Below are 55,448 nucleotides of genomic sequence, written 5' to 3' on the forward strand. Positions count from 1 at the left end.
ATATCCCAAACAGTGGTATCACAATATGACATTTGTATCGATCCCTGTTGCCATCGTGCTGATCGTCGTATTTGCAATGCACTACGGTAAGCTGGAGAATGAGGAACTAAAACAGTTTGGTGAGACAGTGCCTGCTACCATCGTGGATGGTTATTACAGGAAAAGCTCAAAGAGCAGCACTTACAAACTGACGATTTCCTATTACACCAAGCAGGGAAAACATGTACGCACACAGAAGGAAGTAGACAGCGATCAATATGAGCATGCCAGCAAAGGCCAGCATGTAGAAGTGATCTATTCCATTAAACACCCTTCCCTGGTGAAGATCTTACTGGGAGACGAAATGGTGGAGGAACTGACAGGTATCAAGAGCAGGAAACTGACCCTGAAAGACATGACACAGATGCTGGACATGCCTGGCGACAGTATTCTGCCGGCATTGAACAAGATCAGCTATCGCTGGGTAACGACTGATGATGACAGCTCTACTTATGTGAACGAGAGCAGGAAGGCGTTTTTCACCGCTGACCCACGTGTTCGTGTAACGTATGTTGCGATGGGTGAAGACTTCATGAGCATGGCGTCTGATATCCGTAGTTCCGGTTTCAGGAAAGAAGCCAGTGACACTACCAGTCATGAAAAAGAAGAAGGCGGTATGTCGATATACACTAAAGGCGATCTTAAGCTGGTGGTGCATGCAAAAACGATAGAACGCGAAGTGGATCAGAGTGACAACTCCGCTGTCGTTGCAGCTGCCGTTGGACTTAATAAAGAAGTCGCGCTGGTCATAACGATGTTCAGAAACTAAGATATTTTATAGTATTAAAAAAGGCGTCCGGTTTTATCAGACGCCTTTTTTGTTATTGAACATTTTTGAAGAAGGTCGGAGAATTGCCGTATAAAGGCGTTTTTCCGTCCCATTTTTCGATGAACTGCTGTTGGATGAGTAAAGGAGTCAGTGACTGCTGACGAAGCTGATTTGCCCTCGCTTCGGCCTCTGCCTGTATGATCAGTTTTTTAGCGTTGGCTTCTGTTACCCTCAGTTCGTTTTCCACCTGCATCGCCTGTTGTACCGCCCTGTTTTTGGCATCAATGGCCTGCGTGATGGTTTCAGGATACTGAATACCGCTTGTCAGCTGTTCCAGGTCGAAGCCTTCTTTCAGCATGGACTCCGTCAGTTGTTTCTGTACAGAGTTCTCGAAAGTCTCCCGGCTGCTGATCATACTATCAGTCGTATACTTATTGAACTGGATACGGAAGGCATCCCGTACGTAGTTGTAAAGTGTAGCTTTGGTGATTTCCTCGATCCCTTTACGGTACTTCTTAAAAATGTCGGGGCTTTTACCAGGAATGACACGGAATGTAATGGTCGGATCTACAGTAAATACCGATCCGTCTTTTGCATTCACGGTAAACGGATTGTAATCGGCCGTCTGTACGAAGATCGGGAACTCGTACACGGACTCTGTCAGTGGGTTGAACCACACCCGGCCAGTCACGAGGGAAATATCCTGTACCCCCTTATCACTACCATACTGTTTCACCCTGATGCCTTCATGCCCCGCATCGATGCGGGTACAACAAAACATGCAGAATATGGGGATTATCACAACAACAATGATCATCAGAATAATAGGTCGCTTCATAATTTAAGTTTGGATTTTAATAGCTTGTATAATGCGTAGTGTAATACTATCGTTACGAAAATGCAGATAATGCCGGCGAATACTGCGAGGTCGCTCGGCGCAGATAACAATCTCGATATCCATGTCCAGATATAGATATCCAGTATGATAACTGCTGGCAGGGATAAATAAATGAGGTTCATATTCAGGCTGAATTACATACGAATGTAAGGAATACGGGGAGAAAAATTTGGCTATTTTTTTAAAGGTTGTTAAATTGGTTGAGTCTCTCTGAGAGAGGTTTCGGGATGTAGCGCAGCCCGGTAGCGCGCTTCGTTCGGGACGAAGAGGCCGCAAGTTCGAATCTTGTCATCCCGACGGCATACACTTTAATTCGATTCAAAGCCCGCAAATAGTCAGTATTTGCGGGCTTTTTATTTTTTCAGGCTGGCAAATTATATCAATTTATATCATTCTTTTCGTGAGTAAATCCGTGAGTAAATTTTTTACCGAATATTACTCACGAAAACCGTTGTAACTCTTTGGCATTCAAAAAATAACACCATTCCATCTGGTGCCTTTTGATGCCGTTTGTGTGATGATTTCACCGCTTTGCGGTGAGTGGATAGTGGGAGTGATAACAAACGGTATTAAAAACCTAAAAATTGAATTGTTATGGATGCACAAAACTCATTTGGTATTGACTTCATTGTACGCAATGTGAAAGGCGCAAAGGACCTGGCGGTGGTATATGCACGAATCACCGTGAACGGAGGCGAGCCTGTCGAAATTAGCCTGAAAGACAAAATCCCAAAAGATCAATGGAATTCAGAATCGGAAAAAGTAAACGGGAAGTCTGAGGCAGCAAAGCTTCTGAATAACCATATCGCCAATGTCAGGTTCAACCTGAAACGGATCTATAAAGATCTCGTAGATAAATGTCAACCCTTCGAAGCTGAGGATATCAAAACGATCTATAACGGAAAGCAGGTGGTCAAAAACAAAGATCACACAGTAATGGCGCTGGTGAAGCTGCACAAACTTCATGAGGGGAAAAATCTGGCCCCTGGTACGCTTAAAAACTACGTTGCTACAGCTGCATACCTCCAAAATTTTATTAAGTACAAATTTAACCAGGAGGATGTGCATGTCTCAGTATTGGATTTCCCATTCATAAAAGAGCTTGAAACCTATATACCTCTGCACCCTATAAAGAAACATGATCCCTGCCACATCAACGGAACGGCAAAACACCTGGAAAGGCTAAAGCAAATAGCTAGCTGGGGCAAACTAATGAGATGGCTGAAGGAAGATCCTTTTGTAGACTTTACGTCTTTCAAAATAAAGACTAAGGTGAAGAAACTGAAATGGCATCAAATCGTGGCATTAGAGAAATTGGAGCTGGTCACACCGCAATTAGCCTACGTGCGTGACCTTTTTATTTTTAGTTGCTATACCGGCTTTGCCTATGCCGATGTTATGGCTTTGACGATGGACAATTTTGATGTCACTTCCTTCGGCAAGTTCTGGTGTAACCTTTATCGTCAAAAGTCCGAAGAGTTCACAGCCGTCCCTATTCTGCCAACGGCTGTAACTATTATCAAAAGGTACAAAGACAACCCCAAGGCTGTTGCCAATGGAACTGTATTCCCACCAATTACAAATCAGGAAATCAATCGCTGTCTTAAAATCTTGCAGGAGTTGGCCGCAATACCGTTTACGCTTACGTTTCACATTGCCCGACACACCTTCGCCTCGACTATAGCATTAAAAATGGGTGTTGCTATTAAGGTTGTGCAAATGATGATGGGGCATGCGAAAATAACAACGACTGAAGGATATACTGAAGCAGACGAGGAATGGATTGAAGAGGAAACAAAAGGGCTGGAAGATAGGATACAAGAGAGGAAACAGCTGCCCTCTCCTATGGAAGTGTTGAAGGGGTAAAATTATTTGGTAGTCAGTACAGACTGCGCAATAAGCTCTCCATAAGAATGAGTTTCAACGAAAACTCATTCTTCCTTATTCCTCCTCTCCCAGAAAGTACAATATATCACCTGTTGTGCGCTCAGCTAATTTATAGATGCTAACAAGTCTTAGGTCTTTCTTACCCTGCTCTACTTTAGAAAGCCAGGAATGGTCTAAGCCGGTATCAGCTGCAAGTTGGCGCAATGAGAGGTTATTATCCTTACGGTATTTTATCAACCTGACCGCTATACGGTCTAAAATATACTGATAGTCTTGATCTTCCTTGTTTGTCATCAAATTGAAGTTGAAATGTTTTTTTAAAAAAAGTGTAGTCCGATCTTACACCACATTGTATTTTTTCTTAGCTTGCAGTTATTAAACTGAGCCCGAATGGATTAAAGTCATTAGCAATAAAGAATTTTATATAGCTTTGCGATCTTCATAAAGATTTTCGCATCGAAATTGTCTTGGTTCCCGAAACTGCCCATTTCTAACGACCACAAGGCAACGTCGAGTAGCGCCATGCACTAGCGTGGGCGCTCGCGTTGTTTGGTCAAGGCGCTGGGCAGTGCCAGGGAACATCAACGTAGAGGCCCACGTTTTCTTTTAGACGTTGGTTTCTGCATTCATGTGTCCTGTTTAAATGCAAAATCAATGAAAAAAATTAAAGACTCAGCTCCGAACACATCGTCCTTCGTACAATCGGTACACTGTATTTTCTCTGCCCTTCCCAACAAATTCAGGGACAAAATATTGGAAGAATGTGCCGTCAGTACTCCAACTTATTATCGCCGCATAAGGGATGCTGGTCCCAAATGTAGTAATGCAGACAAAGATAAAATTGCCCAGATAGCCATCCAAAGCCTTAAGGCTGCCATCGCAGAATGCGAGGCAATCATTTCCAGACGCGATCAGCTGAACTGACTTTTTAGCGGCGCACCAGCTTAACCTAAGCAAGTAGGTCGGCGCCGGACCATAATTATTCAATAATACAGATTTGAGGGGTATATAAGAGCCATTAACGCTGGCTCCGTAACAACATGGTTGCAGGGTATCTACCCTGTACCACTTTCTTATTGCATCAACATCCAAAACAAAGTTTTATGACAGCACCACAAGTAGCAGTTGGGGTGGTCTTTCCTGTGCCCATGCCTAATGGCTCCAAAACAGGCGATCACTACCTCCACTTCACTACCACGTTTTTTGACATTAGCTATTATACAAAAACGCCAAAAGAACATGCAACGCTTGTAAACGAGGGTACGTTTAAAGTTTATTTCGCAGCCATTGGCCCCATACCGCTGATAAAGATACAAACACCTATGGGGCCGCTTCTCTTTACGCCCAACCCGATGGCATTAAGCGACTACGAGTTCCATACCTGGACCACAAAACGGAAGTTCGAACCTACTCGTATAACATTTTATCTGCTCAACATGAAAAATATCGTTATAGCCAGCCACAATATTATTATTGTCCGCCAGTGGCACGTATACGATACAACTAAACATCTACTGGAAGTCTTCACTACTCCCAAGCAAGTAGAAGAAGAAGTCGATTATATTTTTAAAACCTATTCACGCAGAGCGCTGGAAGAACGGTTTATAATGATCGGGTAATTTGTAAGTGTTCTCAATATTAAGAAAAAGAACAATTTTGGCTTTTACAACGACGTGACTGCCTCTAACCCAAGAACCGATCAGGGCTATTGTTTCGCTGGAAAACTGGCTCAGGATAAAGTAATATTACTCTCTTGTTTGCGTCACTGTTAGCAGTGCAGTCGTAGCGCGCCATGCTGCAACTGCTAAGGCAAAATCATGATAAAAAAAAGAACGGCCCCAAGCAGGGCCGTCATCCTCTTTTGAAGATTATAAAATTTCGTCTGTTTAACGACTCCTTAGGTCATACTTTACAATGTTCCTAGAAACCGGGGAAGGCGCCGCTGCCGCCCCATTCCCCCTTCCCCTTCCCGGCAGGGTTCCAAACAATGGGGAAGGCATTTACACCAAAAATTAGACACTCCCCCTCTTTTTTCCATTTAAGTAATACATCCGCATTTCAATGTACGAACCAATATCCTATCGAGTAATATTGTAATAAATGCTGTCCAGTTGCCTTTTTCTCGACTTGTTCTGCTTACCATAGTAGATCGTCCACGCTTTACGATATTGATCAACCTCTAATTGCTTAGTAATAATTTCTTTCTTATCGTCTGTCCACTTCGTTAAAAGTGTATAACTATAATTAAGGAATATCATTACTATAATCCCAAGGAACCAACGTCCGAAAACAACTTTATAGAATAATTTATGATCCCGCTCCGGAAATAGCAATACCTGAAATTTGTGTATTACATTGTGCCGCTGCTTAATGATTGACAATTTTAAATCTAACAGCTCCTTTTTTAAAATCCTCTGAATAATACCGCTGTCTAACCTATCATTGGACGATTGTGTATCACGAAGCTTTTCTTGCAGCTGGTCAACCTGCAACTTTAAGTCTTTTACAGCCACCACTATTTCGTTAGCGGCGTTTGCCTGTTTTTTCTGTTCCTGAGTCAATTCTTCTAGCACAATAATTAAGCTCTCTTCCTCCATAATAACTCCTTTTTTCTGCATATATTTATTAATAGCCTAAACCGCGGTTATATCCACGCTTCTTCTTTTTTTTCTTCTTCATTCCAGCCTCTGTCATTTCAAAAGGGATATGATTATCTGCATATTCTGACCTCAAGAGCAACTCTAAAATGTTCTTAAGTTCCCTAGTAATATTCGATTCCTCTACCTTATACTCTGTTTCCCTTCTACTGCTATTACTGTTTGCTAATAAATCAGCGGCAGATGGCCTGTTACTTTCCGTCCGAGGATCGGCAATGAGACCGTCTTTTCTGTTTTCGACATCACTTCTATGGCCCAAAAACCTTTCAATTCTTGACAAGGAAAAGCCAACTTCACTTCCTTTTATCCTCACTTTTTTCTCATCAATAAAAACAATTCCTCTTCCTTTTACCAACACATATCCGAGTTCTTCCATAGCTTTAGCAAATTTTTCCCAGCATTTCACTTTCACAAGCGTTCGCCTTATATCATTTGCTAATTTTATTCTACGAGTATCACTCCTCCCCTTGACCCACTCATGAGGAGGCAAAAATGCCCTCGGACTCAGGACTTCTTTAAGCTCAAATTGCCGCTCCAGCCTCCGACAAAGTGCCGCCATTTTCCTATAACTATTGCTATCACTGGCCACCTTTCCATCGAATCCGACCCTGTTAGCAACTACGTGTATATGCTGCTCCCTGGTATCCTTATGAAGGATACAGATATATTGATTCTCAGCAACCCCGAATTCCTTCGCACACGCCGCCCCGACCTCCATCCACTTATCCTTATCTAACAGCTCGCCCGGGGCCAGTCTAAGCGCAAAATGGAAGACCGGATTCTCCACACGCTTGCTTAACCTGGATACGTCCTTGAACTCTCTCGCTAATTGATATTTATTGCCAAAACATTGATTATAAAACAGCACTTCTGCCCTATTCTTATGCTGTACGCTTTCACGCGCAGAAAGATACTGTTTGTCATCCTCAGACAGTCCTTTTTTGTCCTCCAGGCAATACCTGATGCATTCATAAAAAGACGCTCCAGTTCCCACGTATCCAATCATGAAAAATAAGTTTTTACCTCTCCAGCCAATTCTTTTAATCTCATAGATTGAACCTTCAGATCAGCTCTCTCAATAACAGTCAATTCATCGTTACTATTCCGCTTCCTGGCAATCTGATTAAGATTCGCTGCCATGTGATTCAATATAGCAGTGATAGACAGTATTTCTGAAGGTAAGGTCTTCATCCGCATGTCAATTCTTCCGGTCAACGCCAATTCTCTCAAATATTCAGATATAGAAAGACGGGCACTATTTGCCTTGGTTTTAATCAGATCTCTTTCAGCCAGCGTACACTTAAGCGAAAGCAGCTGGTCTCTCTTTTCTGCCTTTATAGGTCTTCCACCCTTTTTTTGGGACTTAAGATCCTTCTTCTCCATATTCAATACACTTAATATTCCCATTGAATGCGGCCGCATGAAAAAAACGAATGCGAAGCCATGAGTGAATGAAAGTTTTGGTATTACCAAAACATAGCTGGCTACCTGCATTTTTTCAAGACCCATTTGCGACCTTTTGATTACCGGGCCCTTATATAATTTTTAGAATGAGGACACACGGCGAAAGTCTTTGCATCTGCATCTGCCTATATAAAGCAACCTTTTTAGAAATCTACATTTCCAAAGGAATAGTCAATAGATCAATTATTTTTTGTGATGAACATAAAAACTAGCGAGACTAGAAATACTTTCGGGAGCGAATTTAAGGGCAGACAAATTGTCAGCAGCAATCGACAATATTCTTAAACAACCCTAACATTTTTGCAATAAAAACGGCAAGTATAGCCATGGCAAATACTTGCCGTCATAGACATTTCTCGCTACTTCATTTAATAGATCTGACTTTTCAACTACGGATCTTACTCGTAGAAAGTAATCGCTGGATGTCCTCACGATCATAGTAAATAGCACCGCCTATCCGAGTATAAGGAATCGTGCCGTTTGATCGAAGTTTTTGTAAGGTGCCAGGAGATAGATTTAACATATGCCTGACTTCGTAAGACTTTAGCCATTTGCGTGGCATTACCGGGGAAATTTTCTCGTCAATCAGCTGTTTAAATTCTGAGATAAGACGCTCTCTGAATTCATCCAAATCTTCGAGAGTAACTAACTGATTTCTGTTTACACTTGTCATGATCGTACCCACATTTTTCAACTTCACTTTTTCCATTTTACGATATTTTGAATTAACAATCAGTACGTAACTAACACGAGCCGGAGATAGAGCTACCTGGTGCGGGTGATGACTCCATATAACAATAAGTAATATCAATAATAAATAAATTTTACGAAATATCCAACGGAACAAACTCGCCTTGACCCACCTTGTACTACTTTGACATCATTTGATCCTTCTATTCTCTAAAACAACCCGTCACTATAAAACAAATCAACATATAAACAAAACGCCTAACCATTGTTTGGAACCCCGCCGGGAAGGGGGACGGGGAACGGCGCGGCGGCAGCGCCTTCCCCTGCTAGCCGGGTTGGGGGTGGACTATCTCTCGCCAGCATGTAACGAAGCATGAAGCAGCCCGACGCCGTATCCTACCCCTTATGTTGTCGGTCAGAAGACACCACAACGGCGGGGTCGGTTTGGGAGACTTGAAGAAGATAAACGAATTCCGTTTTCAGGGAATTTCCGTATTTTGATCTATATCCCTGTCGGATACCATGAACTCTAAAAACATTATATGCGATTTGATCAAATTTTTGAGTATCCCATCAAAGAATTCGTTAAACATCTCGAACAAGAAAATAACGAACGCATCGTTTTTTCCGGTAAGTATGGGAGTGGAAAAACCACTTTCATAAAAGACTTTTTTGAGGACAAAAATCAGCAACAAATATTGGAAGGGAAAAAATATCGACCATTTCACCTCTTTCCTGTTAGCTATTCAATAGCTAGTAATGAAGATATCATACGTTATATAAAGTTCGATTTGATAATACAGTTTCTGATTCAGGGAATTACTCTGGAAGAAATTAAACTAGGAATAATAGATACGCTTCCACAATATGTAAAAAAGGATCTGCTTAAAATCGCGAAGACTATTATTTCTATGGTCCCTAAAATTGGAAAAGACGTTGTTGAACATGCTGAAGAATTAAATGAGCTGGTAAAGCTGTTTTTTGAATATCATCAAGAGGCCAATAAGACGGATGGCGACAAAATGCTGCAGTACCTGAATAAGATACGCTCCGGGCAGGGATCTATTTATGAGAATGATGTAATCACCCAAATTATTTCAAGGACAATGAAAAAGGCCAAAGGAGAGCCAATACTGATTATTGATGATCTAGACAGGTTGGACCCCGAGCATACCTTCAGAATTTTAAATGTTTTTGCTGCACATTTTGATACCGAACTTTATTCTGGAGAGAAAAATAAATTTGGATTTGAAAAAATCATTCTGGTATGCGACTTTAAAAACATAAGGAGGATCTTTCATAATAAGTATGGTCGTGATGTTGATTTTGTGGGGTATGTTGACAAATTCTACAGTTCTGATGTATATCATTTCGATAATACCCGGGCAGTGTCTGGCATCGTTAGCCAGGTTTTAGCGTCATTAACATTTGAAGACGATGAAATGCCGAATGCTCACTACCAAATGCTCTACTTAGGTAACGATTTTGTGCGCGATATTTTGCAGATGTTGCTTAAGGTGGATTTGCTAAGTTTACGCAGCCTAATTAAGTTATACGGTAAGAGAATAACTTATCATAAAGATAAGATTATACTTCCTAGAGAAGGAGATAGATATGCAGCCACGCTGCCAATGACTTTACAGTTAAAGTTGTTGACCTACGTGTTGGCCGATGTGGAAAGCTATTATTCGGTTATGGACAGATGCTCCTTGGCTTTTAACGGAGAAGATCCAGAGCCCGCGTCATATGATATTTATGCTGCTCATTTATTTCATATTCTAGCTGGAGATGATTATTTCTTTCGCAATATAACTGGATACCCCTACAAATTTGGGGAAGACGAGATATATGTGGAATTCAAAAATGATTTCGGATCAGGTGTAGTCCAGTCGGTTAATTTGTCGAAGGTAAAGTACAATGATGCTGGCAAACCGGAGAAGGGTGATTATTACCGGATAACCCCTGCTTTTTTTTGGAAAGTTATGAAAGCAGTAGTAGAAAAGCTTGAACGACTCGGGTACATTGCCTAATATGTAATATCAATACCACTGAAGCAAGCCATTCTGAAAGGCTATATAAAACCACGTGGTATTGCTATAGATGACGGCAGTTAATCCGCAAGTTTGATGTTCTTATCTGACCTTGTCACATTTTTCGTTCATACGATCTAACACCTGCTACAGCTCATCTGGTGATATTCGCTCCCTTAATTTATCTCTTGCCATAACCATTTGTATTCGTATTTTCAGATCAAATATCTGTGAAAATAAAGAAAAATGGCCCACACTATTGTGCGGGCCATTCAGTAGTAACCATACAGGAGTATACGGTCAATTTCCGAACCGTTATTTTTAATGACATTTTCCGATCACCGGACTAGCACTGGTCTTATGTGATATACATAAGCGGTCAGACCAGGCAGAATGCCCGATCTTGACTAAGTATTCATGTATATAAAACCGTGGAGAAACTGCACGCTTTTAGCAAGAGGTATTGCTGTCCAATAACCTATTCATTTGGAATTTCATATTTTTTTCTGATAGAGTTCCTTAAACCTCTGTCTTCTACCAATACACCGTCCACAAATGAGTAAGCACCTTTCTCATAACATTCCAGTACACACTGAAGAAGCGTCAGTAAAGATTTATACTTTGGTATTAATTCATCCCCATATAACGCGTGAGACTGCGCAAAAATATAGCCATAAGAGGCATCGTTTTGGTCGCAGTTGATCAATAGAAAATCTCCTCCCCCAGTTGTGAAAAGCGGGAAATGTTTTCGTCCCCAGTAACCTTCTTTGGAATTTAGATCGTATTCTTTTAAAGAAGATTCCAATGGTTCGAAAATCCCCCATGGAAAAAGCAGCAGGTCCCCTATGGTATCGTCACTTACGTCTACGCTTCCGTTCTTCCACTCATACAACTCAAATACTTCCGGAGGAAACGAATAACTAAGGTGTGCTATTTTCTGCTGAATTTCTGCTCTTGAAATGCCTTTTTGAAGCCGGATACCAGCAATTGAATTCTGTGAAACAAGGTAATGTTCGATTTTCTTTAATATAGGAGTAAGCTGCATATTAAATTAATTTATAAAATTACCGGATTTGGGAAAGGACTCGGTGTAGGTCCAAATATAGGTGGAATTAATGGAGGCAAAAAGCGTTGTAAGAGACCCTCAACTGCCTTCAGTACCGGAAACGCATCGCTGTCTGGTATTGGCTGCGGTACAGGTTGGGAGTTATCTGGCATTGGGATCACCAGGATTTTATCATCTGTTCGTAATTCGCTCCATCTAACCAAACTCCCCAACTGACCACCTTGGATGTTTTGTTCTTTCTTTGGTACTGCCATTACTTCAGATCCCTTTCCGCCTTCCTTCGTCATCGCAAAGGGATATTCATCCCATGATAGCCCACTCCCTGCCTTTCCACGTCCTCGTAGTGCATCACTTCTTCTATCATCAGCCGCGTCTTTATCTGAATCGTAGGTAAGCAACATCGAATGCCCCTTTCTTAAAGCATTCATCGTATTTTGGTAAATGTTCTTGGTCATAGATTCGTAAACAAAGTGGAATACCAGTTTTGTACCCGCCGCTCTGGCTTTTTGGATATCTTTGTAAAAGTTTACTGCATCCACTCCGGTGTATTTTACACCTCCTGCGATCGGCTTTGCATCTTTACCATCAGGGTCTATAAAATTAACAGGGTTGTCAAACGCAAAATTAAACTGCGATATCCAGCCGTACTTTGCACCATGAGGATCAGGAGCGTGGAACCTGCCTATTTGCGGATCATATAACCTGGCGCCGAAATCATATAGATTAGAACTCCATCCATCACCAAATTCACTGGTTTCAAACTTTTTGCCATTGAATAAGTAGTTATTGTTGATATAGCTCTTTTTCAGGGCTTTGGCGCTGATGCCTGCCATTTCAAGGCCAAATGGATAGTAATGGTGTTCTTCTAGCAGCGGCCCGGCATTATGTGTGATGATCAGATTATCAAAATAAACGTCTACTGCGCTTTCATTACTCTCATACACATAAAGGAAACCAGTTTTCTTTACGGCCATTTTATTCACCACCAGGCTGATCAACTGGCCCGTACTTCCTTGCACCTGCCGCACCCCCGAATTCTCGGCAACCATATTGAACTGATCATCAAACATCACAAAGTTCAGGTAGGCTTTAGGCTGTGTCGCTTGGTTTTGGTTCGGATCAAGGTTTTTTACGCTGGAGTACAGACTGCCGTCAAACACTGACAGCGGACTGTTAATTCCCGTAGCCTCGTGTATGCCTTCTACTAAGCTCACATTGCTCATCGCAGAGAGAAAGGAACTGACAATAGCCTGGGCTGTATTCACTGAACTGGTTGCTGAAGTACTCTGGTAGTATGCTTTTGAGGAAATGGTGATTGAATCCCCCGCCATCACCCGCAGTACTAATGAAGGCCCTATCTTTTGTCCGGTAGAGCCGTTCGTCTTAGCTACAAAATCATTTGGATTGGTGGTGTTATCAGTAGGATATGACAGAGGTTTGGCGCTTCTGGTAGCATCTATATTTGCAAATAAGGCATTCTCTGTACCGCTTGCGGCTGTCTCCATCGTGGCAGCATATAAGGCAGTATCAGACCTGGTTCCTAATACCATTTCCACGTCGCCCTTCTGGTTTTTAATGAAATAATCAAAGGCGAACTGCACTGGCTGATTATTCTTGTAAATTGCCCTGATGCGCCCCCTCTCATGGGATATGCTTTGCAGGGTGTCGTTGCCCGGACCGTCTTCAGGTTTGCCGTTGAGGTATATAAATCCATTGGCATATTGCGTGATCACAGTACGGAAGGTGTTGCTGGTATCAGTTACCACTTTTGCCAGTTGGTTGCCATCTCCACCCCGTACCAGGTATACATCGCCACGGCCTTTCACTTTGTAATAGACCGGCAGATTGTTGTGGTCATAAATGATGGTGTCAATGTCCTTGTTTTTGTCCTTAGCAATATTGCCGTTCCCGTCGTACCAGTAGTCCTGGAAAAGGGTGTTCCAAATCTCTTTAAAGTCGCCCAGTTTGGAATTTGGATCATTAACTTTATCCGTAACATTGTACAGGCTATTGCTGTATGCAAAGTATCCATATTCCAAACTATCTATCGTCTTTTTCACCATACCGTCCATGCCTCGCTGCCGCATGGACTGAATGTTGCCGTTAGGATCGTAAGAGAGACCATTTACAGAAAAATCCATGACGTTCTGCGCCCAGTTGGTACTACCTAAATTCTGCTGGCTGAAATAAGAAGCGGTAAGTCTGCCTGCCGGATCGTAACTGTAGCCATTGGCTCGGGCAAGACCATCTCCACGTCCTTTAAACTTCATCCCGGATACGTTGCCGTTATATTCACTGCTGTCAAATCCTAGATCATAGCAAAGCTCCATACCAAACCAGTTGGAGGTACTGCCAACCGTATTAACGTAACCTTTGTTTATGGCACGCAGCCATTTGCGGATGTTATAATCGTATGATAAGGTTTCCAACTGCGTTGAGGCTCCGGGATTCAGCCTTTCAGTGAGTAGCTGGCCGGTTTCATTGTAGCTCATCACGCTAAGGGCTCGTTTGAGGGTCGTGTTATCATTGAGCGTTACAATGAGCGAATCTAAACGACCTCCATCATCATAATGGTACAGGGTATGTACCGTAGTTTGTGGCGTGATGGTTGACTGCGGATTGGTGTGTTTGAGGTAGGTAGTTAATATTTTGCCTGAGAAATCATATACCTTGTTCATGATGTCTTTTCCACCGCCGTAGTTGTCCTCTATTTTCTGGATCTCGCGTTGTCGGTCATTGTAGTATATAGTTGTAGTCAGCCATCTGTCTTTACTGTCGTCCCATACTCGCCTGCCGGTCACCAGTCCTTTTGTTTTAGTGCTGGCTGCACCAGGCATGCCTTCAGAATAGGGATTGCTGCCTACCCTCGTATTGCTCAGGTCTGCTATTGCATAAGCCGTTACACCCGGAAAGTTGTAATTGTCATAGTAAATGTAATGCTGAGGCACCATTACCGAAGGTGTGAGAAAGGGAACGCTTACGGCGGGATTGGCAACCGTAGATGTATCCATCAATGCCTGCAGGTATTCACGGCTGGAACCCGTATAGAATAAACTTTCTCCGGTTACCCGGTTCAGTGAATCATAGAGAATGGCTTTAGCCATGCCCATAGCAGCCAGATTACCGGTTCTTGCAATCACTAGTCTGTCCCGCTTGTCATATACCATTTCAACTGAATCTGCACCCGGAGCCTTCTCTACGATTACGCGTTCTCGGTGGTCATAACGGTACATATAGGCCAGTTCTCCAATGATATAGGGAGTAACTACCCAGTGCGACTTAATGATGTCAATAAGCTTCGGACTAAGAATAAAAGCCAGCTTGCCATTGTCGTTAAAAATCTGGTAGGTACAGTTCCATCCCACATGGCCGGTACCCGGAGTGTAGCTGTTTTGTACCTTCTTAAGTACCAATCTACCAACCTTATCTTTAAATTCAATGATCTTCATTCCGTCCTCTTTGATAACGGTTTCCTTGAACAGTGTGCCCGCCGGATAGAACCCGCCGGAAGTTGGAGTGCCGGTAATGCCAGAAACAAGGTATTGCCGTACAGAATCTGCCACGGTGTTAAACTGGTAGCGTGTTTCCATCGGTCTGTTACCACCCTCCAATGCCCAATTGTTGCCTTGCGCATAAACTTTTACAGGTCGGTCGTCTGGAGCGTTTTCATAACTTATTCGCCCATAAAAAATAGCTTCTCCGGCAGCCGAAGGATTGAGTATAGTGTCTTTGTAGAATGCACTTTGCTGGTTGAATGGATCTGTTTTGAACTTACCATCGCTGGTATTGCCTGTCTTGGGTACATAAGGCAGATATTTATAAATTTCCCTGTCGTACTGGTCATAAATATAGGGACTTACTAAATCCTTTCCGGAGGGCGTCACAGCCTTCTCTACGTGTTGGATCAGCCGCCCGAGGCCGTCATGGTATTCAGTGGTCTGCCTCACTTCTCCGCTGGTCCGGCTTGAAGACTTCAGGTAAGCAGTATCATTGCTGGGTAGATTAGGCTCCCAGGCACGGATATAATTTATCCATGTGTTTGTATAGGCGGCCGGAATTGCCGTAGGTGTTGCTGCTGGCCTGAATTTTAGTTTTGGGGTGTTTTGTGCATGAACAACAAGTGCAGCCGAGATAAATAACAGCACTTGAAAAAAGATTTTCTTTATCATTTGAAAAAACGATTTGGAGTTATTGATTGATAGTTGCACCTATTTTGTGGTCATACAGCTTAATGATCATTCCATTGTGATCGCGTACACTGGTCAGCCTTCCCAGACCATCAAAAGTGTAGTGGGTAGTTACCCCCGCCGTGTTGGTTTCACTGGTGATCTTGCCATAGGGTGAATAGGTATTCGTAACAACCTGGGCTGATTTACCAGCCAGGGCATTGCGTATTTTGTTGATCTCTGCACGTATTGTCTGGTCATCGGCAGGTGCATCCAGATTCGCAGGTATAACCAAACCAATGACATCTGAATAGGCAGCCCCGATAATGGTAGCTACCGGATACTGACCATTGTAGCCCCACAGATATACTTCACGCAAGTCGTTAGATTTACCTTGTTCTGTAAGGTTTCCTCTGCTGTCGTATGCGGCAAAGGTTAGCCTGTTTTCTAAAGGCTGGTCTGCCTTGATGATTTCTTTGCTTAATGGAGCGATCATACCACTATAGAAACCGAAATTGTTTTTCTCTTTGTAGATCTGTATCCCCCCTCTGGTCGTGCGGGATTCGATAATTTCTGCAATCATGTTTCTGGCTACCATAGAATCATACACTGCCGTTCCGCTAAAGTCAGCCGGATAACTGTAAGTAGTGGATACAACAATATTATCACTCCCGGTAACATCTTGTTGGGTAATTTGCGCAGAAACGGAGTCGTAAGTGTAGGAGGTTTTAATACCAAGCCCGGTGCCGTTTGTCACATCGTAAATGCTATCAGTTTTTGATTTTAAGGTGGGCCAAAATTGGTAGGTTTGATACATCCCAATATTGAAGCTCCAATCGGGTCCGGAGGGGCATCCGCCCGATGAAAATGTATTGGACACACGCTGTACGCCACATTTGGCTCCCCATACCCAGCGCAGGTTTGGCGATCCTCCCGTATGGTTGTAGTTCCATTCGTTAATGCTGCTCTTCAGCAGCCTGCCATTGTTATCATACACTCGCTTTGCAATGGGCAAACCTCGAAGCTCGGCGTAACTGGTACGTGGAATGTAAGGGTATCCGCTTCCACCTAAATCCATAAAGCCAGGTAAGGTGTAAGTAAATTCTTCCGATCCGTTTTCTGCATTTTCTCCATATAGTGCAATAACTCTGGAATAGCCAATGGGGCTTCCCTGGGTTCGTCCCAGTGTTACCAAACTATTACCATAACGAGTGAACATCATCCAGTCGCCACCTTTGTTTGCAGGTATGCCGGTACAGTAATAAGGCACGTATGTATATCCGGAATAGATGGCTTTATCGAGCAGATATCCTGAGGATATGCTATCGTTTAACTGGTATTTAAAACGTACTACCTGGTCATTTGCATGATTGAACCCATCATAGGTGGTGATCCGCTTTAACCTGTTCCCCCCTGCCATTTGAGAAAACACCGATGGCGCAAAGAAGTAATCCCAAACTCTGTAGTTAAGTGTAATAAAACATTTTTCATTAAGGCCAGTACGCTCAGCAACAAGGTAGTAGGTAGCGCCTTTGGTCAAATATATGTTGTCTGTTCTGGTTGTTCCGTTAGAATTGCCTGAAGCCCAAAGCAGGTTAAAACTGGCGTCATAGATCTCCACAGTAGCTTGTGGGTCTGTCGGAATAACACCAGTCAGCATATACGTAACGGATAGTTGACCTGAAATATTCGGAACAAATACCATGGTAGTGTCCCTATAAACTAAGGGATGTGGTCCATCCATAGTGGTGGCATTGGCTGTTGCACCTATCACCGTAGAATCAGTGTGTTGTAGTTTGTATATACTTGAATTTCTGTAAAAAGAGTAGTTATGCGGCTCGTATTCGAAGGTACGCACACCTCCGGTTGGGTAAGTAATGGTACTTAACAGCCCTAACTGCATAGAGGCGGAATCAGGCTCACGGTTTGCGCCTGGGTAATCAATGTAACCATCTGTTAAAGCAGGGATCAAACTGTTATTAAAGACCCCATTGTTATATCCCCAGTGGTCCTGGCTATAGGAATCCTTTGCGGGCAAACCATCGGGGTTGATATAGGTAAAACCGGTACTGATAGAATCTGTTCCGCCTAGTTCAACATATTTACTCAGGAATAACCGCTTTTTCTGAAAATCAGACGATGCTGCACTGGAATAGAACTGATTAAACTTAACCTTTTTGATCAGTGTATAGTTCAAACCCTTAGCGCTGTAGAAACTGATCTCTGTTAGCCTCGCTTTATTGCCGGTATTGATATCAGCGCGATCATTCAAACTGGTAAACTCCACCTTGCCGCTTCTATAAACTATGGAAGTTAGTTTGAAGGAGTTTGTGGTTTGATGACTGTAGGTTTTAGTGGTATTGTCAGAAGGAGGAAGCTGATTAAGGCAACCCGCCGGCTGCCCCGGCACAGCGGAATACTTGGTTTCACTGGGCAAATCGTCCTCGTTATTGAAAGAGTTGGCGGTATAGTTAAACCGGATAGTATCTTTCCTGTTCGGAGAAATGATCTTGGTCAGAAACCAGGCTGACTTGCAGGTAAAGTTGCTTCCGTTATCGCCAGGAACGGTTTCTACATCGTAGGTCGAGCTTTCAATGTCTCCAAATTCATACCGGGTCCCATTTTCTGTGGTGATGGTAAAACCATTTGTCAGGCTTCCTGATAGTTTCCAGGGTTTATAAGGAGTAAAATACACCTGGCCTGTTCTATCAAATATCATCCTAGCAGATTGACCTCCGAACTGAACGTAGTAAATATCTGGCAGTAGGTCTAACCTGTTTTCTCCTATATCCTTTTTTTCACACGTAGTGAGACCATTGAGCCAAAATGTGGGGTTGGGGGTTGACCATAGCGGCAGTCCCAACGTGCCCGCAGCATCGTCGTAGCCCGTGGTGGTCTGCTCATCAGGCCTCCCAATGGCAGTACGGGCAATTACGCCACCTACTGTAACGTCCCAGCCGGTGCCTGCCCATGATCCTTGATCTTGTACCTGTATCCCTCCGGCCCCTGAATAATCCAGGCTAATAGTATGTGAAAGGGTTCCTGATTTGATCTCATATAATAGAAAGTTGATTTGAGCCCTTCCGGTATGGTAAGATATAGGAATATCCGCAACACGAGCCATTTGTGTAGCCTGTTTACTGGGCTCATAAATTTGTGCAGGTGAGGTGAGATCAAAGGTTGTACTTTGAGCCCAAAGGGCATGAGAAAATAGGAGCATGAAGAAGGTGACCCAGATCTTCATGCTGCGGGTAAATAGCAGCATCATTATTAATTACTTTAGGTATTATTTGAAATTGTAGCCGAAACGAAGTTTGAAAGGTTGAGATTTTGGAATTTGACGGGACGCCAGAAAATCGTAAAGAATGCATGTTGTCGCCTTTTTATTGCCGCCAACAGATATCTTACGGCAAATACCCAACAATGCGCTCAATTGATAGCCATTCCAGTTACGAAGTTCTCTCAGTTGCCGGAAACCTGTTGGTTTGTTGCCTTCTATACCGCCATTTACATATAAACTGCCTTTGAGTTTCCAATCCAAAAAGCTACGGATACCGAATCCCTGATGGCTGAACGCCACATGGTCCCAACCCTGCCCCATACCAAGTTTATAGGCGATCCCAATGCCAACTATTCCGTCTTTATGAAATTTGTATCCGAGTTGAGCAATGATATCTGCAGTAGTAGGAAAATAAAGGTTTGCCTTTTGAAACTGAATGTTTCCGCCTGGTTCTAGCCGGTCAAGAAAACGTTTTGTCTTAAGGGGCTTGGGTTTGAAATTGGGCGTTTCGTCTATATGCTCCAGAGATGAGAACTTCGATTTGAAATTATCCAATTGTGACCGGGCCGCATCCATTTGGGCAGATGCCATTTGCCGTCCTGCCTGATCTGATCCTATACTCCGTGCCAGAGCATTTTCAACTTGTGCCCTGGTTTGAAGATCTTCCAATGATCGGGCTGAGTTGTAGTTCTCGGGAAGGCCCAAAAGGCTTGCAAACAAGCTGTTCTTCGACATAAAAGCTGCGAAGTCAGATCGTTTACGCAATATTTCCAGAAACTTCTGTGTAGCCTTGTCAGGGTTCGAGAGTAGTGACTTGTACTCTTCAACCTGCTGGCGATAGTAATAGAATTGTTCTTGAAGCGCAGCCAGTTCTTTAATATTGGGAGCTAAACTTTGCAGAACAGCAGCAATATCCCGCTTTCCTTCTTCAATGATGGCAGAGGTTTGTTCGGTAATGGCAACTTCATTTTGAAGAGCAGTTACTGACTGTTTCGCTTTTCCAAACTTTTTCAGTCCATCAGTGCCTCGCTGCTCAATAAACTTTACGCTTCCCTGGAGTGAGTCCAGGTAGCCAAAGTATTGTGTCGGCATGCTTTCCATCCTTGCTATGTTACTCCTGAATGTACGTGCTTTGGTAATAAGTGGAGGAAATAAATGTTCAGCGGTCTGCTTGTCCAGTATCGTTACTCGCTTTTCCAGCGCCTCTAACCGCCGAATATAACGATCTAGCGCCTCACTGTTATGGTGCACAAGTTTTTTACGTATTTGCTCTGATGATCGGCTGATACGTCTAAGGTATACCTCTGTATGTTTGAGTGTGAGCGTATCCGCAGCATCTGCATTCATGTGTAGGGTCAAAACTATCCCTACCAGAAGATGGTAAAGCTTCTTCATGGGTACAGTTAAAGTGGTTAATAAACGGGGTTATGAGGAAAATGAAATATGGGTATGGGGTGTTATTCCATAGATCGCATAAGGTTTTGGAGTCTTAAAATATGAGTTTTGCCGTGAATGAAGATAAAGCACATTTTTTACAAAGAAGTTAATATCATGTTAACGAAAAAAAATAATAAGAGGTCAAAATCAAATATCCGCTTTGCCGGATTTGTCTTTTTGATTGCAGGTAGCATAATACTTCACAGCTGGGCAAAGGCTTGAAATAAAAAAGGCCTGCAAGTTGAAGGCTTTTTTCTTTGTTGCAATCCCGCTGGAATTCAAACCCAGCCTCCATACATTACAAGATATCTAAAAAGCCCTGTCTTTACTCAGTCGGTAAAGTGGTTTTACTCTACCGCCTCCCTATAGATAGACTAAGTTGGAACTGAAAAATAAGGAGTATTTTGCTGCTATAATGTTTAGCATGAAGCGTAATCTCTTAAGAATTCTATTTATCTCAGCTATCTCCGGTCTCGTTATTATACTTGGCGTATACATTTTTCCTAAACCAGCATTTATAAGTGGTTTTGAGCTAACAGAGAAGGACAAACTCGGAACAGCAATAGGAGGGTTAACCGCGCCAGTCATAGGGCTTATTTCAACTATACTCCTATACCTAGCGCTAAGTAAACAAACAGAATCCAACAATGAACAACGATTAAAGAATGAAAGCGACATAATATTCCTGCTTTTAAATCAACTAGATTCTGAAATCAACAATTTTAGAGTACATGCCGTTCGACAAGATACTGAAAGAAATGTTTTCGAGCATCCGGATGACAGGGGGCATATCGGTATCTATACGTTTTGCAAGTCGTGTTTAGCCCCAGAAGAATGTGGAGATTTACTAAGACTCAAGAAGAAAAGTTTTGATATGCTATACGAATCCAGCGCAATAATCTTGATAATTGAATCTTACTTGTTAATTGAAAAACGAATCAATTCAGCGAGCCTCAATGCCGATATGAAGGAACTGTTCCGATTGAAGATAAAATCGTATTATGACCTAAAACTTAAGCACTCAATGACGGCTTTGGTAAAGGCTTTTAACAAGTATAACATTACGCATGAACTAATGCCTAAAAAAATCATTGAATTCGCCAGCAACAGATAAATAAATCAAGGATAAATAAAATTGAAAAGCCCGCTGCGCAGAACGCCTCTTTAGAATAAAGATTGATTTGCTAAAGTTGTGTCGTGAACTATAATGATGGCGCCCATTGTACTGATAGGCCCTATTGCCGAGTCTGTGTTTTGTCCTCCAACCGGGATTCCTGGTGCTGCAGCTACCAGGCCTTTGTGAAAGGCTTTTTTCATCTCCGCTGGTTTCATTTGCATTTGTATGTAAAGTATATGGGGAAGTTATGAAAATTTACCGTAAGGATGGATTCTTCTATTATCTGTTTATTTTATATTCGAACAATTTCTGAATATTGCATCTATGCATTACTACAGATATAGACACGGCTCTTTGTTAAGCATTAAAGAGCTAATGTACAACGAAATTTACTTTGGATCACCGAGGGAATGTAACGATCCATTTGACAGCAAGGCATTTTATGAGTTTCCGAATGACCCTGTCCGTTGGCGTAGATTGTTAGACCAGGCGCTAACAGTACAGGATAAAGACTTTAAGAAGATGTTGCTGGATGATTTGACGAACCACATGTGTTCTAGGTCGCCAATAACACTAGAGGACCTTTCTGATAGGCCATTCTTTAACGAGCCACCGCTTGCTGGAAGGTTTCAGGAGCAGACCCTGATAAACATGGAATTGGCCGTAAGGCGCTTCATTAACACCTACATACCGCCTACACGTTACTTTACCTGCTTTTCAAAGCTTGATTCCGACACACTAATGTGGGCGCATTATGCTAACAACCACAGAGGTTTTTGTTTGATTTTCAAAGCAATTGACAATAAATTGAAGCAGGACGGGCAATTTAAGAAGAGACAGATCAGACGCTCAACCCCTAAAGGGATAACCCAAGAAATGACCTATGGAATGCCTAAGGAATTTGAGTTCCAGCCCATTGATTATAGGGCTGTTGTTGAGCCGCTTAATGCTTTCAAATGTTTATCTGCTTTTGTGTATGGAGAAACGTTGTCTGCTGATCAAATTGATGAATTACGGCTTGAGCAAAACAGCCACTTTGTGCAAAAGCACCATTCATGGCACTACGAAAAAGAGTATCGGTTAATTTTGCCACCGCCGCCATCTTGGCTTTTCGGCGGTCATTTTGAATATACACCGCATGAGCGTCTATTTCATTATGCACCCAACCAGCTTGTAGGGATCATTTTCGGCGCGCGCATGTCTGATCATGAAAAAGATGCGATTACTGAGATACTGAGTGATATGCTGGATCGACGTCATGATAAAGTAACGTATCCCTTTATCAGTTTTGATTTTGTAAAGTTTGAAGCTAAGCTGTCGGCCAGCCAGAGAGAAATTGAGGTGCAACCGGTTGAAATATTAGGCTTTAATGGTATGAAGCAGGGTGATAAAGATTTTGAACAACGCTATACAAGATGGAAAGAAGGCTGGGGCTTAGAGTTTAGCGAAGATGGAAGAAGATGTAAGCCAATGCAGGTAATGTAGTTCTGGTGCGCTAATGGGAATGATTTTTTATATTAGAAAATTTTTGTACGTAAAAAGAGTGCGCATGGTTTTATTAATATTGCAGCTGTTATCTTAAAACAAAAATTTTGCGATGATCTCAGGAAGCACAACGAGAAGAACACAATATCAGATAGAAGCCGGGGATAGGCTCGAATATATAATGAGGGATTCTTGTGATCGTAAGGATTACTACAAAGAGTATATGGCGCTATCAGAGTCCTGGATGAGGCAGAAGACTGACACTGCCAGGTTGGAGCTGGAGCGTCTGGACAAAGAGTCAGCCGATGAATTTGAAGAGTTAGGGGATGTTAATGAATACGAGAGGCGAAAATTAGAGGTACTTGAAAATATCAACCCTCAAATATTGCTTGATTCTTTATTTCTCATGATTTATATATCATTAGAGGAACAGCTGCGTGATGTTTGTAAAGGGATATATTTGGCCGACGGTGACACGGATATTCCCAGATACCGTTCAAATATAATCGAAAAATATTACTTGATAATTAAACACTTTGGAGACTTTTCATCTCTTGACTCTATTTGGGATAAAGTTTTGAAATTCCGTGATTTAAGGAATGGGATAGTCCACAACAAGTATCCAAAACCATTGATTACCAGGCAAATTGTACTTGACCTAAATGAAGCGGTTTGGGAACTGATATGGGGAATCTATAAATTGATAGATCTTCCGAGTAATCTTCCTTCTAAAGCACTACTGCAATCGTTGAAGAAGTCCAGAACTATATAGTCTTGCGGTTGCACTCCGCGAAGTGTACTTTGGGATTAAAAAGACGCTCTATCTCGGGTGTTTACTTTTTTAAATCATCTGAGAAAATAAGGTAGGCCACCATGCCTGGTTTAAGCAAACAAACGCTCAAATTGGGCGCCTTTTCTTCAGGTGATCCCAAGTATCGGAAACTCGAACCAGATCACTAATGAATTAACTATCCTCAATATTAATAGGGAACGATGAGTTAAAATAATATGAGAAAAGTTCGAGGATTAAGCTTGGGGTGTACAATTAGGTCGAGGCTACTGTCAGATTAAATCCCAACTTCTTCAATTAATTAATCCGTCTTTGGTTCAATCTTTTGGTTGATATCCAGCAGCGCAGGATTGCCAAGGCTAAGCTGACCGTTCTCCGTTTTCAGATAAAGCTGTTCGTTAATCATAATCTGAAGATCAGAATCATTTTTCAAGCCGCTTTTCATAAGCTCCGACAGCTTCATGATATAATCCAATTCCTTCATTTTAACACCAATTGCTTTTTCCTCCAGGTTCAGTTGTTTCTCCTGTAGATTGAGTTGTTTTTCCTCGAGATTCAGCTCTTTATCTCTGAGGTCCAATACTTTTTCGTGAATTTCTAGGTCATGGACGACAGAGGCCCTGTCAGAATCCATTATGTTCTTTGTTTCCTTTTCCAGCTTCCGTGTTTCTTGTTCTAATTTCCGGCTCTCTTGATCCAGCTTACGGGTTGCTGCCTCCGTACCTTGAAGTTCTTCCACTGATTTCTTCAGATATGCCCCTTCTGTTATCTGGCCTGCCTTTTTTAAAATCTCCATTAGGTCAACTTTACTTGACAGCTGCCTGATCCGGATTTTGAGTTTTGCCCATTTGCTCCCGTCCCCCCAAGAAGTCAGTTCGACATCAATACCATCTATACCTGATAGGGCTTTGGATATCGCCCATAATAAATAACCAACTTCGGTGGCATCATATACATTATCCTTATTGCTAATTTTTATATCCATTTCCCAGACAGCAATTTCCTTTTCGTCATCGAACTCATACATTGATTCCAGCAGAGAGAAAAAATCTTGCTTACGGGCATATTCGATCATGTCTGAAGGTTCGTCAATATTGCTGTTAAACAGAATCTTATTTACCTTAAAATGGTCAGAAGCATACCGGGCCGTGGGGGTATTAAACATCTGGGAATAAGCGAAACTGAGCGCCTTAGATAACTCAACTTCTCGATCCTGATGTGCGGATAATGAAGCTGTTGATTCTTTGTAATTGTTGTAATTATTTACAAGCTCAGATATTCCTGTAAACTTTTCTGGGTCGGACTGCTCCGATAACAAAATCTTCTTGAATTTCTCCACGATCATGTATTCAAACTGTTTCAGATCGTCGTCCCATTTTTTCATACTTAACAGACTTATATGTCTGATATAATCGTCAGAACTGAATTCGTCGAAACGCAAGGTGGATGATAAGGCTACGAAAAAATTCAAAGCCAGTGCAGGGATAATTTTGTTGTCCTCCCGCCAGGCCGCAAGTACCATTATAGCACTTTCAAGCATAGAAATAGTAGTCTTCATTATTAGGTCTGACCTGTCTCCATCGTGTTCACGACTGGTCTCCACATCCTGGGTGACGCGGTCAAGGGCATGAACGATCGTTTCCAGCAGCAACAGATGTTTGGACATTTTGGGACCATATTCTGACGGGGCTTCCCCGATCTTCAATCTAATACTTTCAATCAGCCTGTAGTAGCGCTCAAATATGTCACCTGACATGGGTTCTTTAACAAAGGCTTGTTTCTTCATAAAAAAATGAGTATAGTTTTGACTGTTGTTGTATGCTTTTCGGCTTTATGTATGAGAAGACATAAATATCCATGGTATTTAATACTACCGAATAATGGTTGAAATGTTTATTTATCATAAAAAAAACCGGAAAAATGCTGAGTACAGACGTTCACAATTCTCACACCTAGCCATGCAGGTTGCTGTCATCGCACGGTTGCTCCCTGTTATATTTGGAGTATCCTCTCCCTAAGATAATACCTCCTTCTCTTTTAAATCGGATATTGCGGTGTCAGAGGTTCCTCCTGGGTATAACTACTCACGGTAATGCGCTCCTTTCCCCCATTGTCGTAGGCAGCATTACATGTCAAACAGTTCTATAGCGAAAATACTTTTCATTGTTCTATCACTTTTTATGTCAAATTTGAAATCATTGGCTGAACTCAAGCCAGTAGTTTGAGCCAGATAATTAGAAACCCTACTATAAACGTCTTTATAAAACAACTCTAAGGAACTTATGTCTTCGTCAGTATTATCAATGTAATTGTATGAAGTGTATCCCATTTTATCGCTCTCAAATGTCACGTAATCTTTTTTTAAGTGATATGAAGAATTGATGCCCGTGATGACATCAGGCAAATTAAGAAAAGTGTCATGGTCAAACTTTTGATAGTTCCCAGGATGTTTGAATGAGTGAAAATAACTGCCAAGCATTTCTACGGTTGCAGAGTTGTAAATAAACAGGTATGTTCCCGTGTTGCAGTGTAGTTGCTTAGAAATGGAATAAAAATAGCTGATTATTTCATGGAAAGCCGTCCTACTTTTCACAGTTGTTTTTATTTCAATTACGGCAATTACAGATGAACTTGGAACTACTACAATATCATTTATTCTATAGTATGGGGCATGCTTGAGACTATCATAAATAATAACATCTATTTGCTTAGAAAGCTCCCCATCAACTCCTACAACAAAACCTTGCTCAACAGATACGCCTTTGGGTAAAAAAGTGGCTAGAAATCTTCTAAGAATTTCCTCGGTTAGAAGCCCAATTGTCGGATTATGTTTTTTGATGAATGTCTTTACTTGCAAAAGTTGATTAAGCAATTCCTCTGTCTTTAAGCGATAAAATTCATTAAACATGTCAAATTAGGTGTGGAAACTTATAGTTTAAAATAAAATTTTAAAAAATTATCGAGCTCTTGTGTCGTGATAATAAACATTACCATCATCGTCACTTGAAAACATCTCAAAAAGGTCATTGTGCTTATTTAAGCATTCTTCCTTAGCAGTCCAGGGTGTTATGCTTCTTTCAAAGTATTGTGGTATTATACCTAAAAAAAGAATTTTCCTTCAGCACGGAAGCCATTAGGTTTTGGGCAGGGCAGTTTTTCCATTTCTGACAATTCTCCATTTCGAGTATACACATCAAATACCTTTTCGCGATTCCTACCCTGGAGATGTTTACCAGTCCTCCTCTCTAACCATGCACTCGCTGTAACACCAACGAATTTTTTGTAATGTATTCTCGATGCCAACGGCGATGACAAACTAAAGTTCTCGCGAGCATTGCCTGTTAAATTAGCTTGAGGGTGTAAGGCATGATTGTATTTCCACCAAACTGTAATTCGCAACTCTTCAAAACCAATATCATTCCATAAAACCACGGATGGGAAGCCATATAAATCAAGTAACACATGTCCTTTCGGCTCATGTAAATAACTACCGGATTGGGATTGTAATGTAATTAACCCTCTTTGCAATAGTTCATTGGTAGCTGTAATGAGGAGTTTTCGATAGGGATCTATTTTCTGTGTAGAGCTTTTCGCCGACTCACTGTGGACTGATACCAAAGGGGATGCTAGATCAACGTTTTTTTTTCTCCGCTTAGCTTCGACTTCGAATTTGTTAATAAAATCTTTCCAATTCGAAAATCCTACGAAAATGGCAGCCATATCAAGGGCTTCATGATGACGAACTTGCTGTGTTTTCTTGATGTTTTTAGCTATTCGCTTTAGGAAGGCTGCAGTATAGCCATTGATTTTTTGATCCATCTTTTTCCAATCTCCCGACGAAAAAACGTCACTCGTCTACCATCCTTCGAAACGGGAAATGGTTTCGATAGTCATAAAATTGAAGGCGGCGCTGATTCAGCTTTGCTTAAGACGAGTGGCAAGCTTCCGCGTAAGCTTTCAGCGAATATACGGAAAAGCTGGATAAATAGAAAAAAGTTTTTGGTTAGTATGTTAGCTTGAATTTGCATCTGATCTCCCTTCATCAATACTGCTTTTAAAGCCTATCAAAGTCGCCTTTTCCCCTTAGCTTCAAACTGCAGTGAAGGTTGATAGCAAGTAATATAGATTTGTATAAATCTGTACTATCGATAATAAGTTTAAGTGATTATCGGGAAAGATTTCGTATTCCGTTATATTCTCAGCAGGAGCTGAAAGTTCAATAACCATCCTTCCAGCAGATCACATTTCCCACTCTTGTGAAAAACTGATTAAATGTAGGTAGTCATCGGAGAATCGCATTACATTAATAATTATATATTCTTCTTAATAGAAATTAAAAGATCAATGTCACTAATGCGATATCTTTAAAGATGACAGCAATTACTTATACAAATACAAGATCCACTGTACCGAATTTCACGAAAGATGTTCATACCAGGCATCCACGTGGTTATGCCTATGAAACGCCGACGCATTTTGTTCATTTTTATGGGAAAGAAGCCCCTTATTACACCATTTCAATTGGTTTGACAGCCATTGAACGTAAGAATGGTCCATTAACTGATTGGGTTGAACGAACGTTTGGCGCAACCGATATTCGACCTATGTCAACCAATGTCGGGGAAGTTACAGATGCCATCTGGCGTCCGGGTTTACATCGTGAATTAGAGTGCTTTCAAGCACTTTCAATAATAGAGAGTGAAAAAAGGAATTGTGAACAAAGTATTACGCTACTCGTTAACCGATTGGAGGAATTGTTTTATTATATTTATCCTGATCGTTCCGGTCTTGCCGCATACAGCCATAAAACTCGTGAATTACTCATACTTGCATGCACTGAAGTCGAAAACTTCTGGAAATACTATATATCTAAAGCAGCGGTGGCCCCACTCGGTAAATACTACACCACGAAAGATTATGTCAGATTGATGGATGCGCTCTTTTTAAGAGATTATCGGTTCAGGTTAGATACTTATCCATCTATACAGTCCATAAGCCCCTTTTCAAATTGGGATCAGTCCCAACCAACTACATCGTTACGTTGGTATGATGCATATAATAAAGTCAAGCATGATCGAGATCAGAATTTTAGCTTAGCAACCCTTGAGAATTGCATTCAATCAGTGGTTGCGAATCTTGTTATTTATGCCGTCCGATTTGGTTCTCAAGCTCTATCAGAACAGAAAAATAAGTTTTCAACTTTGTTTAATGAGCATTTCAAATGTGAATTAATCAATTCAGATCCGACTACCTTTTATCTGACAAAAATCAACCTTCCTTCAAATACAAGAACAGATTTGACAATCATCGACTCAGCTTGTAATAGGTTAGATACGCCGTTTTCAATCAACAAACTAGTAATATAATAACAATAATGTTGAAGCTAATTAAAGCCGCAATAAATCAATTAGCGCCTTATCCATTTTTTTTAAAATCGTGGTCTTCATCGATCCAATGTATTGATATTAGCTTACATACTAAGCCACAATCCCTAACGCCTCGTATATTTTCCAGGTGGCCACTTCTTTACCTTAAGACATTGGTTTATCTACCCTAACTTTCACCCGATGTTAAAGCTGATGCAATGACCTGCCCGAAAGAGCAGGTCATTGCATCAACTTTATATGGATATACAGTCATTGGGCTAATGTTGCTCTTAATTATTTATCTAAGCATTAGAGATTACCTAATATTCAGTTAGTAATTCTTAACCGCCTTTTATGCCTCATTTACCATTTCATGCTGGCATTATCATCATCATCTTCTTCAAACTCAAACCCGTCAGGCCTTGTCCAGGGCAATGATAGATAGGCTAAAAATTCTCTAAAAACCTTTCCCACATCATCTATGATATCCTCATCAGCGCCAATAAAAGGGAAAGAAACAAAGGTGCCTTCTTTTCTTCGAATAGCGAAACCAGTGCCGCCACCATCTGATGCAATCAGAAAAAAGTCCGGCGTAAATTCGCCGAATCCGCCATTATACTTTATTAAATCTTCTGCACGCCAGAACTGCACATATTTGCCATTAGCAATGGTCCCTTCACCGCCATTGGTTTCGCGCAGAAATTCCAAATAATCGTCCGGAAAGTTACAATCGATGCTATTGATGATTTCTGAGAATTTCGTGCTGTCGATTGGCGAATTGATACTGAGGTCTTTTATGTATTTGGTTATATACTCGTTCATATGAATAGTCTTATACGCTACCGCCCACAAAAGCCACCAAGAGGCCAATCATCAAAATTGCATTCTTCATCTTCATCATACTACATTTATTTTGAGGTTTAAATTAAACATCTGTATAGCGCTAATTTATCAATATAAAGCGGCGAGTTTTGTTACCGGGTAGTTAAATATCGGTAAAACGAAATAAAAATCCTATGGCAGAGTTTAGCTTATATTTCTCCGCATACGCGGGATGGAGGATCAGACAAGGCAACAAACTACTACCGCTATCCCTAGAACAACCTTTCGTACAATACACTTAATTTCTGTTGCCCACTTCGCGGAGTGCGATGTGCATAGTAGACACACATAAAAATTAGAAAGATTGACAGCGCAACTCAGCGGTGATTTTAGATGAAGAAGAAATAAAACCTTGCCCGCTACGTCAATACCTACATAAATACACCTTCCGGCTGCCGTATGGTATATGTACCAATAACACTTTGGCAACCAACGATACGGACGTAATACACTGCCAGCATAGAATTAAAACGCCGGCAAACACGATAGAGGGATTTTTTCTCGTAGCAGAAAAATTATCCTGGATTATAGAATCATAGTAAGAGAGCTGCATAAAAAAGACAGCATTAAACCTCTAGACAATGTCCCTGCCGCACAAAATCCAGAAATATATTTCGGCTCGTTTATTCGCGCTTGTTGCAGATCTAACAGGCACTTCATACAAAAAGAAACCCGACCTCTTGAGACTATTCTCAGGAAATCGGGTTTGGAGATCCCGCTGGGACTCGAACACAAGACCCATACATTAAATATGTATTGCTCCATTAACGGCTGAGCTACGTGATCAATACTAATCCCTGTCCTGAAATTCTTGTTTCTATATCCTAGCATAAGCAACAATCTTGGGAGCTGTAACAACATTTGGTACACACACAAAATTCAAAGAATGGCAATAGTAAAAGAAAATAAATTTCGTAGCAGACGGACGAGAACGGATCATGAACTGTGCTCTATACCGGGGGTACTGCTAGATATCCAGAATATCATATCTTTACCCAGTCGGCAAAGTGGATTTGTTCTTCCTGACTAGGGCCTAAACAAGAAAACATCAACCTACCTGGGTAGAATAGCCGCAAATCGACATTTAATATAATCGTATAAAGCTCTTTACATCGTCTCCTACTGTACTACGGTGAATAATCCGTGAGTATACAACAGAAGAGATATGCATAAAATTGATTACTAATTATTTGCAAAAGACTTCGAATCCAGTCTGCCCGACTGTAGAGTGTGTAAGTCGAACTAAATTTAGCGGTGAGTAAATCCGTGAGTAACCAAAAGCTCATCCGTGAAAACAAGCCACTAGACTAACAACCAAAGACTAGTTCGAATCTTGTCATCCCGACAATAAAAAACGAACCCTTCAGATCTTTGGATTTGAAGGTTTTTTTTTTACCAGAAATTTACTGCAATTACTTACTGATAGTCATTGATTGTTTCTTATCCACTTGTATTAGCTCGAACAGAAGGAGCCAAAATGCAAGAAAGTTCAGGATATTATAAATCCTTATGATCTCTGAGCCGAACTGACATAACCCAATTCCAATTATTGACAGCAGTTTATTCAATGTGGCTTTTTCTTTAGTTCATTCAATTCTTCATTCCGTAAAATTGTTGTTGCTATTGTGAACTTCCAGAAGAACGTTATCATAATCAGCTACTATGATACGATGGATTTAATGGCCATTGGGCGTAAGATACTTATGTAGGCCAGCTCAAGTTGAAGTCGGCAAAAAAAATCGTAAAATTATGACCTTAAAACTTAGTGTTGATTATATCCATATTTACCATGGGAGTACAGTTATTACCATACAGTAATTTGATTGAAATCAATAGGCAATCCACTATTCCCATTTTTAAGCAGGTAGCGGAGGGTATTGCCTTTCTAATAAGAAATGGGAAATTAAAACCAGGATATCAATTGCCTGCCAGTCGAGATATGGCGTCAATGCTGAAAATTAACCGCACAACGGTGGTATCGGCTTATGAAGAGCTCCAGGTTGAGGGATGGCTCAGAGTTATAGAACGAAAGGGAAACTTTGTTGCCCAACAACTCCCGGTGATACATCCCAGGCCCTTCGAGTCCTTGGCAGCCAAAGGGCCAAACCAGCAGGAAGATAGTAATTTCTACAAGCAAGTGGCTGCGAGACAGGTTTCCCAAAGAACATTGACTCCTCACCAATTGATGATTAATGACGGCTATCCTGACGCGAGGCTGGCACCGTTTGACTCGATTTATGACCGGTACAGGCTCTTATCTAAAAGAGTTCACCTCCATAATAGGCTTTTGAATGATAGTGCTGCCGGAAGTATGTCTTTGAGGACCGAATTAGCCCTTTTTCTTGCTAAAACCAGGGCACTCAATATCGAACCCAGGCATGTACTAGTTACCCATGGGGCACAACTGGCAATCTTTATAGCGGCAAGCTTGATCCTGAGTCCGGGGAGCACGGTTATCGTCGGTGATTTAAACTACGTTCTTGCCGATAGGCTTTTTGAACAGATGGGTGCGAAACTGATCAAGGTAAAAGTTGATGAAAGTGGGATTGATGTTGACGAAATTGAGAACATCTGCAAAAAGTCGCCACCTGATCTTCTATACATCATTCCCCACCACCACCACCCCACAACCGTCACCCTAAGTAAAGAAAGAAGGATAAAACTTTTGGATATCATCCGACAGTACCGTCTTCCGGTTATTGAGGACGATTATGATTATGACTTTCATTACGAAAATTCTCCAATACTACCTTTAGCCAGCGCAGACCATAACGGTTATGTGATTTATATTGGTTCTATCTCGAAGACATTAGCACCTACGATCAGATTGGGGTACCTGATTGCAGGAGATGATCTCATATGGCAGGCTTCCAAGTTCAAACAGATGGTAGAGATCCGCGGTGACGTGTTGTTTGAGGAATCTATAGCGCATCTTTTTAATACTGGAGAGATGCAGAGACATTTACGGAAATCGTTGAAGTTGTATAAAGAACGGCGGGATATTTTCTGCGACATGCTTAATTCTTGTATGGGGGACCTCATTCATTTTAACACGCCGAATGGCGGCATGGCTGTTTGGGCCACGTTCACCGCGGAGTATTCGATACCTGATCTTGCCAAGCGGTTAGCAGAAAAAGGTATTTTCATGAATGATGGTAGCCTATACAGATACAAAGAAGATGTCAATGGAATAAGGCTGGGATTCGCTTCCCTGAACACAGAAGAAATGCAAAAATTCATCGGGGCACTTAAGGAATGCAGGTGAGTAAAGCCTCCGGCAAAGGTATAGGGCAACAGGGTGAAAATTATCCTGCTGCCCTATACTGGCCGCAGCCTGTCAGGTTTATGACGACTTTTTCCAATCATCAAATCTAATTTCCCCCGGGCAAAAATCTCCGGCAGGCACCAACAAAGATCGTGGTATCTCGAAGAACATATATTTATTGTCCTCGTTGGCTACTACTACTTTGTCTTCATGCTTTTCGTCCAGATACTTTTTCACAAATTCATTCATGGGGCCACGATCAGGACCGGCTATCTCAACGATTCCATTTTTCGGTTCCTCCAGAGCAAATTTTACAACATAGCTTACGACATCTGCAACCGCGATCGGTTGATAGTCAACTGTTGAAACGTGTACCTCTTTGCCTTCACCCTGAACAGCGATTATCGTTGAAATATGCTCATGAAATTGTGTCGAACGAATAATGGTATAAGGAATGCCAGATGTTGCGATAGTGTCTTCCTGTAGCTTCTTGGCCTGCAAATAACCGATATGTTGAGCAAGAGGAACTCCAACAATAGAAAGTATAAGATGATGTTTAACGTTTGCAATTTTCTCCGCTGCTACCAGGTTTTTACCCGCGGTACTGAAAAAGTGTAAAGCTGTTTCTCCATCCGGTGATCGGGAGTTGGAAAGATCTATCACAATGTCTGTTCCCTCCAGTGCTTCTTCCAGGCCCTTCCCTGTCAGGATATCAACACCCCTGGTTGGTGATCCAACGATCACCTGGTGACCAGCACTTTCCAATTTTTTACATACGTCTTTCCCAATGAGGCCGGTTCCTCCGATTACTAAAACTTTCATGATTGAAATACTTTTTAAAATACTGAAATATAATCCGTTATCTTTCGGGATTGTCAGCTTTTATAATGTGTACGGACATTTGTCCATGCCGCATAAGCAGGCTGTAATACATCCGATAGTCCTAACAGTATTTAATTCTCAGCAAAGTAACAGATTAATTAAAATCACATGGCCATCCAGCATTCATTTTCATGGCAGTCCAGACTCTCGGTGGGGCACGATGGGAAGACGCCGGAAAGTTACTGCTTGCATTTTGTTTAACCAAGCCATGTTGCCAATGCACTGTTAGCGGCTGGCATACTTATTTTAATATTATTGCTATCTTAAGTAACATACTAAAACTGCACCGCAGGAAAACGGTCTGCTTAACCAAAAAACGGCGGTTCTCACCGGGTAACGCAAATACAACTTAGGTTTAACACCATTCCATGAGCTTGTTGTCGACAATCTTGTTGTTGAACGGCGGTATTTTATAAGAAGATGCATATAAGCGTTCATTGAACCCGGTGTGGCTGTCATTTATTCTGCGAAAAGCTCATTTTCTTTTTAAGCAATGCGATATTTTTTTCCTTTCCTTCAGTGAGAAGATTTCGGCAATAATCTGTAAAATAGAGATGTGATTGCAGGAAATGTAGCGACTGTTTGATATGGTTATCTATTTGCGTATTTGTATATAATTTCCGCTCCTGCCATACTAGTGCATCAAGGTGTTCAAAATCCGGCATTCCCAGGTGATAGGTATCTGCGTCACACAGTATCTGCTCAACCAGGCTAACTGGTTTAACCGGCATTTTCGTTGCCATTATACACTTGCCTGCCTCATACTGCAAATGCGCTTCAACATTATATTTATCTAAAAATAATTGCATTACAACAACACTGGTTTCTTCGTGTCTCTCCACTTCCCCCAATAAATAACCTGTATCATGAAACCAGGCCGCAGTTTGTAGTACAAATCTTTCCTGATCATTTAATTGGTAATGATCTGCTATCTCAGAAACATGCCGAACCACAGCTTGTGTATGCTCAAGGTTATGGTATACAAGGTCGGGGCTGGCATGTTCGTAAAATAATTTTTTTACATACAAAGGCATCTCAGTGAGAATATTTACAGGGTAATTCATCGCTTTTTCGCTATTTAAAAATGTTCAATTCCTCATTATAAACAGGGCCTTGTATGCCCAAAAATCTTAAACCACTATGAAATACATGATTTTGTGACAATGAATTTTCTGTCTTCATTGCACATTACGAGTTTTTACTTACGGATCTGTTTGAGCCCAAAAGTTCCTTTTTGTGTTTTCGATCAGCGTGTTTATTCTATATTATCAAAACCCATGTAGCTCATGATAATGGTGATATTTTCGGCTAAAGTATATTTTTGTTGACCCCGCATATTTTATTATATACCAAACGCCTTACTTTATATATTAAAGCAGCCTTTACATCTGGTAAATAAATCGCACACTAAGATTTAAGCGAAAGAAGCTGGATTTTAAATACAAAATATTCCTGATTGGAAACACAGTGGCTCAAAACGTTTTGGAGAGATGTGGATTGAAATATCTTTTTTGGGGCTTGTATCTTATTATTTAGCTTTTAGAAAAGGTTTACCCTCTTTAACGCTTTCAAAAAGCAGTTGAAAAGGCACAAACATGGTGCGCCAGGCCTACGTATGCAAGATTTATTTTTTTAAGTTCGACTACCTGTTCAATCCAATTTGAATCGTCATGTAATTGTTTAAGGATGGCCTCATAAGTTATTGAATACCGAAACGGCAGTAGCCGACGCCACTGCCGTCCCCATTAACTATTCGTCTTACAATAATTCACCCATCCCGAACACCGTCAGTCCTTTGGCAAATTGTCCGGCTATGGCCTGATTGGCGGCTTCAATGTATTGGCCGGTTATAGGGTCAACCACGGTCCGTAATGGCCGGGTGCCTTTTGGGGCGCCAATAAGTGTTATAATGGCGTCGGCAACATCCTGCGGGTTCGGTTTTTTAACTTGCATCTCTCCGCCCAACGCGGCTACCATTTTGTTAGGTATATGGGCAATGGCACTGTACCCCTCAAACACATCCTGATCAGATGCTGGGTTGTTCTTTTGCTGCATTTCGGTAGGGAAAGCACCCGGCTCCACAAGGGCCACATCAATGCCCAAACGTTTCACCTCGTAATGCAGCCCCTCGCTTATTCCTTCCAGCGCAAATTTGGAGGCCGCATAAATGGTAGCGAAGGGGAATGATACCCGCCCAAAGCCGCTTGTCACGTTAATAATCAGTCCTTCGGCCTGTTTACGCATGGCGGGTAACACTTGTTTGATCAGTCGCCAGGGGGCATAAACGTTGATATCAAAAGTGGTGTGCACATCAGCCGTGGTAAAGCTCTCTGCCACACCGGACATGGCGTAACCAGCGTTGTTCACCAGCACATCGATACTGCCTTCTTTAACCAAAATGGTGTCAATGGCCTGCTTCACGCTCTCGTCGTCAGTCAGAGTAACATCCAAAACGGTTACATTCTCCACGGCCGCAAGGGCCTGGGCTTTATTGGCATTACGGCCCCTGGTATCGCGCATCGTGGCGTATACCTGGTGCCCTAAGGCGGCCACTGCATGGGCGGTAAGCCAGCCAAAACCACTATTTGTTCCGGTTATCAATACAATCTTTTTGCTCATCTTTTCTAATTGTTTAAATGAATAAGCAAATGTTGAAAATGCCAACAAAAAAACATTTACCAAATGGTAAAAAGTGCACTTAACGGATATTACGGCGTATGCGACTTAGCGATTGCTGGGTGATGCCCAGGTATGAGGCCACATACGAAAGCGGGATGCGGTTGATGAGGTTGGGAAACGCCTCAATGAATGACAGGTAGCGCGTGGTGGCATCTTCTGAAACCAGCGGACTGCGTCGCTCCATGGCCAGCGTGAGGCACTTTTTTACCATGTTGGCCTTGATCATTTCCCAACCCACAATGGTGTTGGATATCTCATCCCAATCCTTTTTGTTAAAAACAAGCACCTGGCAGTCAGTAACAGCCTGTACATATTCCGAGGCCGCGATCTGCGATTCAAATTTTTCATTATCCACCACAAAATTGCTTTCATCCACAAAATAATTAGTGATCTCTTCTCCCTTGTTGTTATAATAGCAAAAGCGGAACACACCTTCCAACACAAACGCCACATACCGGGGCACCTTCCCGGCTTCCGACAGGTAGTCGTCTTTTTTGAATTCGAGTGGTTGAACCTTGCTCAGCAAAAACTCGATCTGCTGTTTGTTCAGGTCACCAAATTGCAGGATAAAATTTATAAGCGCTTCCATCACTTAAAGATAGTACACAACGCGGAGTATCCATTTATCATATGGTAAAAAATGAGGTGGGCCGGACATTAGTTTCTAAAGCCGTGAAATCTTCAGGAGCTGTTAAGTTTTGCAATTGGGTTTTACTTGCCAGGCTACGAACAGTTGTCCTAACCCGGTAGCTTTTTTGTAACAATTGCAGAATGATCTGCCGGGCTACAAAACGAATTCCGCCCGTTACTAAAACAGTTCCTTTGTCTTCCATCTTTCGCTATTAAAATATAAGACAAAGGTCCGGGCAAAAATGAAGGACAAGTTTTCTGAAAAGTCCAATTGTCTTTATTGAGCGGTCCATTCAAACGGCGTTCAATGAAATTGTCGTATATCGACCGGATGACGACCTTCGCTTCCTTAGCATATTAATCGAAGGTTGCATGCGTATTTCAATTGAAGGATTGCCGGAAATCCAATGGGCTTTGTTTGGTCTTGGTTTTAAATAATTTATTAAAAGATTGAGGATGCTCAAAACCAAGTTGATAGGCGATCTCACTTACGGACATCCTCGTCGTAGATAATTTTTCTTTAGCCTTCTCGATCAGTTTCTCGTGTATGATCTGTTGCATCGTCTGACCGGTCAATTGTTTCAATAGGCTACTTAAATATTTAGATGACATGTTCAAAGCATCAGCAAAGTATCGTACAGTTGGCAGTCCTTCAGAAAGCAGCGCTTCGTTGTTTAAATAGGTTCTTAAGATCTCTTCCACCTGATTTAAGACCTGATGGTTAGAGACCTTTCGGGTGATGAACTGACGCTGGTAAAAACGTTCGGCATAATTCAGCAAGGTCTCCAGGTGTGAAATGATAATGTCCTGACTGAACTTATCAATGTTGGAATAATATTCAGTTTTAATATTTTTGACCAGGTCATTGATCACTGTTTCTTCCTTATCCGAGAGGAATAACGCTTCACTGGTAGCATAGCTAAAGTATTCGTATCGCCTGATCTTGGTAGCAAGAGATGTGTTCCAAAGAAAGTCAGGGTGTACAAAAAGCATCCAGCCATCCAGGTCCGGGGGTACACCGTTCTTTTCACCACGCAAGACCTGGCCGGGGGACATAAAGGCCATAAGCCCTTCGTCAAAATCGTATTTTTGTTGCCCGTAATGTAAGCCGTCACATCCTCTTTTCATTGATATCACATACAAGTCGAATACGACCGCATCTATACCTGTATCATTTCTCAGACCTTTCAGGTCAACGATGCTGATCAGCGGGTGATGGGGTTTAGGAAGCCCCATCAAACGATGTATTTCCGTTATGGAAGTGATCCGGTAGGGTTTGTTGTTTGCCATAGTGTAAGTTATTTGAATTTAAACGGATACTTTAGCCATATCATCACTAATGGCATCGCTAAAAACGGGATCTCTATCAACACCATGCGGTAATTCCCCGCTCGCAGCGCCAACCCCATGATCATAACGATCAGGATCGCATTTAGCATATTGCCCACGAAGAAAGTGCGAGGGATGAGCAAGAGTACGCCGACCACTATGGCTACAGCAGCCAGATATGGAGTGAACGTTTCGCTGATCCCTAAACTTTCCATCATCTTAACGGACTCCGGATTGTTTTTGTAATGTATGGTATCCCAGGCATGTTTAAAACTGAGCGTCACCGAAATGAGCAGCAGCACTGCTGAAATAATATTCTTCATCATGGCTAATTAAGGATAAAAGTGTTCATGATGTAACCTCCGAGTATCGCTATCGGCACGCCGATCATTGCGCTTGTTAAAGCTCTTTTAGCCTTATTGGGATGCGTCTTTCTGTGTCTGAAATATAGGAAGAACCCTATTGGAGGAAAAGCATTGGAAATGACGAACCAAAACCCCGACAGCGTGTCTTTATTATCTTTCATGAGTATTGCTTTTATAATTTACCGAACTCTTTTCCATCTAAATGATTTGCCCACCAATGGAATACCTTTGTAGCCCCTGGTCTCGAGTTCATCAGGTCCTTTCAGTTTACCTTTGAAACTATACATGTTTCCATCCTGCACACTATACAACTTACCATCCACGTACTCACCATCCTTATAGGTAAGATCGGTGATATGCGTAAGACCTTGCACAGACCTGCTCCGGAGCTTTTCATTAGGATTTTTAACGTCCTTCTTTGATGTTTTGCCATCTGCTTCAAACATCTCTTTCGACCATAAGAGTTTGGCTGAGTAAGTGTCGCCTGCTTTGAACACCTCGATCCTGTAATCATCACATTGCCATACCCCTGTGATTTGGTCTGCAGGTAGTTTCTGCGCGAAAGATGCTAGTGATAACAGCAGCATAAACGCCGCCAGTATTGATTTTTTCATATCTGATTGTTTATTGCCGATTATTAAGTTTTTTGAATTTTTCAAATTCCTTGTGCCCTAACTTCATCAATTGGCTGGGCATCAGCCTGCTTAAAAATTTTATCACATTCACCACGAATGGTTTAATCTCAGGTGTGTCATTCAGAAGTCCTTTGATGGCTACACTGACCAGTTTATCCACATTCATCATTTGACCCGGATTAGGTTGCAGTACCCAATCATTCTGAAGATTGGTATTGACGCCCGGCGGGATCAATTCGAATACCTTGACACTCGTTTTGTTTAATTGCAGGCGCAGGGCCAGGGAGTAAGCATGAACTCCTGCTTTTGAAGCGCTATAGACCGGAGCGGTGGAGTAAGGGATAAAAGCAATGGCAGAGGAAACATTCACAATTGCCGCCGTTGGCTTTTTGATCAGATGCGGCAAAAACTGATGAACCATCCGGATCGTTCCCGTGAGATTAATATCGATCTCACGGGTAATGTTTTCCAGGTCCTTACTGGCATCGTGAACGTCAAGCAACCGCATTTCACCTGCATTGTTAACGATCACATTCAGATCAGGAAATTGTTGTGTCACCACTTCATACAGGCGTTCAATATGTTGCGGATCACTTACATCGCTCCGAAAGACGTGTATTTTGGGAAAACGCCTTTTGGTATCATTTAAGGCTTCTTGCTTACGACCTGTAACGATGATTGTTGCCCCCTGCTGGGTAAGTTGCCTGACAAGTTCCAAGCCTATACCGCTGGTTCCTCCTGTGATCAGGATGGTACTATTCTTTAAATCCATATTTTTCTCATTATTGTTGATGCAAAGTTCAGCCAATGTCGATGAGCAGATGTATCCAAAAGTCACGAAGTTGTAGTTAAAAAGGAAGATTGCCGGCTGTTATGACAGGTAAGCAGTACACCAACTTAACCTAAAAATCATAAAGACTATTCAGTTTGCTAAAGCAATTTCAGCACGAACGAAATTGTCTAAAAACTCACTTCTTCGGCTTCGCAAAGGGATTAAAAGAAAATCCGATATTGACGTACGGTGCCGCGTCAGCTCTACCTTCCCAGGTATAATCTGTGAACGAACGGTCTTTTTCAAACGTCCGGGCGTATGGGTTTATACGCACTCCGGCCCGCAAAGACAATATGATGCTTGCCGGCAAAATGTGCTCATAAAGCAACCCTGGATTCACGTCAACCTGGCGATACTGATAGGTTGTGCCGTTCTCGTCAAGATCATCCAGAAAGAAGGTGGTTTGCGGATCCAATTCCCAACCTGCGGAAAGCCTGCCTTTACCAAATATTTTTTTTCGTAGGTAGGCATACCGAGGCAAAAAGACGTCTGCCATCAGGCTTTCATTGAACTTATGCTCCAAAAGGAATGTAGGGAGCACACGGATGAACATACTCGGATCGGTGCTGTACAAAATACCGATATTGATTTTGGTTCTGTTGTTCGCTTTAAGAACAATAGCGCCGGTAAACGTCCCGCGAACCCTTTCCAGTGAACGTTCACTCCAATCCATATTGATACTACCGCTATAGATGGCGGTCTTTCCAAAGAGTTTAGAGAAATAGGTAAGGTTCAGACCCTCTGTATGATAATGAAGATCCCTGCTGACGGTTTGTGACGGAGCTGCCGAGGATTTCGGGAAATTATATTCAGCAGAAACATACCGGTAGAAACCGTTGGCTTGTACCAACCATCGGCGGTTCTGAAAAAGATTAATGTTCGCACTTGCACTCAATTGCGACCATTGGGTGAACTCACCATCCGGAAGGTCTTGTCCTCTAAGGGTAGACGAGGCGTTATAATTGCCATATTGTTTATAGTCTATGCTGAATGGCCTGCGTTCGGCAAACTTATCCGCTGCATATTCAGTGACCTTTTTGGCGAGACTATCCTGGCTCTGTGTCTTACCGGTCAACGGCAGCATTGCAATACCCATGACTAAAGTTAGCGCCAGAATACGGCCGGAAGCTTCTCTTATTGCGCGACGGGCGCCAGAAATCGAAAAACTGTGATTGAACATAATTGCTTGGTTTAATTGTATGGAACTATTATTTTTTATGACTGAGTTTGATCCTGACGAACATGTCTATGCCGCAGGTAGTCAGGCGGACATAGCGTATAGGCGATCTGACAATATTTGTCCTTTGCAGGTGGATTTTGATCGCGATATGGATGATCTGGAAAAGGTAGGTCCGTACCAGGTCGAACTTGTAGAGATAGGTGGAGTCCAGGCTGCCACACATCTTATCGAAGATCGGTACAAGTATCAGCACATCTTCCTCATCCAATTCGATGTTTATAGGGTTGCCCTCTTTAAAAAGATCGATGGCCTCGAAATTGCTCCAGACGCTTTTAGCAAAAAATGCCTTGTCAAACGCTGTGATGTACCCCTTATCCTGATCTTCCCATTCAAGATCATCCGACTTGCAGAAGACAAGGGCTGGACGAAGGGCTATGGAGGCGCTCATTTTTAGGCAGATGTAAAACTTGTTTTCATAAGGAAACAGCCTGCCTCTTCCACTTTGGCCCGATGGCCACCATACAGCATCAAATTGATCAATTTTCATTTTTCTGAAAGTATTTGCAAGTATGGCGCCCCAAAGGCCAAACAATACCTGTTCACACAGCTTAATCAGCCGTGATAGCAAACTCGCAGGTTTGCGGTCTGGTCAATGACTTATGTTATTTAATGAGAGAGAGGTGACTGTCCATAATCGTTGGGTCATTTTGCCTGGATGTTTCAGACAGGTGTTTCCTGATCTTTTTGCTGGCGATCAATATGGCAATGCTGCTTAGCACACTGGCGAGAGGAACCACCATCATTCCCCAGCGCAAACCGTTTACTTCATGAGCCGCACTGACCGTATCACTGATCATGCCCACGAGCAGCGGCGATAATGCCGGGCCTAACAACCCTGAGGCGATCATGAGCAAACTGGAAGACAGCGCCTGCTTCCCTGGCCCCGCTATCAGATGACCTGCGCCAAAAGCAAATGGAAGCAGAAACGCAAATGCCAGCATAGCAGGAACAAAAAGCGCAATAGACATCCAGCCTTCGGGCACCAGGAGTGCAGCAATTGTTGCGATTGCGGCGATGCTGAATACAACAGCTGGCGGATGCAGTAAACGGCTTGCCCCACGGTTTAAAGCGTTGTCAAATAAACGGCCACCGCCTATGGTGCCGATGATGCCCATTAGCCCTTGTAGCAAGCCGAATGATAGTCCCACCTGGCTGGCTGTCAAGCCGTGGGTCCGTATCAGGAACGGAGCAGTAAAGGAATAAAATGGAGCAGCGGCAAAACCTAAAAAGTTTGCGCCAATGAACATCCACAGGAACGCCGGTTTCGACAGCAGCTCACGGCCTGCAGACCAGGTATTACCTCTATCGCTGCTGGAAGTTGAAGGAATGGCGGTTTTCACCGTAAACGTCAGGACAAGGATAACCAGTAGCAATCCAACGCCTCCTGCTATCAATAGCGCAACGCGCCAGCCGATATGATCACTTGCCCAGCCGCCGACGCCAAACCCTATCATCGTACCCAAAGGGATGCCCATTGAATAAATACCGAGCGCACGACCGCGCCGATGCCCGGAAATGTTTCCTGCGATCAGCGCATGACTGGCAGGCGTTCCTCCGGCTTCCCCAAGTGCTACACCAAATCGTGAAAGCGCCATCGTTATGAAACCAACCGAAAAACCACCTAGTCCGGTCATAACGCTCCAGATCAATACACACCAGAGCAAAACCTGCCTGGATGCACCGCGGTCAGCTAAACGGGCCAGCGGCAAAGAGGCCAGTGAATAGATCGCTGCAAATGCAATTCCATTGATCAGCCCTAATTGCGTATCGCTGAGGTGCAGCTCTCTCTTAATTGACTCAGCCAGGATAAAGGGAAGTATCCGGTCAATCTGGCTGAATGCGCTGACCAAAAATAAGGTGATGATGAAAGCCGTTCTGCGCCCACGGCTCAGCAGCGGTGTTGGAGTTATTTGATCGTTCATAACAATGATTTGTTTGTTAGCAGAAGTCTTTTAATACCAGGGGAATTATTGGGCAGACATGACTTTCTCGCCCATCTTAGTGGCTTGCGAAAGCATGAACCTGGGCGCAAGCCTGCTCAGGATACGCATGATCCTGGCAGGACCAGGGAAGATCTCGTAGGTATCACTGGTCATCCCCTTAATAGCTTCATCTACTATGTTCTGAGGAGACACTAACATTTTGGTATCAACCATACCACCATTCCTGAATCTGTCATTCAAGGGTGTTGTGGAACCGGGAGCGATGAGTTCAAATACCTTGAGCCCGGTGGATTTAACCTGTACCCGCAGGCATTGCGTGAACGATCGTAATCCTGATTTGCTGGCGCTATAGACAGGGGCAATCGGAAACGCACCAAGGGCAATGCCAGAGGTGACGTTCAGGATGGCAGCAGTTTGCTGTTTTTTCAGGTGGGGCAGAAATTCCTGAACCATACGTATGGGGCCCATCAGGTTGATTTCTATTTCGCGGGTAAGGTCGTACAGATCATGATCATCATGCAGGGCGATCCTGCGCATCTCCCCGGCATTATTAATCAGCATATTCAGCTCAGGAAACTCTTTAGTCACCTTTTCGTACAGACCGTTTATATCCTCGACCTTACTAACGTCACTCTTAATAGTGTGGATGCCCGGAAGGATCTTTTTCGTCTCTTCCAGCTTTTGTTCGTTCCTTCCGGTGATGATTACGGTATTGCCTAGTTCGAGGAGCCTGAAGGCGAACTCGAAACCAAAGCCGCTTGTTCCGCCAGTGATCAGAATTGTGTTTTTGCTTAATTCCATCTTGCTTAATTTGATGGAACAAAGATGGCAACAACCCATCAGGTGGCCTTTGCAAGAATCAAAACAATGTTTGCAAAAAAGAAACCTTTTATTCGTTTCTAAAGGTCAGTGGAGAACAGTCGGTCTGTTTCTTGAAAAAGTTAGAGAAATGAGCGACTTCTTCAAATCCCAGACTAAACGCGATCTCGGACACGTTCCATTCCGTTTGCCTGAGTAATATCTTGGCTTCCTGAATGATCCGGTTACTGATCAGGTTCTTGGTTGTCTGACCGGTCTGTTGTTTCAGTACACGGTTCAGATAGTTAACATGGATAGACAGCTGATCGGCATAGTCTTTAGGCGTCCGCAGTTTAAGTCCCTGAAATGGTGAGGCAATGGGGAACTGGCGCTCCAAAAGTTCGGCGAATAATGAGGACACACGGGACGCGGCGTTATGCTCCTGGTAAAGATCAGTAGCAGGCTGCAACTTTTGCCCGTAATGGATCAGTTCCATTAAGTAGTTGCGTATCAGGTCATACTTATAAGCATAATCGGAATTGATCTCCTTATGCATCTTTCTAAAAATGGTTTTGATCTCTTCTTTTTCCTGTTCATTGATGTGGAAGCAGGGATAACCCCCAGGCTTAAATATAGGCAGTTCATCAAGTACAACACCACTTTTGGACTGAGCAAGAAAATCAGCACTAAAGAGGCAAAAGTAGCCACGCTGGTCCATGTCCTTCGCGATCCAGTTATAAGGTACTTTAGGCGTAGTGAACATCAGCGCCTGTGTCTCTATATCTATAATCTTATCGGCATATTCCGCCCGGTTGCGCCCGTCGATCAGGTTGATCTTGTAATAAGCACGCCTGTTATAGGTCATATTGGGTTTTACCTTAATCAGCTTTGCCAATTCACTGACATCAAATACATTAAAATGGCCCACTTCTTTTGTTAGCCCCTGCGGCAATAACTGGCTGATGTCTTTATTCAAATTCTCGGAAGCTTTTTTATAAAAACCTTCAAGTGTGGTAATTTCCATATTGGGTGATTTGCAAAAAACAAATATAATTATTTCATCCTGCTTTTAAACACTACTCAAAACTGCGCTCCAAATTTAAAATTGTGGCGCAGTCAAAACCACTGGTCCAAAACTTAATTCATTTAGAACTTCCACCCCGTTTTTCTGCTTAACCATTTGCGGCAGAAATCCCCGGTCTAATCCCACTGGTGCCAGCAGATTTGTCTGCAGGTTTTTCTCCCCGTCTTTATCGGTTAAAACCGCAAAACCATCTGCAGGGGTTCCCCAGGCTCCCAGGTTGTTTACAAGGATGTCGAGTTTTTTGTGTGATAAACATTTTGAATTGGCTAAGAATGAAATGGTACGGGGCAGCAAGGTGAAAGTATTTAAGCTGGTACCACCTGTGGTGGCAACAGACGAACTTCTTACTATTCTCACCAATCAGCGCAATGCTTTTCTGTGCGATGGTCCACCTACACCTGAACAGCGACGATCTGATTTGAAAAAATTTAAATTAGCATTGATTTGCGAGGAGAAATGAAATTGAAAAAGCGATAAATACTGATTTTGGTCATCGTTCCCGGCCAGTACCATCGGGATCACCGCCAGTCATCAATCAAATATATGCCTGCTCTATTGTATCCTGGTTCATTAGGACGCTCCATGGCAACCCCCTGGAATTCTGTACGAAAACCGCTGTTAAGCAGGTGCTGGTACGCCTCCTGTCGGCCGGTGTTAACACCAGCGACTATTTTTTGCAGGCCCTTTTCAGCAGCCATTTTTTCACAGGCCTTCAGCAAGCCTTTAAAGTCCTGCCCGGCGTTTGCGCCTGAACGCACCGCTCCAAATTTGATGTAGCAGGTGTCGCTTCCCGCTTCTGTTCCAGGTCCGCTATGGCACACCGCCAGTCCCACTAGTTTTGCATCCTCCCAAAGGAGTACAGTGTCACCGAGCCCTTGCACGGCCACGGATTGAATTTCCCCGGTTACATCCAGTCCTTCGTATATCGTATCCGTCAATTGCCTGCAGGCTAGAAGTGTGGATCCCTGTTCGCCTTCCGGCACGTCTGAAAACTTTGATGATTGCAGTTTATCTTTTGCCTGTTCCACCGGTTTGAACATGATGGCAGTAAGGAATCGTGGCCAAAAGCCAAACTTCTGATAAAGATTTACATGCTTGGCACTTTGTGCAAAAGTGAAAAGACCCGCATGCTTTATACCCCATTTAGCAAAGCTTTCCATAATAGGCTCCATGAGGAGTTTTGCAGCTCCCTGGTCCCAATATTCGGGATGAACAGTGAGGGGGCCAAAAAAACCAACGCTGCCCCAGTTACTGGCAAAGTTGGTACCTACCAGTTTACCATTGACTTCTGCAGCAAAGGCAGCATCAGGATTGGCTTTCCAGCGAGTGTGTACATAGCTGGCATCTCCCATAAAAGAGGTGGGTTCCGGTAAGCAAAGGAAAGTGCCGAACGCCAGGCGCATAATGTGGTCAGCAGCTGGTAATTCACTTTCTTGAAGTGGGCGGACATGGGTGTCAAGGTTTGGTTTTGTTATAGTAGATGGTTGGGGTGTCATATAGTAGATTTTCTTTTGCGTTCTAATTAACGTAAAAAGTACGATTAAAAAGCTGTTACTCTTCCTGATTCTTCGCCAGTTATTTCAAATTTACCAATTTGCTTATTCATCTTTTTAACTAATCCCATTTTTCTTTTCTGATCTAAAATTAAATACTGTGCAGGTTGCTAAGTGGGGCGTGGCAGCGTTTCGCCCCCCTGTGCCATACTCCATTCTTCCGATTCTGCCTTTAAAAGAAAAAGGGCTTTTAGACATGATGGTATCTTGAAGTGAACGATGAGAAAGCATTAACGTTGCCGTATGCAGGCAAATTAGAACAAATACTTTAAATTTTGGCTTGATGCGCTTTAAAAAGCCGGTTACCAATGCCATCTTATAACGCCTATTTAGCTGTGCCTATATTGCAGCTTTATCGATTTTGAACAGTTCACCCTACGAAGCTTATTTGTCAGCGGTAGTTATTTTTAATACGAGTGTAATCTTATGATTTGCCCATCATAATTTTTAATTTCTTCTTTAAGGCTTATAGCTGTGTGTAGTAAACATGCAACACTGATAATTTCACTTTCTCTTTTTTCAATTTCATACAATTCCATAGGCATCGTATAAGAAGATTTACCATCGTTGGCTCGACGAAATTCAATCACTTTAGGAACCAATTGCATAGTTTCATTATTATACTCCTTTGATCTTTCTAATTCTGATAATGCCAATTTATGAAAGTAGCTATTAGACTTTGAATTGATATCGTTAATTAGTTGTGCTATCTGTAAATTCTCATCATCAGTTTCATGGCTTTTATAGTAATACTTGTTCAGAAAAATCGTCAATTCACCACAATAGCAAATAACATAATTTAAAAAACCATTTAACTCATCAGACCCGCAGCTATCTTCAATCCACTGATCTGTTAATGAGTCGTAATCTCCTAATAAGCCATAAAAATATCTTACTTGTGATGTAGTAGTGAATTCATAGAATAAATCTAAACCATAATTGCGCATTTCCTCATGCGTTCTATCACTTATACTGAAATATTCAATATTTGGATTTAGTTTTTCAGTTCTTTCATAAAACCAATTGAATAAGCTCCAGAGTTCATCGGTTGACAGCAGTTCAATTTTCCCATCTATCTTGTTTGTTATATTATCGAACTGCAAATTCTTTTTAAAATTGCTCTGATTTTCAAAGAGGTATTGTTTGTAAGAAAATTTATCTTCCTGTTTAACCAAAGTAGATAGTTTAGTTCTTGCAATTTCCTTATTGAATTTAAAAAAGTATAATTGTTCTGACATTGTCTATTTATAATTATTGAAATCCGTCAAAAGTTAATTTTTCAGGATACATCGAACTAATACCCTCCGCTTCTTTTCAATATCTCCGCTCCCGTACGCATAATCCAGCTTTAAAACGTTGTTCAGTCCCTTGTCCGGCAGGTCATTCATATTTACCTGGTCTTGATCATAGATAGCTCGTTTGGCTTCCAGTTTTCAAGTTTACTGCTGTACCCCGTTTTCATTTCGCGGAAAAAATGTTCAATTCCTCATTATAAACAGGGCTTTGTACACCCAAAAAATTCAAAACACTGTGAAATACATGGTTTTGTGACAATGAATTTTCTGTCTTCAATTGTTTTAAACTGTTATCAGATGTCCAAACTATAAAAGGAATTTCATATTGTTCTTTCGGCGCCAGGCTTAAAGGCAAACCATGCATGTATAGATTGTTTTCTCCTAAAGATTCGCCATGGTCGGAAACAAAAATCATTGCACTTTTATATTCCTTTAATTGTTTTAAATCTTCAATTACATTGTATAGAATATAATCGGTATAACCAATCGTATTGTCATAAGCATTGACCAATTCCGTATTAGAACATTTTGCTAGTTCAACACTATTACAGACGGGCTTAAAAGTTTCGAACCGAGGCGGATATTTCTGGCTATACTCAGGTCCATGACTTGTACTTGTGTGTAATACAATCAATACCTTATTTTTTGTACTTGCTGCTATTTGCTCTTTCAGGCCCTTCAGAAGAACTTCATCATAATCGCATCCATCGCCTTTACAATCTTTCATCAGCGCTTCTTTGTTCAGGTAATTTTTTATATGAACAGGTGGTTCTCCCCAGTTTGTAGTTCTCCAGACAACCTCTACGCCATTTCTATATAAATAATTGGGCAAAATCTCATACAACTCGCCGGTATTTTTATGTTCTAAAATACACTTTACACCTGCAGTAGTGTAAGTGGCGCAGGAGGTAGCATTAAAATGAAATACACCAGGGGTCTTTGAAAGAAATGGATTTGTATTTTTACTGTACCCGTATAAAGAAAAATTTTCCCTTCTGGCGGATTCTCCTATCACTAAGACTACAACCGATTTCCGGTTATCCTTTATGGCAGCATCTGGCAATAATATTTCTTTTTCATTTTCCTGGTGTTTATGTATAAAAAACAGAGAAAGATTTACTGTGTAACTCCATGGCATTGCAAGCCCGCCTAATACTTTCGAATTTTTATCAACCCATAACCAATTTTTGGAATTGGCAAATGCTACAATTACCATAAATAATAAACTAGCTAAAGCGATGATGAAAAATCGCTTTAGTGTTACATTTACTATTTTGGCTTTAATAATAATAATGCCAGGAATAACACCAAGCAGCATTATATAGAGTAGTAATTTTATGGAAAAAAAACCAGATGCCTCAGCATAATTGGTATTTAGCACATTACCCATCATTTCTGCATTTATTATAACACCGTAAGTATTAACAAAGTAAACTGCAATTGCGCTGACAATAAAGAATAATACCACGATGATTTTTCCTACAAAGCGTAATAGATAGAACATCAAAAAAAAGGAAAAAGCATTTGCGACCGGCATTAGAATAATAAAAGAAATAATAATGGTAATGCCATTAAAACTTTTATAATCAATATTATCAAAAACAAATTTGAAAAAGGGAAAATGAAAGAATAAGAAGTTAAGACAACCTAATAATAAAGAAAGATGAACAATTTTAATATTATCTTTTAATAAACGCATAAGCCATTTTATAAACTGGAACAATCAAGCAAATTAATGCAAGATACAATATTATTAAATTTTTATTAAATATCTTACTGACTAATGACACACCACTAGCCAGTATTAATAAAATAAAAATCGGATAGTATTTTTTATTGTTAACCCAGGCCCAGATTTTATATTTCCGGCTGATAAAGATTCCTGCCAGTCCAGAGATATATCCGATAATACTGCCAATAATAACATCAAGCGGATAATGCGCTCCTACGCCTACCCTTGTAAACGCAATAGTTAGTCCAGCCATGATTGTAAAAAGAACCCATAAAATTTTATAGGGCAACTTTTCGGGCATAAATGCAAACAACAAAACAGTAAACGTTGTAAAGACCGTAATTGAGTGTCCAGAGGGTAAACTGGCATACCCAACAGCTTTTTTTCCGATGATAATAAAACAATTATTATCAAACACCACAGCAGGTCTTGGCACCCGAAATAAATTTTTTAAACCGACAGAAAATATAAAAGAAGCCAGCGATGCCGATATTAATGACTCCCACATTTTAGGCGCATACAAAATGAAAATACTTAAAACAGACAAAATAATCGAAGCATCTCCTAATTGGGTAAGATTATAGATGATATCTGGGAATTGGCCTAAATTATAATTAATAAAAAAGAAATTGTCCTTTTGAATCTGTACATATTTATTGGTATGTAACGAATCATTGTGTTGTAAAAACAAAATAATTGCGATTAACAAGGATATGGGCAAAAAAAATAAGCATGGTTTGAGTTTAGAATAATTATTAATGACCTTTACGTTCATTGCACATTAGGATTTTTTCTACAGACCTGTTTCATAAATCACCAGATAACTTGTCCAACATCACTTTTCAGGATGTGAACGCTGCTGCCTGGCTAACATCGCCAGCAAGTTGAATAAAGTCTGTATCCTATGAGATCATTGGACTTATTAGATATTGTGCCGCTAAGGGTAACTCTCTCCTGCGAATATGCATGGACAACAAAGGCAAAAAAAAGTACCAGAGAGGACATAGATCCTGCTTTCATTTATTATGGGTTAGCGTTAAATGTTAATATTTTCGGCTAAAGTATATTTTTGTCGACTCCGCATATTTTATATATACAAAATGCCCTACTCTATATATTAAAGCAGCCATTACATCTAGTAAAATAAATCGCACAATAAGATTTAAGCGAAAGAAGCTGTATTTTCAAAACAAATTATTCCTGGTTAGATGGAAACCTTAGTTTCGCTTTTAGAAAACGTTTACCATCTTTAAATCTTATTTTGGTCTATAATTAATGTGCTTTTGTATAGTACAAGATTTATATTCTTTGCGTATTGCTACATTTGCCAGAAACCTAAAATGGGTTTATGAATAAAACTTTATACACAAAAACTATAGATGCCAATTGGATGATCCAGTTGATCATTTCAAAAAAATACCGATTTCAACGTCATTTATTACCGATCGTATTTTGTATTGTTGTTTTGTATTATAGTCCGGCGGACTATGTAGAACCTTCTGAAACCTATAATCGACTGGTCATTTTTTTTCAGATAATTTTGTTGGCCTACGGTAACATATATTTTTCCGTGCCTAAATTTTTATTTAGAAAAAAATACCTGAGTTATGGTCTTTTTGTGCTTACAAGCATGATTCTTTCGTTTTACGCTCATGAAGTTTTTTCCTTTTATTTTAAACCTGATTTACTGCCTTACGAGGATGACAGTATCAACTTTTTTACCTTTTCCTTTATGGTCATGATGCTTATTACGGCATCGGCAGCAGTTAAATTATTCCAGCAGTGGATATCTGATGCGCAGCTGATTCATGATCTGGACCTGGCAAAAACTAATACCGAACTGGAACAGCTCAAGAATCAAATCAATCCGCATTTCCTTTTTAATATGCTTAACAATGCCAATGTTCTGATTGAAGATGATCCTAAAAAAGCTTCGCAGGTTTTGGTGAAACTAAGTGACCTGCTTCGTTATCAGCTTTATGACAGCTCGAGAGATAAAGTTCTATTAACTTCAGAAATCCATTTTTTAGAAGACTTTTTAAACCTGGAAAAAGTTAGACGGGATAATTTTAATTTCTTAATATCCAAGGAAGGTGAATTGAGCGGTGTTCAGGTTCCTCCCTTATTATTTATTTCATTTGTCGAAAATGCTGTAAAACACAATAATGACTCAGCGAAATTATCGTATGTAAATTTGTTTTTCGATGTTCGTCATACTGCGCTATTTTTCAAATGCATAAACTCAAAACCCGCTGTAAAAGCAGTTAATAAATCCGGAGGATTAGGCCTGGCCAATATTAAAAGAAGATTGGAACTCCTGTTCCCTTCTTCACATGATTTAAAAATAGAAGACAATTCGGAAACGTACTGCATTACCTTAACTTTAAAATACTAAAATGAACTGCATAATAGTTGATGATGAACCATTAGCAAGAAAAGCAATCCAGAAACTGGTTTCTCAGACAGAAAATCTGGAGTCTATAGCCTCATTTAATGGCGCAGATGCTACAAGAGAATTCCTGGCAAAAAATGCTGTTGATTTAGTATTTCTTGATATTCAAATGCCGGGAGTGAATGGAATTGAATTTGCCAGAACTATTCCTAAAAAAACTTTAGTGGTGTTTACTACCGCTTTTCATGAATTTGCTTCTGAGAGTTATGAAGTAGACGCTATTGACTATTTGATCAAACCTGTAAAATTAGAACGCTTTCAAAAAGCAGTTGAAAAGGCACAGACGTATTGCAAATTATTCCATAATGATTATATAAACAGTAATATAGAAAACATAACCGACGATTATATTTTCGTAAGAGCAGACCGCAGAATGTTCAAAGTACATTTTAGTGACATCCTTTTTATCGAAGGCTTAAAAGACTATGTGGTTATTTATTTAGAAAATCAAAAAGTGATTACGCTGATGAATATTAAAACTATTAATGATCTGCTTCCAAAAAGTTTCTTTGTCAGAGTCAGCAAATCTTATATAATCAATGTAAATAAAATAAATTCTGTTGATAACAATACTATATATATAGGGAAGAACGAAATACCGATTGGCAATGTTTACAGGGATTTCTTTTTTAATGAATTTGTAACCAAAAAGATTTTGAAATAAGTAATAAAAGGGGCTATCGCATTTGTCTAAATAGAATATAAGCTCATCAGGAGTATTCCAGTGGGGAAATTTCCCCTGCCGGTGTCATATTGGAGGAATGCACCATGTCGTACCGAAAATTAGACTTAAGTAAGTTTATTTCTTTTTTTCAACAAATTCTTCCTTCATTTCCTTTCCATCATCATTGGTATCCATGGCAGCTGCAGCTGAGTTGCCATTGGTGGTATCGGGCAGGTGCATCCTGTTTTCAAGCGCGTTCCTGTCCAGTTTTGTAAACGAAGCTCCTGTATCCCTACGAGCAACAGCATCTATGTGGTAATTCAGGAGAGGCTTAACTTTGCTTAAGTTTCCAGTTATGTGGAAGAAGTTCTTTGATTCGGTTTACGGGATAGCTGGCTATTCTACTGAGAACGTCCTGTAACCATTCGACAGGGTCAACCTTATGCATTTTACAAGTCCCAAGCAAGCTATATAGCATTGCGGATCTTCTCGCAGCCTCATGTGAGCCCGCAAACAGATGATTTTTTCGACCCAGTGCTATAGGTCTTATAGAGTTTTCAATCGGGTTGTTATCTGGTAACAGATGTCCTGTTTGAGCATATGCGCATAGTTTATTCCATCTTTTTATGCTATAAGCCAGTGCTTGTCCAATTGGGCTCTTAGGAAGGACTTGTGGATACTGGTTAATCATCCATACCCCTAACTCAGCGAGGATAGGAACAGCCTTCTCAAAACGGTGAGATTTACGATCTGCTATATCATATGCCTGAGCATTGCATTCCCGCTCTATTTCATAGAGTAGCTGTATTTGCTGAAGAACATGCTCCGCACGGGTGCGATCATGTTCCAGCGCATCTACAAAATATCTACGCGCATGAGCCATGCAATGGATGAGATTTATTCCACTGCTTTCGGCAATCGTATCGTAGATCTGGTAACCATCCGTCTGGATTGTACCTTTAAATTTTTGTAACATTTGTGTGGGGCCATCTTTATTGCGCCCCTCCTGGTAGTCGAAGACTACCAGCTTGTTTATACTGTCCTGATAGGCCCAAAAGAAGCCTCGATGAGTTTTTCCTTTCTTATCCTTGTCCAGTACTGGCATGGGACTCTCGTCGCACTGTATGTAGTCAGCATTAAGTACCTGATCGACGAGAGCTCCATAAAGAGGGGTTATCAGGTTAGCCGCAGCACCAACCCAATCCGTCAACGTCGAATACGGAAGTTTTACTCCGGAACGCTCAAAACGTTGCATTTGACGATGCAGGGGCAAGTGATCAACAAATTTATCGATGATCATTTGAGTTAACAGCCCCGGTCCTGCAATGCATTTCGGCAATGGCATGTCTGGCAATGGTGCTGTTATTATCTGGGAGGAATCTGCATTAGATTCCGGTGCCAGATACTTGGGCCGGATGTATCGTTTAACATATAGTTCTGCAGCCTTGTATTCCAAAACTTCTGTTTCCAGTTGCCCAATCCTCTTGCTTCCTTGTGGAAGATCTATCGGGTCTATAATAATTTCCTCTCTGCGTAAGTGATCGGGTAATTTATTTCTACCTGGGTGCTGAACCGGATCCGTATTGATTTTGTTACGGGTATAGGAGATTTTCTGGGCACTTATAATACTGCTGGTGGCCGTTTGGTCAGCTTTCATATCCAGTGATAATTGCTGTACTGATGCCTCTGTGGAAACAAACTTCTCGTGACGGCTACCAAAGATCATCTTCTTCAATACGGCCAGCTCGTGCTTTAACTGGCTGATGGTTTGTTCAGCCTGTTCATAACGTTCCTTATAATCAATGTTGGGGTGTTGCATCGTTAGGTGCAATGTTAGCCAATCATTCTGTAAATATTGTTAGCGCGATGTTAACGTGCTGGCATTCTTTGATTATATCGTTTTCGATAGTGCACCTTTTCCAGACTAATCCCCTGCAAGATCAATATCAGCTGGCTATAGTTAATCACCACATGTGTTTGATCGTGCAGGAATGGTGGTAATTCAAACGTACCTTCCTCCAATCGTTTATGAAAGATGGCAAAGCCA

Annotated in this window: 48 protein-coding genes and 2 tRNA genes (1 of these 50 cut by a window edge); 13 read left to right on the forward strand and 37 right to left on the reverse strand. The window is 41.5% G+C overall.

The features are described 5' to 3' along the window. On the forward strand, window positions 1-808 hold the 3' portion of the coding sequence (locus L3C95_RS16180; protein WP_236389090.1) for a DUF3592 domain-containing protein. It extends 191 nt beyond the left edge of the window; the window shows 808 of its 999 coding nt (coding positions 192-999); the start codon falls outside the window, past its left edge; it ends in the stop codon at window positions 806-808. A gap of 52 nt (window positions 809-860) precedes the next feature. Here L3C95_RS16180 and L3C95_RS16185 read toward each other — a convergent pair whose 3' ends face one another. Then, window positions 861-1,646: a prohibitin family protein gene (locus L3C95_RS16185; RefSeq protein WP_236389093.1), complete on the reverse strand. Its 786-nt coding sequence runs from the start codon at window positions 1,644-1,646 to the stop codon at window positions 861-863. A gap of 283 nt (window positions 1,647-1,929) precedes the next feature. On the opposite strand from L3C95_RS16185, the gene L3C95_RS16190 reads away from it, so the two are divergent. Both L3C95_RS16190 and L3C95_RS16195 read left to right on the forward strand, forming a co-directional pair. Then, window positions 1,930-2,003, forward strand: a tRNA-Pro gene (locus L3C95_RS16190). 297 nt (window positions 2,004-2,300) lie between these two features. Beyond that, a complete protein-coding gene (locus tag L3C95_RS16195) occupies window positions 2,301-3,572 on the forward strand; it encodes a site-specific integrase (RefSeq protein ID WP_236389095.1) in 1,272 nt (423 codons plus the stop codon). Window positions 3,573-3,647: 75 nt separating this feature from the next. Here the strand turns inward: L3C95_RS16195 and L3C95_RS16200 are convergent, their stop codons facing one another. Beyond that, on the reverse strand, window positions 3,648-3,887 hold the full coding sequence (locus L3C95_RS16200) for a helix-turn-helix domain-containing protein (protein ID WP_106604399.1): 240 nt from the start codon (window positions 3,885-3,887) through the stop codon (window positions 3,648-3,650). A gap of 360 nt (window positions 3,888-4,247) precedes the next feature. On the opposite strand from L3C95_RS16200, the gene L3C95_RS16205 reads away from it, so the two are divergent. Further along, window positions 4,248-4,517 (forward strand): hypothetical protein, encoded by a 270-nt coding sequence (locus tag L3C95_RS16205; RefSeq protein WP_236389097.1) that lies wholly within the window; start codon window positions 4,248-4,250, stop codon window positions 4,515-4,517. Window positions 4,518-4,696: 179 nt separating this feature from the next. Further along, the gene (locus L3C95_RS16210) at window positions 4,697-5,212 is read left to right on the forward strand and encodes a hypothetical protein (RefSeq protein WP_236389098.1); all 516 of its coding nucleotides are present in this window, start codon (window positions 4,697-4,699) and stop codon (window positions 5,210-5,212) included. Between the two features lie 459 nt (window positions 5,213-5,671). Here the strand turns inward: L3C95_RS16210 and L3C95_RS16215 are convergent, their stop codons facing one another. The 4 genes from L3C95_RS16215 to L3C95_RS16230 all read right to left on the reverse strand — a co-directional run bounded on the left by L3C95_RS16215 (window position 5,672) and on the right by L3C95_RS16230 (window position 8,423). Continuing rightward, on the reverse strand, window positions 5,672-6,211 hold the full coding sequence (locus L3C95_RS16215; protein ID WP_236389099.1) for a hypothetical protein: 540 nt from the start codon (window positions 6,209-6,211) through the stop codon (window positions 5,672-5,674). A gap of 7 nt (window positions 6,212-6,218) precedes the next feature. After that, entirely contained in the window at window positions 6,219-7,256 is a 1,038-nt protein-coding gene (locus tag L3C95_RS16220) for a relaxase/mobilization nuclease domain-containing protein (protein WP_236389100.1), read from the reverse strand. Further along, window positions 7,253-7,759, reverse strand: a complete 507-nt coding sequence (locus tag L3C95_RS16225) for a plasmid mobilization protein (protein ID WP_236389101.1) — start codon at window positions 7,757-7,759, stop codon at window positions 7,253-7,255. Before L3C95_RS16225 ends, L3C95_RS16220 begins: the two co-directional genes overlap by 4 nt. A gap of 340 nt (window positions 7,760-8,099) precedes the next feature. Next, window positions 8,100-8,423: a helix-turn-helix domain-containing protein gene (locus L3C95_RS16230; protein ID WP_236389102.1), complete on the reverse strand. Its 324-nt coding sequence runs from the start codon at window positions 8,421-8,423 to the stop codon at window positions 8,100-8,102. Window positions 8,424-8,946: 523 nt separating this feature from the next. Here L3C95_RS16230 and L3C95_RS16235 point away from each other — a divergent pair. Continuing rightward, window positions 8,947-10,434 carry a P-loop NTPase fold protein gene (locus tag L3C95_RS16235; RefSeq protein ID WP_236389103.1) on the forward strand — a complete coding sequence of 496 codons (1,488 nt, stop codon included), beginning with the start codon at window positions 8,947-8,949 and terminating at the stop codon, window positions 10,432-10,434. A gap of 478 nt (window positions 10,435-10,912) precedes the next feature. On the opposite strand, the gene L3C95_RS16240 is transcribed toward L3C95_RS16235, so the two are convergent. From L3C95_RS16240 to L3C95_RS16255, 4 genes are all read right to left on the reverse strand, one after another. Next, window positions 10,913-11,479: an SMI1/KNR4 family protein gene (locus L3C95_RS16240; protein ID WP_236389105.1), complete on the reverse strand. Its 567-nt coding sequence runs from the start codon at window positions 11,477-11,479 to the stop codon at window positions 10,913-10,915. Window positions 11,480-11,490: 11 nt separating this feature from the next. Continuing rightward, window positions 11,491-15,669, reverse strand: a complete 4,179-nt coding sequence (locus L3C95_RS16245; RefSeq protein ID WP_236389106.1) for a DUF6443 domain-containing protein — start codon at window positions 15,667-15,669, stop codon at window positions 11,491-11,493. Between the two features lie 19 nt (window positions 15,670-15,688). After that, window positions 15,689-18,790, reverse strand: coding sequence for an RHS repeat protein (locus L3C95_RS16250; protein ID WP_236389108.1), 3,102 nt, complete (start codon window positions 18,788-18,790; stop codon window positions 15,689-15,691). Between the two features lie 162 nt (window positions 18,791-18,952). Next, the gene (locus L3C95_RS16255) at window positions 18,953-20,341 is read right to left on the reverse strand and encodes a hypothetical protein (protein WP_236389109.1); all 1,389 of its coding nucleotides are present in this window, start codon (window positions 20,339-20,341) and stop codon (window positions 18,953-18,955) included. A 466-nt stretch (window positions 20,342-20,807) separates the two neighbouring features. Here L3C95_RS16255 and L3C95_RS16260 point away from each other — a divergent pair, with 466 nt between their 5' ends. The 3 genes from L3C95_RS16260 to L3C95_RS16270 all read left to right on the forward strand — a co-directional run bounded on the left by L3C95_RS16260 (window position 20,808) and on the right by L3C95_RS16270 (window position 23,757). After that, a complete protein-coding gene (locus L3C95_RS16260; RefSeq protein WP_236389110.1) occupies window positions 20,808-21,497 on the forward strand; it encodes a hypothetical protein in 690 nt (229 codons plus the stop codon). 327 nt (window positions 21,498-21,824) lie between these two features. Continuing rightward, window positions 21,825-22,985 carry a DUF2971 domain-containing protein gene (locus L3C95_RS16265; RefSeq protein WP_236389111.1) on the forward strand — a complete coding sequence of 387 codons (1,161 nt, stop codon included), beginning with the start codon at window positions 21,825-21,827 and terminating at the stop codon, window positions 22,983-22,985. Window positions 22,986-23,097: 112 nt separating this feature from the next. Further along, complete coding sequence (locus L3C95_RS16270) at window positions 23,098-23,757, forward strand: hypothetical protein (protein WP_236389112.1); 660 nt, start codon at window positions 23,098-23,100, stop codon at window positions 23,755-23,757. Window positions 23,758-24,076: 319 nt separating this feature from the next. Here L3C95_RS16270 and L3C95_RS16275 read toward each other — a convergent pair whose 3' ends face one another. From L3C95_RS16275 to L3C95_RS16285, 3 genes are all read right to left on the reverse strand, one after another. Then, the gene (locus L3C95_RS16275; protein ID WP_236389113.1) at window positions 24,077-25,561 is read right to left on the reverse strand and encodes a hypothetical protein; all 1,485 of its coding nucleotides are present in this window, start codon (window positions 25,559-25,561) and stop codon (window positions 24,077-24,079) included. A 339-nt stretch (window positions 25,562-25,900) separates the two neighbouring features. Next, window positions 25,901-26,683, reverse strand: coding sequence for a DUF6602 domain-containing protein (locus L3C95_RS16280; protein WP_236389114.1), 783 nt, complete (start codon window positions 26,681-26,683; stop codon window positions 25,901-25,903). A 191-nt stretch (window positions 26,684-26,874) separates the two neighbouring features. Then, window positions 26,875-27,594, reverse strand: coding sequence for a hypothetical protein (locus L3C95_RS16285; protein WP_236389116.1), 720 nt, complete (start codon window positions 27,592-27,594; stop codon window positions 26,875-26,877). A 551-nt stretch (window positions 27,595-28,145) separates the two neighbouring features. Here L3C95_RS16285 and L3C95_RS16290 point away from each other — a divergent pair. Further along, a complete protein-coding gene (locus tag L3C95_RS16290; RefSeq protein ID WP_236389117.1) occupies window positions 28,146-29,141 on the forward strand; it encodes a hypothetical protein in 996 nt (331 codons plus the stop codon). Window positions 29,142-29,504: 363 nt separating this feature from the next. On the opposite strand, the gene L3C95_RS16295 is transcribed toward L3C95_RS16290, so the two are convergent. Beyond that, a complete protein-coding gene (locus L3C95_RS16295) occupies window positions 29,505-29,963 on the reverse strand; it encodes an SMI1/KNR4 family protein (protein ID WP_236389118.1) in 459 nt (152 codons plus the stop codon). A gap of 767 nt (window positions 29,964-30,730) precedes the next feature. Then, window positions 30,731-30,809: transfer RNA gene (locus tag L3C95_RS16300), tRNA-Lys, on the reverse strand. A gap of 1,003 nt (window positions 30,810-31,812) precedes the next feature. Here L3C95_RS16300 and L3C95_RS16305 point away from each other — a divergent pair. After that, window positions 31,813-33,288: a PLP-dependent aminotransferase family protein gene (locus L3C95_RS16305; RefSeq protein WP_236389119.1), complete on the forward strand. Its 1,476-nt coding sequence runs from the start codon at window positions 31,813-31,815 to the stop codon at window positions 33,286-33,288. A gap of 78 nt (window positions 33,289-33,366) precedes the next feature. Here L3C95_RS16305 and L3C95_RS16310 read toward each other — a convergent pair whose 3' ends face one another. The 20 genes from L3C95_RS16310 to L3C95_RS16405 all read right to left on the reverse strand — a co-directional run bounded on the left by L3C95_RS16310 (window position 33,367) and on the right by L3C95_RS16405 (window position 51,060). Beyond that, window positions 33,367-34,110: an SDR family oxidoreductase gene (locus L3C95_RS16310; RefSeq protein WP_236389120.1), complete on the reverse strand. Its 744-nt coding sequence runs from the start codon at window positions 34,108-34,110 to the stop codon at window positions 33,367-33,369. Window positions 34,111-34,625: 515 nt separating this feature from the next. Then, entirely contained in the window at window positions 34,626-35,234 is a 609-nt protein-coding gene (locus tag L3C95_RS16315; RefSeq protein WP_236389121.1) for an HD domain-containing protein, read from the reverse strand. 694 nt (window positions 35,235-35,928) lie between these two features. Continuing rightward, window positions 35,929-36,789 carry an SDR family oxidoreductase gene (locus tag L3C95_RS16320; RefSeq protein ID WP_236389122.1) on the reverse strand — a complete coding sequence of 287 codons (861 nt, stop codon included), beginning with the start codon at window positions 36,787-36,789 and terminating at the stop codon, window positions 35,929-35,931. A 79-nt stretch (window positions 36,790-36,868) separates the two neighbouring features. Next, window positions 36,869-37,438: a Crp/Fnr family transcriptional regulator gene (locus L3C95_RS16325; protein WP_236389123.1), complete on the reverse strand. Its 570-nt coding sequence runs from the start codon at window positions 37,436-37,438 to the stop codon at window positions 36,869-36,871. A 37-nt stretch (window positions 37,439-37,475) separates the two neighbouring features. Then, window positions 37,476-37,682 (reverse strand): hypothetical protein, encoded by a 207-nt coding sequence (locus L3C95_RS16330; RefSeq protein ID WP_236389125.1) that lies wholly within the window; start codon window positions 37,680-37,682, stop codon window positions 37,476-37,478. A gap of 178 nt (window positions 37,683-37,860) precedes the next feature. Then, window positions 37,861-38,769 carry a helix-turn-helix domain-containing protein gene (locus L3C95_RS16335; protein ID WP_236389127.1) on the reverse strand — a complete coding sequence of 303 codons (909 nt, stop codon included), beginning with the start codon at window positions 38,767-38,769 and terminating at the stop codon, window positions 37,861-37,863. Window positions 38,770-38,777: 8 nt separating this feature from the next. After that, window positions 38,778-39,134 carry a hypothetical protein gene (locus L3C95_RS16340; RefSeq protein WP_236389129.1) on the reverse strand — a complete coding sequence of 119 codons (357 nt, stop codon included), beginning with the start codon at window positions 39,132-39,134 and terminating at the stop codon, window positions 38,778-38,780. A gap of 218 nt (window positions 39,135-39,352) precedes the next feature. After that, window positions 39,353-39,787, reverse strand: a complete 435-nt coding sequence (locus L3C95_RS16345) for a DUF2147 domain-containing protein (RefSeq protein ID WP_236389131.1) — start codon at window positions 39,785-39,787, stop codon at window positions 39,353-39,355. 10 nt (window positions 39,788-39,797) lie between these two features. Beyond that, window positions 39,798-40,646, reverse strand: coding sequence for an SDR family oxidoreductase (locus L3C95_RS16350; RefSeq protein ID WP_236389132.1), 849 nt, complete (start codon window positions 40,644-40,646; stop codon window positions 39,798-39,800). Between the two features lie 130 nt (window positions 40,647-40,776). Beyond that, complete coding sequence (locus L3C95_RS16355; RefSeq protein WP_236389134.1) at window positions 40,777-41,820, reverse strand: hypothetical protein; 1,044 nt, start codon at window positions 41,818-41,820, stop codon at window positions 40,777-40,779. Window positions 41,821-41,848: 28 nt separating this feature from the next. Further along, window positions 41,849-42,367, reverse strand: a complete 519-nt coding sequence (locus tag L3C95_RS16360; RefSeq protein ID WP_236389135.1) for a hypothetical protein — start codon at window positions 42,365-42,367, stop codon at window positions 41,849-41,851. 115 nt (window positions 42,368-42,482) lie between these two features. Then, window positions 42,483-43,802, reverse strand: coding sequence for an MFS transporter (locus tag L3C95_RS16365; RefSeq protein ID WP_236389136.1), 1,320 nt, complete (start codon window positions 43,800-43,802; stop codon window positions 42,483-42,485). 45 nt (window positions 43,803-43,847) lie between these two features. Further along, window positions 43,848-44,624, reverse strand: coding sequence for an SDR family oxidoreductase (locus tag L3C95_RS16370; protein WP_236389137.1), 777 nt, complete (start codon window positions 44,622-44,624; stop codon window positions 43,848-43,850). An 88-nt stretch (window positions 44,625-44,712) separates the two neighbouring features. Continuing rightward, the gene (locus L3C95_RS16375; RefSeq protein ID WP_236389138.1) at window positions 44,713-45,645 is read right to left on the reverse strand and encodes a helix-turn-helix domain-containing protein; all 933 of its coding nucleotides are present in this window, start codon (window positions 45,643-45,645) and stop codon (window positions 44,713-44,715) included. 75 nt (window positions 45,646-45,720) lie between these two features. Then, window positions 45,721-46,062, reverse strand: a complete 342-nt coding sequence (locus L3C95_RS16380) for an SDR family NAD(P)-dependent oxidoreductase (protein ID WP_236389139.1) — start codon at window positions 46,060-46,062, stop codon at window positions 45,721-45,723. Between the two features lie 161 nt (window positions 46,063-46,223). After that, the gene (locus L3C95_RS16385; protein ID WP_236389140.1) at window positions 46,224-47,201 is read right to left on the reverse strand and encodes a GNAT family N-acetyltransferase; all 978 of its coding nucleotides are present in this window, start codon (window positions 47,199-47,201) and stop codon (window positions 46,224-46,226) included. Between the two features lie 114 nt (window positions 47,202-47,315). Next, complete coding sequence (locus L3C95_RS16390) at window positions 47,316-47,573, reverse strand: hypothetical protein (RefSeq protein WP_236389142.1); 258 nt, start codon at window positions 47,571-47,573, stop codon at window positions 47,316-47,318. A gap of 92 nt (window positions 47,574-47,665) precedes the next feature. After that, a complete protein-coding gene (locus tag L3C95_RS16395; RefSeq protein WP_236389143.1) occupies window positions 47,666-48,496 on the reverse strand; it encodes a hypothetical protein in 831 nt (276 codons plus the stop codon). A gap of 220 nt (window positions 48,497-48,716) precedes the next feature. Beyond that, the gene (eptA, locus tag L3C95_RS16400) at window positions 48,717-50,252 is read right to left on the reverse strand and encodes a phosphoethanolamine--lipid A transferase EptA (protein WP_236389144.1); all 1,536 of its coding nucleotides are present in this window, start codon (window positions 50,250-50,252) and stop codon (window positions 48,717-48,719) included. Continuing rightward, complete coding sequence (locus tag L3C95_RS16405) at window positions 50,233-51,060, reverse strand: phosphatase PAP2 family protein (RefSeq protein WP_236389145.1); 828 nt, start codon at window positions 51,058-51,060, stop codon at window positions 50,233-50,235. The genes eptA and L3C95_RS16405 overlap by 20 nt, the downstream gene beginning before the upstream one ends. Before the next feature lie 573 nt (window positions 51,061-51,633). Here L3C95_RS16405 and L3C95_RS16410 point away from each other — a divergent pair. Both L3C95_RS16410 and L3C95_RS16415 read left to right on the forward strand, forming a co-directional pair. After that, window positions 51,634-52,680, forward strand: a complete 1,047-nt coding sequence (locus L3C95_RS16410; RefSeq protein ID WP_236389146.1) for a sensor histidine kinase — start codon at window positions 51,634-51,636, stop codon at window positions 52,678-52,680. A gap of 1 nt (window position 52,681) precedes the next feature. Beyond that, window positions 52,682-53,401 carry a LytR/AlgR family response regulator transcription factor gene (locus L3C95_RS16415; RefSeq protein ID WP_236389147.1) on the forward strand — a complete coding sequence of 240 codons (720 nt, stop codon included), beginning with the start codon at window positions 52,682-52,684 and terminating at the stop codon, window positions 53,399-53,401. A 331-nt stretch (window positions 53,402-53,732) separates the two neighbouring features. Here L3C95_RS16415 and tnpC read toward each other — a convergent pair whose 3' ends face one another. Next, a complete protein-coding gene (gene tnpC / locus L3C95_RS16420) occupies window positions 53,733-55,220 on the reverse strand; it encodes an IS66 family transposase (protein ID WP_236389148.1) in 1,488 nt (495 codons plus the stop codon). 50 nt (window positions 55,221-55,270) lie between these two features. Continuing rightward, the gene (locus L3C95_RS35250; protein ID WP_410683267.1) at window positions 55,271-55,438 is read right to left on the reverse strand and encodes a hypothetical protein; all 168 of its coding nucleotides are present in this window, start codon (window positions 55,436-55,438) and stop codon (window positions 55,271-55,273) included. Between the last annotated feature and the right edge of the window lie 10 nt (window positions 55,439-55,448).

Source organism: Chitinophaga filiformis (assembly GCF_021646545.1).
GTDB lineage: Bacteria > Bacteroidota > Bacteroidia > Chitinophagales > Chitinophagaceae > Chitinophaga > Chitinophaga filiformis_A.

Coding starts and splice junctions, on each gene's coding strand:
- L3C95_RS16185 (WP_236389093.1), bottom strand. CDS start 1,646: ATGAAGCGACCTATTATTCTGATGATCATTGTTGTTGTGATAATCCCC.
- L3C95_RS16195 (WP_236389095.1), top strand. CDS start 2,301: ATGGATGCACAAAACTCATTTGGTATTGACTTCATTGTACGCAATGTG.
- L3C95_RS16200 (WP_106604399.1), bottom strand. CDS start 3,887: ATGACAAACAAGGAAGATCAAGACTATCAGTATATTTTAGACCGTATA.
- L3C95_RS16205 (WP_236389097.1), top strand. CDS start 4,248: ATGAAAAAAATTAAAGACTCAGCTCCGAACACATCGTCCTTCGTACAA.
- L3C95_RS16210 (WP_236389098.1), top strand. CDS start 4,697: ATGACAGCACCACAAGTAGCAGTTGGGGTGGTCTTTCCTGTGCCCATG.
- L3C95_RS16215 (WP_236389099.1), bottom strand. CDS start 6,211: ATGCAGAAAAAAGGAGTTATTATGGAGGAAGAGAGCTTAATTATTGTG.
- L3C95_RS16220 (WP_236389100.1), bottom strand. CDS start 7,256: ATGATTGGATACGTGGGAACTGGAGCGTCTTTTTATGAATGCATCAGG.
- L3C95_RS16225 (WP_236389101.1), bottom strand. CDS start 7,759: ATGGGTCTTGAAAAAATGCAGGTAGCCAGCTATGTTTTGGTAATACCA.
- L3C95_RS16230 (WP_236389102.1), bottom strand. CDS start 8,423: ATGGAAAAAGTGAAGTTGAAAAATGTGGGTACGATCATGACAAGTGTA.
- L3C95_RS16235 (WP_236389103.1), top strand. CDS start 8,947: ATGCGATTTGATCAAATTTTTGAGTATCCCATCAAAGAATTCGTTAAA.
- L3C95_RS16240 (WP_236389105.1), bottom strand. CDS start 11,479: ATGCAGCTTACTCCTATATTAAAGAAAATCGAACATTACCTTGTTTCA.
- L3C95_RS16245 (WP_236389106.1), bottom strand. CDS start 15,669: ATGATAAAGAAAATCTTTTTTCAAGTGCTGTTATTTATCTCGGCTGCA.
- L3C95_RS16250 (WP_236389108.1), bottom strand. CDS start 18,790: ATGGCTCGTGTTGCGGATATTCCTATATCTTACCATACCGGAAGGGCT.
- L3C95_RS16255 (WP_236389109.1), bottom strand. CDS start 20,341: ATGAAGAAGCTTTACCATCTTCTGGTAGGGATAGTTTTGACCCTACAC.
- L3C95_RS16260 (WP_236389110.1), top strand. CDS start 20,808: ATGAAGCGTAATCTCTTAAGAATTCTATTTATCTCAGCTATCTCCGGT.
- L3C95_RS16265 (WP_236389111.1), top strand. CDS start 21,825: ATGCATTACTACAGATATAGACACGGCTCTTTGTTAAGCATTAAAGAG.
- L3C95_RS16270 (WP_236389112.1), top strand. CDS start 23,098: ATGATCTCAGGAAGCACAACGAGAAGAACACAATATCAGATAGAAGCC.
- L3C95_RS16275 (WP_236389113.1), bottom strand. CDS start 25,561: ATGAAGAAACAAGCCTTTGTTAAAGAACCCATGTCAGGTGACATATTT.
- L3C95_RS16280 (WP_236389114.1), bottom strand. CDS start 26,683: ATGTTTAATGAATTTTATCGCTTAAAGACAGAGGAATTGCTTAATCAA.
- L3C95_RS16285 (WP_236389116.1), bottom strand. CDS start 27,594: ATGGATCAAAAAATCAATGGCTATACTGCAGCCTTCCTAAAGCGAATA.
- L3C95_RS16290 (WP_236389117.1), top strand. CDS start 28,146: ATGACAGCAATTACTTATACAAATACAAGATCCACTGTACCGAATTTC.
- L3C95_RS16295 (WP_236389118.1), bottom strand. CDS start 29,963: ATGAACGAGTATATAACCAAATACATAAAAGACCTCAGTATCAATTCG.
- L3C95_RS16305 (WP_236389119.1), top strand. CDS start 31,813: ATGGGAGTACAGTTATTACCATACAGTAATTTGATTGAAATCAATAGG.
- L3C95_RS16310 (WP_236389120.1), bottom strand. CDS start 34,110: ATGAAAGTTTTAGTAATCGGAGGAACCGGCCTCATTGGGAAAGACGTA.
- L3C95_RS16315 (WP_236389121.1), bottom strand. CDS start 35,234: ATGAATTACCCTGTAAATATTCTCACTGAGATGCCTTTGTATGTAAAA.
- L3C95_RS16320 (WP_236389122.1), bottom strand. CDS start 36,789: ATGAGCAAAAAGATTGTATTGATAACCGGAACAAATAGTGGTTTTGGC.
- L3C95_RS16325 (WP_236389123.1), bottom strand. CDS start 37,438: ATGGAAGCGCTTATAAATTTTATCCTGCAATTTGGTGACCTGAACAAA.
- L3C95_RS16330 (WP_236389125.1), bottom strand. CDS start 37,682: ATGGAAGACAAAGGAACTGTTTTAGTAACGGGCGGAATTCGTTTTGTA.
- L3C95_RS16335 (WP_236389127.1), bottom strand. CDS start 38,769: ATGGCAAACAACAAACCCTACCGGATCACTTCCATAACGGAAATACAT.
- L3C95_RS16340 (WP_236389129.1), bottom strand. CDS start 39,134: ATGATGAAGAATATTATTTCAGCAGTGCTGCTGCTCATTTCGGTGACG.
- L3C95_RS16345 (WP_236389131.1), bottom strand. CDS start 39,787: ATGAAAAAATCAATACTGGCGGCGTTTATGCTGCTGTTATCACTAGCA.
- L3C95_RS16355 (WP_236389134.1), bottom strand. CDS start 41,820: ATGTTCAATCACAGTTTTTCGATTTCTGGCGCCCGTCGCGCAATAAGA.
- L3C95_RS16360 (WP_236389135.1), bottom strand. CDS start 42,367: ATGAAAATTGATCAATTTGATGCTGTATGGTGGCCATCGGGCCAAAGT.
- L3C95_RS16365 (WP_236389136.1), bottom strand. CDS start 43,802: ATGAACGATCAAATAACTCCAACACCGCTGCTGAGCCGTGGGCGCAGA.
- L3C95_RS16370 (WP_236389137.1), bottom strand. CDS start 44,624: ATGGAATTAAGCAAAAACACAATTCTGATCACTGGCGGAACAAGCGGC.
- L3C95_RS16375 (WP_236389138.1), bottom strand. CDS start 45,645: ATGGAAATTACCACACTTGAAGGTTTTTATAAAAAAGCTTCCGAGAAT.
- L3C95_RS16385 (WP_236389140.1), bottom strand. CDS start 47,201: ATGACACCCCAACCATCTACTATAACAAAACCAAACCTTGACACCCAT.
- L3C95_RS16390 (WP_236389142.1), bottom strand. CDS start 47,573: ATGGCATTGGTAACCGGCTTTTTAAAGCGCATCAAGCCAAAATTTAAA.
- L3C95_RS16395 (WP_236389143.1), bottom strand. CDS start 48,496: ATGTCAGAACAATTATACTTTTTTAAATTCAATAAGGAAATTGCAAGA.
- eptA (WP_236389144.1), bottom strand. CDS start 50,252: ATGCGTTTATTAAAAGATAATATTAAAATTGTTCATCTTTCTTTATTA.
- L3C95_RS16405 (WP_236389145.1), bottom strand. CDS start 51,060: ATGAACGTAAAGGTCATTAATAATTATTCTAAACTCAAACCATGCTTA.
- L3C95_RS16410 (WP_236389146.1), top strand. CDS start 51,634: ATGAATAAAACTTTATACACAAAAACTATAGATGCCAATTGGATGATC.
- L3C95_RS16415 (WP_236389147.1), top strand. CDS start 52,682: ATGAACTGCATAATAGTTGATGATGAACCATTAGCAAGAAAAGCAATC.
- tnpC (WP_236389148.1), bottom strand. CDS start 55,220: ATGCAACACCCCAACATTGATTATAAGGAACGTTATGAACAGGCTGAA.